This is a genomic window from Phaeobacter sp. JH20_34 (assembly GCF_048056095.1).
Classification (GTDB): Bacteria; Pseudomonadota; Alphaproteobacteria; order Rhodobacterales; family Rhodobacteraceae; genus Phaeobacter; species Phaeobacter bryozoorum.
Map to the genome: position 1 here is coordinate 170,967 of NZ_JAYMWT010000001.1, position 56,269 is coordinate 227,235.

The window sequence follows — 56,269 nt, forward strand, 5'->3', positions numbered from 1 at the left end:
GAAAGAACATCCGCCACATCCGCATGGATCGCCAGCTCAGCCGGGTGTCGGGCCAGCTGCTCAGCGCAGAGATCAACCCGGATCAACCCCGGCATCTGTGGCATCACTCCGCTGGCATACATATCGTAATCGGTCGGCCCCAGCTCGGTTCCCAGCGCCAGCACCATATCCGCCGTCTCGATCAGCCCCCGCACCGAGGCGAGGCTGGGGCTTGCGGGCACCGACAGCGGATGGTCAAACAGCACCCCACGCGCATTAACGGTCTGGATCACCGGCGCGCCCAGAAGCTGCGCCAGCTGGCGCAACTGATCGGCGCAGAACCGCGCGCCTCCGCCTGCCAGGATCACCGGGCGCTGTGCTGTCGACAGGCGCTGCGAGATTGCGGCCAGATCCGCGGCGGACGGCCCTGCCCTGTTCACATCAGTTGCCGACGACTGGCCGGTTTGGACCGCCGCCGCCCCTGCAACATCCAGCGGAACCTGCAGATGGGTCGGACCCGGGCGTGACAACGCGCTGCCGTCAACCGGTGCAAAAACCTGATCGAGCGCCCGCGCCAGACCCTCCGGCGCCGCCACATGCTCGGACCTCAGCGCAACCAGCTGCGCCAGCGCATGTTGATCCGGCAGCTCGTGCAGATGGCCCAGCCCCTGACCGAGAGAGCCGCTCGCGTTGACCCCGGATATCACCAGCATCGGCACCGAATCCGCCCGCGCCTGCGCCATCGGCGTCAGCGTATTGGTCAACCCCGGTCCGGTGATCACAAAGGCCACACCCGGTCGGCCGGAAACCCGCGCATAGCCATCGGCCATGAACCCGGCCCCCTGCTCGTGACGCGGTGTGATATGGCGCAGGTCCGAGAGCGCCAGCCCACGGTAAAGCTCTACCGTATGCACACCGGGAATGCCGAAAACATGGCGCACGCCCCGTGTTGCCAGCGCCTCAACCAGCGCTTCGCCGACGGTGTGCGGTGCCGCGTCTTGGGCGGGCCTGCTCATGCCACCTCCGCCGATCGCTGGCTGGCATGATCGACGATCCGCGTCAGCGCGCGGTCAAATGCCTCATCCTCAATCGTCAACGCCACCCGGACCCAGCTCCGCAGACTGTCACCAAAAGAGGATCCCGGCATCACCGCAACCCCACCCCGTCTGAGCAGATCCTGCGCATAGGCATCGCCATCCATACCGGTGGCCGAGACGTCAATCATCGCAAACATACCTGCCTGCGGGCTGTGAACCTGCAATGCCGTGTCGCGGTGCAGCCGCTCTGCCAGTTTCGCCGCACGCATGGCAAATCGCCTACGCATCCCCGCCGCCACCGGTGATCCGTCGCGCACGGCCTGCTCGGTCATATCCGCGATGAAGGGCTGGTTACCAAACAGCATTGTTTCCGACAGCGGCAGCAAGCCGTCGCAGAAGGCTTTACTGGCAATGCACCAGCCACTGCGAAATCCGGGTGCGGCATGGGATTTGGAAATCGAGGAGACAACAATCACCCGCTCCGAGAAGGCCGCCCGCGCCAGCGGCGAGACAAACTCCGCCGCTTCAAACACCAGCTGTTCGTAGACCTCATCAGAGATGATCCAGAGATCATGCGCCTCGGCCAGTCGTCCAATCGCATCAAGGTCCTCAACTGTCAGAATTGACCCGGTCGGATTATGCGGTGTCGTCAGCAGAATAGCGCGACTGCGCGGCGTGATTTTCTCGGCGATATCATCGGCCTGCATCCGAAAACCATGCTCGGCCCGAAGCGCTACGGGCACCATATCGGCACCGCTTGCCCGGATCACTCCTTCGTAGGTGGCATACATCGGATCGCCGACCAGAACCTCGTCCCCGTGCTGGGCCACACCCATCAGCACCGCATAAAGCGCGGTCTGCGTGCCGGGAAAACACAGGACGTTATCCGGCCCTATAGGCCGCCCCGTGCTGGCGCTATAACGCGCAGCAAGCGCCTGGCGCAGGTTCGCTTCACCACGTCCGTCCGAATAACCGGTCCGGCCCGACACCATCGCAGTGCTGGCGGTACGCATCAGCACATCCGGGGGCGGCACGTCAGGTTCGCCGATGGTCATTTCGATGATATCGGCCCCCGCGGCGATCATCTCCCGCGCAGTCAGATGCACAGCCCATTTGGCCCCGCCAAGCCCCGCAAGCCGCTTGGTCACATCGGTCATTCTCATGGCTCTTCCGCCTTATGCTGCAAATTCAGTCCCAGAATTGCGCTGACGGATTCCAATCCGATGGCAGGCAATTCCCCCTCGTCAAAGGCCTCCGGCAAGGCACCGCCCTCCATCCATAGCCCGTCGATCACCGCGTTGCAGGCCACCGCAAGATGATGCAGCCGCGCCGTATCCACCGGCCGCCCTGCCTCGTCTAGCGCGGCGGCGATCAGCTCGCCCAGCTTGTCGCGGAAATAATCATAGGTGCGCTGGTGGATCTGCCGCATGTCGGGATCCTGCTGCACCTTGTTCAAAAACCCCGCCCAAAGCGCCACGGCGGTCGGCTCGACAACGGGCGGGCGCAGCGAGGACACGACGAACCCCGCCAAACGCGACCGGGCGTCGCCTTCGATCCCGGCGATCGGCGCATAGGTGAGATCGCTGATGGTGACCATATGGTGTTCATAGGCCGCGGTCATCAGCTCTTCCTTGGAGGAGAAATAGTGTCGGATCAGCCCCTGGGTCACATTCGCCCGCTCGGCTATGTCGCGCACGGTGGCACCGCGCACGCCTTTTTCGGCCACCAGCTCCAGCGTTGCGGCAATCAGCGCGTCCTTGCGCTCTTCCGCGGTCGCACGCTTAAACTTCCGGCGTTCACCTGACACGGGCTCTCCAATGGCTGAATGGTTGCTGGGATGCAGTAATTATACACTTGCATAATTACGCCAAGTCAGCCTTACTACAAGCCGAAATATGAGGACAATAGAAAATGCCCGATCCGGCTGCCGCTGGCCCTGCCCCGCTTTCAACAGCCCCAGTCCCCGCGTCGGATGCCGGTGCCGCGAACATCCGGGCCGCGGAACGGACCGAGGCGATCCGGGTGAGCGACCTGCACAAATCCTTTGGGTCTCTGGAGGTCTTGAAGGGTGTCTCCCTGACCGCCCGACAGGGCGATGTGGTGGCAATTATCGGCGGCAGCGGGTCCGGCAAATCCACTATGCTGCGCTGTATCAATTTTCTGGAAACCCCCAATTCCGGCGAAATCGTCATCGCGGGCGAAACCATCGCCATGCGCCCCGATGGAAGCCCCGCCGACCGCCGCCAGATCGAACGTATCCGCACCCGGCTGGCGATGGTCTTTCAGCAGTTCAACCTGTGGACCCATCGCACCCTGCTGGAAAACGTGATCGAAGTGCCGGTTCATGTGCTGAAAGTGCCCCGGTCGCAGGCCATCACCCGCGCCCATGAGCTGCTCGCCCGCGTCGGGCTTGGTGACAAGGCGGATGCCTTTCCCGCTTTTCTGTCCGGCGGCCAGCAGCAGCGCGCCGCCATCGCCCGCGCCCTTGCCGTGGATCCCAGCGTGATGCTGTTTGACGAGCCGACATCCGCATTGGACCCCGAATTGGTGGGCGAAGTGCTGACGGTCATCCGCAATCTGGCGGCCGAAGGGCGCACCATGCTGCTGGTCACCCATGAGATGAAGTTCGCCCGCGAGGTTGCCAACCATGTTGTCTATCTCTTTGAGGGCCGCATCGAAGAGCAGGGCCCGCCGGCCGAAGTCTTCGGCAATCCAAAGTCGGAGCGGCTCAAACAGTTCCTCAGCTCAGTCGGATGATTTCGCCATTCGAACAAACAAATAACAAAACAGGGAGACAGTCATGTCCATGAAATCAAACCTCAAACGCACAGCTCTTGCCGCGACTCTGCTGGCGGCTACCGGGGCAATCGCCCAGGCCGAACCGGTGAAGATCGGTGTCGCCGCAGAACCCTATCCGCCTTTTGCCTCGCTGGATTCATCCGGCCAGTGGGTGGGCTGGGAAATCGACATTATCAATGCCGTCTGCGCTGCCGCCGAACTGGACTGCGTGATCACGCCGGTTGCCTGGGATGGCATCATACCCTCCCTCACCGGCCAGCAGATCGACGCCATCATGGCCTCCATGTCGATCACCGAAGAGCGGTTGAAAACAATTGATTTCTCCGACCCCTACTACAACACCCCGGCGGTGATTGTCGCCGACAAATCCATGGACATCGAGCCGACCCCGGACTCGCTGGCGGGCAAGGTGATCGGCATTCAGGCCTCTACAATTCACCAGACCTATGCGCAGGAATACTTCAAAGATTCCGAACTGCGCGTCTACCAGACCCAGGACGAGGCCAATCAGGATCTGTTTGCCGGCCGTATCGACGCCACCCAGGCCGATAGCATTGCCATGGCCGATTTTGTCGGTTCGGACGCGGGCAGCTGCTGTGAGATCAAGGGCGCGGTGGCCAATGACGAGGCGATCCTCGGCAAAGGCGTCGGCGCGGGCGTGCGCAAAGGCGACGCCGATGTTCTGGCAGCCCTGAACAAGGGGATCGCCGCTATCCTGGCCGATGGCACCCATGCCGATATCACCTCGAAGTATTTCACGACCAGCATCTACTCCGAGTAAGGACATAACGTGACCGGACTCCTCGACCTGTTTGGTCTGGCCGAGAGCGCGCAGCTGTTGTCGCTCTCGCCGCCGGGATGGGGGGGCAACCTGTTACGGGGCCTCGCCAATTCGCTTCAGATCGCTTTTGGCGCATTTGGCATGGGGCTGATTATCGGGCTTTTCGGGGCCTATGGAAAACTCTATGGCGGGCCGATCCTGCGGGATCTGCTCGCCATTTACACCACCGTGATCCGCGCCGTTCCCGAACTGGTGCTGATCCTGATCCTCTATTATGTCGGCACCGATCTGATCAACAGGCTGGCCGCCGGCCTCGGCTATGGCCGGGTCGAAATCAGCGGCGTTGTGGCAGGCATCTGGGTGCTTGGCATCGTGCAGGGTGCCTATGCGACCGAAGTCCTGCGCGGCGCCATCAAGGCGGTACCGCCGGGCCAGATTGAGGCCGCCCGGTCGTATGGCATGCCCGCTTTCATGACCATGCGCCGGGTTACCATCCCGGCCATGATGAGTTTTGCAACGCCAGGGCTGGCCAACCTGTGGCTGATCGCGACCAAGGACACCGCCCTGCTGGCCATCGTTGGCTTTGCCGAGCTGACCTTGGAAACCCGGCAGGCCGCCAGCAGTACGCGGGCCTATTTCACCTTCTTCCTCGCGGCTGGGGCGCTTTACCTGATGGTAACCCTCTGCTCTGGCGTGATTTTCAACTGGATTGAACGTTGGGCCAGACGTGGGCAGCCCTCGCTGCGGGAGACCCGCCAATGAGTGTGCTGAAACCTCTGATGCAGCCTCACCGACTTGTCCTCATGGCGCTATTCGCAGGCCTGATTGTCTGGTGCGCGGTTTCCCTGCGCTGGGACTGGATTCCAGCCTATGCGCCGCTCGCGCTCCAAGGGCTCTGGACGACGATCTGGATCCTGGTGGTAACCAGTATCCTCGGATTTGCGCTGGCGGTACCGCTTGGTCTCGCCCAGGCGGTTGGCCCCTGGTATCTGTCGGTTCCCGCACGGGTTTTTTGCACCGTCATTCGCGGCACGCCGCTGCTGTTGCAGATATGGCTGCTCTATTATGGGCTGGGATCGCTGTTCCCGCAGTTCCCGTGGATCCGGTCCAGCGAGCTGTGGCCCTATCTGCGGCAAGCCTGGCCATATGCGGTGCTTGCCCTGACCCTGTCTTATGCAGGCTATGAGGGCGAGGTGATGCGCGGGGCCTTCTCAGGCGTTGCCAAGGGCCAGCTGGAGGCCGCCAAGGCCTACGGTATGCCACGCGGCACCATGTTCCGCCGGATCTGGCTGCCACAGGCGGTGCGCAACGTCCTGCCAACGCTTGGGGGCGAAACCATCCTTCAGCTGAAGGCGACACCGTTGGTGGCCACGATCACGGTTCTGGACATCTACGCGGTTTCCTCGCGGGTGCGGTCTGACACGTTTATCGTCTATGAGCCGCTGCTGCTACTGGCGCTTGTCTATATGGTGATCGCCGGGCTGATCACCCTCGCCTTCAAACGGTTTGAGGACCGGATCCCGCAGCGGCAATAATCACCCGCCCAGCAAGATCAAAGAGCCCCCAGGTGCCGCGCATGGGGGCTTTCCCATGTGCCTGCCGGTCCGGTTCACAGGCACCTAGGACAGGATGGTCAGCTGCTCCACATCCCCATCGATATCGTGACAGGCCGCCAGCAGCCGCTCCTGCAGATGTGAGGTGACGTAATTTCCGTGAAACCGGCTTGGCGCGCGTAGGATCAGACGGCCCCCTGCCCTGCTCTCCCGCGTCAGCGCCTGGATCCAGGCAGCGTAAATGGCCGGGTCCTCCTGGTGCAGGACCGCCTTCGCGAGGCTCCACTCGCTGCCGTCGCTGATATCAGGTGCGGGCGCGGTTGTGCCGGTCATCAGCGGCACCACGTTTTTCTCCGGCTCATCGCTGCCACGCATCCGGTGATCGAAATCTGGTCCGACGGCGGCCCAGCAGCTGCGGGTGTCGTCTAGGATCCGCTCCAGATCAAAACCGTATTCCGTTACCCGCCCCCGCGCGCCCTGCCGTTTCACCACCAACCAGCCGAGTGCGCGCAGCTTGGCCATCTCGCGTTTCACCGTGCGTTCGTCGACGGACCACATGCGGGCAATCTCGCGCTGGCCAACTGCCAGCTCATTGCGTTGCCAGTTGTAGCGCGCGGTCATCAGCGTCATGAACCGCAGAACCAGTCGCTGCGGTCCCTTCTCCAGAGATAGGGCATAGGTCCCCATTGCGGTGAGGATATCGTATTTCAGTGCCGCGGCCTGACGCCCGACGGGTTTGCTGGCAAGCATGGCTGCCCTCTTGTCTCCATCCGATGGTGGATGGCTGCCTCTGTCGTCTCATGTTTGCCACGAGATCCTGTTGGGTTCATTGTCGGACTGGGTGGCCCGTGGGTTGCGCTGCGTCGCAACTCTGGGTCCTTTTGATCCGAACTCAACGTTCTTTGGTTGGTTTATCTGATTTGCGTCCAGCGATACGATTCTGTCAAGAGCGCTGTTGCCCGAGGGGCTGTTCCAATTCCATTTTTGAATCAAAAATAGGTATTCATGGTATTGGGTGACAGGTAGGCTGTCCCCTATTGATCGAAAAATGTCCCCCAATATGCTGGGGCAGCTCTGGGCGCGTCCCCCTATATCAGGGTCGAATATCCAGAAAACCCGTCAGCGGCGCGGGAGCCCGACCGAATCGCAATCGCCCGATAAACAAAGGGTATTGCCGCCTATTCCTGTCGACGTCCCCACGGGGACAGGACGCTTATTCCTACGATAATAGGTTTTGCGTTTTTTGCAAATTCGGCGTAAACGAGTTTCTAGGTAGAAAAAGCGTCCGCTTGGTGAATAAGGCCGCACTACAGAGATCGAGGAGCAGAGATGTTTACCCATCAAGACCTGGCGAATATGCAGGCACAATCCCTGAAAATGCAGAGTTGGATCCGGCAGCAGACCTTCTCTCCCAAGATGGAAAAGACGCTGAGGCGCTTCTCCAGCTGGGAGGTGGCCGAGCTGATCTTCAAGGTGAACCAGTCCACCCTGCGTGGACGGCTGGCGGCCGATCCCAGCCTGCCGCAGGGCCATGTCGAGGAAGACGGGCGTCAGCGTTGGTATTCGCTTGAGGAAATCAATGAGCTGCGCCGTCGGCTGAAGGTGAACCGCAAATCGCTGATGCCGGAGCGACCGGCGGGCAAGCGGGCCTTGCGGGTGGCGATTTCCAACTTCAAGGGGGGTGCCGGCAAATCGACCGTAGCGCTGCATTTTGCCCATGCCGCCGCCTTGGACGGTTATCGTGTGCTCTGTGTTGACTTTGATCCGCAGGCCACCCTGTCCCATTCGATGGGGCTGAGCGATGTGACCGAAGATTATACGGTCTGGGGCATCATGGCGCGGGATCTCGTGCGTGAGACCGAACGGATGAACGCCAGTGCGCGCGGCGCCGAGTCCGGGGCCGCCCTGCCCGAGCGGCGGCTGCCAGAAGCGATCACCGGCATGGGCCTGCAGGATCTTCGGATCAGCGATTTTGTAAAGCCGACGAGCTGGCCCACGATTGATGTGATCCCCAGCTGCGCCAATGCCGCCTTTGTCGAATTTGCATCGGCGCAGTATCGCCACCTCAATCCGGAATGGTCCTTCTTTGCAGCGGTGTCGCGTTATCTCGATCAGTTGCCGTCGGACGATTACGACATGATGATCTTCGACTGCCCGCCGGCCATTGGCTATCAGTCTATGAATGCGGTCTTCGCCGCCGATATGCTCTATATCCCGTCAGGTCCCGGATATTGGGAGTATGACTCCACCACCTCGTTCATCGGCCAGCTCTCCGAGGCGCTTGAGGATCTCTCGGCGTTCAACGGGGTTGTCCCTGCGGGGACGTTCAGCCTGCCGAAGGTGTTTCAGGAGGTCCGGTTCCTGCTCACCCGCTATGAATCCGGCAATGACCTGCACCGCGCCATGCGCGATGCCTTCGTCAAGGTCTTTGGCGACCGGATGACGGAACACCCGATTGAGATGACCCGAGCGGTGGAACAATCCGGGCGCTTCCTCAGCTCGATTTACGAAATCGACTACCGGGATATGACGCGCGAGACCTGGCGACGGGCGCGCGCGTCTTTTGACCAGGCCTATATGGAGTTCAAGGGCAACGCCCTGACCGCATGGGCCCAGCTGGAGGATGAGGCATGAGCAAGCGCAGAATGTTCGACATCGATTTTCCGTCGGATCCCACCCCCGCCACGCCCGAGGCAGCCTCCCCTGCCCCGGTGGACCCGCACTCCGGCGCCCCTGAGCTTGAGACGAAATCGGCGTTCCGTTCAGGCGAGGCGCGCCGTGGCCCGATGGCCACCGCCATCAGCGAAAACGCCGAAGCGCTGCGGACACGGGCCGAGGTCGAGCAGAATATCCGGGCAGAGAACGATCGCCTGGCGCATGAATTCGTCCGGCTGAAGACCCTTGGTCTGGTGGTCGATCGGATCCCGCTGGATCTGATTTCGACCAGCAAGCTGATCCGCGATCGCGCCGTCAACCGGGATCCTGAGCTGGAGGAGTTGAAGGAGTCGATCCGCGATCTTGGTCTGTCCAACCCGATCCGGGTGGAAGAGGACGGCGAGGGGTATCAGCTGGTACAGGGCTTCCGGCGACTGTCGGCCTATCGCGCGCTTTACGAGGAAACGGGAGAGGAACAGTTCCGCCTGATCCCGGCCGGACTGGTGGCGCGGGGCGAGACGCTACAGGGTCTGTACCGGCGAATGGTGGACGAAAACCTGGTGCGCCGGGATATTTCCTTTGCCGAAATGGCGCAGCTCGCGCTCTCCTATTCGCAGGATCCAGAGACGGATTCAGACTCTGTAGAAGACTCTGTTGCGCTGCTTTATGCCTCAGCCGGGCGTCAGAAGCGCAGCTACATTCGCCACTTTGCAGAGCTGCTGGAACTGATTGGAGAAGAGCTGTCCTATGCCGAGGCGATCCCCCGTGCATTAGGGCTGGATCTGAAGAAGCACCTGCTGGAGAACCCGGCCACGCTTGAGCCGCTGCGGCAACGCCTAAGGGAGCGGAGTTTTTCGAGCGCTGAGGAAGAGCTAGCCGTGTTGCGGCAGGCGCTCAAGGCCCCTGCATCGGATGTTAGGGAGGCCAGCACCAGCCAGCGCGCCGGCATGGCCAAGACCACGCTGCGCTGTTCTGTCCCTGCGGGGACGGTGCGATGTCTGGCGCGGGACGGGCGGATTGAAATGGCGATGGAGCGTGATTTCTCGGCGGTTGACCAGCGACGGCTTGAGGCCGCGATCACGGCTTTCTTTGATGCTCTGGACGGGGATCAGACCTAGCGCTAAGCTGGCCGACACGACGGTATCAATGAGGCTGTCCCTGCGGGGACGGCCTTTTTTTTGAGCCAGACTTCAGATGGGTGGATTGTCATTGATCATGCTCGCCGCGCTGCTGAAGGGAGCAGAGCATTATCATTGTCCCTGCGGGGACACCCGCCACGCCGCAAGTGCTGGTGAGATGACGTTCGTTGGCGCATCGGGGGATGTGCTGTCCGGTGACTTCTTGGCTGTCGCTCCGCAAGCTCTTGCATGCTGCGCAATTCGACTAAAAAGCAACCCTCTAAAACTGGTCTTGAGTTTGCGTTAAACTGTCTGAATGGGGCATTAATGGGCGATAATTAAGGCACAATCCTGCCATCGTTCGCCCCGACAACCAAACCAAAGGCATGGCCGTTTTCCGCGGCACCAAGGTTTGGAGTGATCGACATGGCATCAACAGACAGCGCGCAGGCAGCAACGACACCGGCGCTGGACCTGCGGGTCCCCGGCGAGATGCGTGACAGCGACGACTGGCTTGTGTCGACATGGAATGCCGGTCAGTCGCGCGACACCACGTGGTCACAGGATAATGTCCAGATCAACAGTGACGGCGCGGTTGAGCTGCATCTGACGTCGGATAATGGCGTTGGAGAGCGGCTATTCACCGGTGGTGAAATCCAGTCCGAAGCGGCCCATGAGACCGGCACCTGGAGTTGGACTGCACAGGCGCCGCAGATGCAGGATGGCACGGTCTTTGGGATGTTCCTCTATCAGGAGGACTATCGGAACGATCGCTGGCTGGAGTTCGATTTTGAATTCGTTGGCGCCAATACCCGTCAGGTTCAATTGAGCATCCATATGGAGGCGGAGGATGGCAGCCGCGTGCGGCTGGCCGATGGCCCCGCGGGGCCGCTGGTCGTTGATCTTGGGTTCGATGCCGCCGAGGGGCTGCATACCTATGAAATCGAATTGACCGGCACCAGCGCGATTTTCCGCGTAGATGGAGAGGTGCGCGCCGATCTCAGCGGGGCTGATATGCCGGGTGGGCTTTGGTACTCCGGGGCGGTCAAGAGCTTCGCTGACCTTTGGGCGGTGTCCGACAATCAAACTGCTTGGGCCGGAACACCTGACCCGGATGCGCCGCCGCTGATCGCGGTGATTGCGGATGTGTCCCTGCCGGGACAGGAAGATCCCGGCGAGCCGGAGTTCGACAGCGAACAGCGTGGCACGGAGCAGGCAGAGGATCTGTTCGGCGGCGCTGGTGCAGATCTGATCCACGGGGGCGATGGTGCGGATCAGCTGGTGGGCAATCGAGGTTCGGATCACCTCTATGGTGACAAGGGGCGGGACATACTGCGCGGCAAGGACGGAGATGATTTCCTATTTGGTGGTCGCGGTCGGGATCGTCTGGCGGGCGGCGGGGGTGACGATCAGCTTGACGGTGGGATCGGTCGTGATCAGCTGCGCGGCGGGGGCGGCGCGGATGTTTTTATCTTCCGCCAGGGCGGAACGCCGGACCGGGTCAATGATTTCTCCCTGTCCCAAGGGGACGTTCTGGATCTGACGCGGTTCAATCTGGATGGTGCGGATCAGCTGCGCTGGCTTGATGGTGAGCGTGGGCGTGGTACGCGCGATCTGTTGCAGGCCGAGGGCGAAGATGGCTGGGTGAATGTTGCGGTGATCGATGACCGGGCGGATGCGCTGACACTGGATCTGCTGATAGCTCAGGATGCGATCCTGTTCTAGACATATGTGTACATTAGCGGGCTACCTTGTTACCGCAGCCCAGCTCTCCCAAGGCAGGCTGTCACGGCCCAGCAGGGCGGGAAGTTGGCGCAGATCCTCCGCGAAACAGCTGCGCAGGTCTGCGATATCGCTGTCGCGCAGGGGCGGCACCACATCACGCATGTTCTGGCTGTTGGCACGCAGCACTGCGGAAACCGGCCCGGTGGATTTTAGCCGGGCCAGGCTATCCTCCAGCCCGGCTTTGCGCAGTTGATCACCACCTGCACGAAGCAGGCTGCGAAGAGCAGGGAGCCGGGCGCGGTCGCTTTCGTTTCGTCGCTCATGCAGCACCGGAGAGCTGTGGCTATCGTCGAGCCCGGCAAAACGATAGACCGTCTGGGCAGCCGCGACCGGATCGGCGCTGATTTCCTCTGCCAGCAGTACCAGCACGCGATCATGGCCGAGGGTGTCGAGCCAGCGCCCCAGATGGCGGCTGTAGAGCCCCTGTTCCAGATAGGCCGGATTGTTCGCCAGCCCGTCGTGGAAGGGCAGGGGAGGAATATGGCCCTTGATCACCTCATGCAGGTGGTTGGAATAGGCGCGGGTGACCGGATCGCGCAGCAGGCAGATCACCTTGATGTTCGGATCAAAGGCATTCAGCCGGTCGGGGCAGCGCGGGTCATAGAAATATGAGGGCGATGCCTCAAATCTCACCGTCTTGTCCGCGCCATGGCTGAAATGGCTGCGATACCATTGATAGCCGCGATCGAAATAGGCACTGAAGAAATCCAGTTCCTTGGGATCCGATACGGCGGCATCAGGATGGGCACCGAGGGCCGCGTGAATGAAGGTGGAGGCGCATTTCTGTGCGCCAATACCCACCAGCGTTGGACCAGCCTGTGCCGCGCTGTTACCGGATGGCGCAAGGGGGGGCGTGGTCATGGCGGGTCTTTCCTATCGGCGTGGCGATTGCGGCGGTACTGAGCGCCAGTCTTAGCACCTCGGATCGGCTGTGCCACGGGAAATGACCCCGTGCATTCCGTCAAACGCCGCTGCCCGGCATCTGGCCTCACCCTGCGGGGACATGCTAGATATGCTTGGAGAAGAGTGGGCAGCATCATGCAGGAACCGGCAGGGCAGGGGCGGATGATTTCGATCATCATGGCCAATCATCAGGGCGCGCCATATTTGCCGGACGCGCTGCGGTCGGTGGCGTCGCAGACCCATGCCGACTGGGAGTTGATCGTGGCCGACGACGGGTCCAGTGACGGATCGGTGGATATCCTGCGAGAGGTTGCACGCCAGGACCCCCGCGTGCGGGTGCTGCAGCATGAAACACCCAGCGGTCCTGCTGCCGCCCGCAATCGGGCGCTGGCGGCGGCCCGTGGCGATTGGCTGGCAATCTGCGATTCCGATGACATCATGCACCCGGACCGGTTGCGGCGCCTGCTGGCCGCGGCAGAGGCGCTGGATGCGGATGCGGTTGCGGATGACATGGTGCATTTCGCGACGGAGCTGCTGGCTGGTCCGCGCAGCGTTCTTGGCAGTGATGCACCGGAGGTACCGCGACAGATTGGGCCTGCGGATATGCTGCGGGTGCCGGAACCGGGCACGTCTGGTGCGCAGCTAGGCTATCTGAAGCCCCTGATCCGCCGTCAGGCGCTGGCGGCCTTGCGTTATGATGAGGCGCTGACGATTGGAGAGGATCAGGATTTCTATCTGCGATTGCTGTTGCAAGGAACGCGTATGTGGCTGCTGCCGGAGGCGCTTTACCTTTACCGCCGACATCCGCATTCCCTGTCACATCGATCGACCCGACGGCAGATTCTTGCGGCGCTTGCTGCGATGGAGGCGTTGCCGGGTCAATTGAGTGCATCACAACATCTTGAATTAAAACATATTATTGAAGAGAGACGGCAAGTGCTTCAAGACCGTCTGGCCTTTGAGACGCTGGCAGAGACGCTGAAACAGCGGCGGTTTGGGGCGGCGCTGCGCCAAATCCTGCGGCATCCTGCGCTGGGGTTTCGACTGGTGCAGATCGCCTGGGCGAAGATGCGCAGTATTGGCAGAGGGCAGGGCGGCGGCCAAGCTGGACAGGCCGGTGAGGCTGCGGCGGAGCGGGTCCATCTGATCGGCCCTGCCGATGGGCTGCCGCCGCAGGGAGAGGGTCAACATGTCGTTGTCCCGGACCCCGGCGCCGATGGTGGCCATAGCAGTCTATGGGCGGATCTGTGTTATCGGGCCTCGCGCCGTGTGCTGACTGTGACCTATGGCGACGAGGCCGGGCTATCGGCGGCCTGGCGGATCCCGGCCGCCGCGCATATCAAAGCGCGCGGGGCTGTGGTCTCTGATCTGATGCCGCCGCAAGGCCGCCGGGATGGCTGAGCCGCGCCCGCAGATCTCGGTGATTATGGCCACCCGCAATGCCGCCGCTCATCTGCCGCTGGCGATCCGGGCGGTACTGGCACAGACCATGGCGGATCTGGAGCTGATCATCATTGATGACGCCTCCGACGATGACAGCTGGGCGGTGATCCGCGCGGCTGCGGCCACGGATCCGCGCATACGGGCGCAACGGCGGCCGCGCTGCGGCGGTCCGGCTCGGGCACGTAATGATGCGCTCGGCCTTGCTCGCGGGGACTGGGTGGCGATCTGCGACAGTGACGACAGCCAGCATCCCCGGCGATTGGAGTTGATGCTGGTAGCGGCGCGGGATCTGGGGGCCGATGTGGTCGCTGATGACCTGATCCTGTTTTCAGAGCGCCCGATGGTGCGGGGAGAAACCATTCTGGGTGGTCATGCGCCGCAACACGCCCGCGCGCTGACGTTGAAGGATCTGGTTCTGAGCGGGGTTGACCCGCAGGGCATCAGTCACATCGGATACCTTAAGCCATTGATCAGAAATCAGCTTCTTCGCGATCTGCGTTACGACCCCGCGCTGCGGATCGGCGAGGATCATGACCTTTATCTGCGTCTTCTGCTGGCGGGTGCGACGATGTGGGTGCTGCCGATGGCGGCCTATCTCTATCGTCGGCACCCGGCGTCGGTTTCGTATCGCAACGTGCCCGAGGATCTGGCGGCACAGATCCATGCGCTGGATGGTCTGGTTGCGCAGGACAGGCGCGAGGAGCTGGCGCTCCACGCGGGCATTCGTCGGCAGGCACTTCTGCGGCGTCAGGCACAGCTGGAACTGGCGCGGGAGGTTCGCAGCGGTCGGCTGGGCCGCGCCGCCTGGCGCGCCGCTATGTGCCGCGATCATTGGCCATGGGTGTTATCCGTCCTGCGCAACCGGCTGGAGCTGAAGCTGGTGGCCGGGATCTCGCGCCTGTGGTGTCGTCCGCAGCGCTGGCGACTGGGCCGTGACGGTAGGGCAGGGGGGATGAGCCTGCCGACAGACAGCGCAGGCGAACTGGACCTCAGCGCCGCGGCGGCGCCGATCTGGGCGCGCCTGTGCTGCGCCGCCTCGCGCAGGCGCATTGATGCGGCGGTGAGTGATGCCCTGGGCAGGTCTGCCCTGTGGATGGTGCCGGCGGTTCGAACCCCAGGGGAGCAGAGCTGCGGTGTTGCCGCAGAGACGCGGGCGGGCGTCGCGGCTGGGCGCGCGGCCGGATTGGCGGAGGGGGAGCAGGTAGCGAGGGACAATGGCGGGCGTTTGAGGCGGCATATGGGACGACATGACACTCACGGTTGAACCACCGCAAGACATCGGGCAGCCGAAGGTGTCTGTGCTGCGGCGCAGAGCTGGTCGCTGGTGGTTGACCCGTGGCCATCTGCGCATGGGTTATCTGATCCTTGCGGCCATGTCGGGTACCGGGGTGGTCTATCGGCTTGGGTTCCAGTCGCCCGGCTGGATGGCGCTCTATGTGCTGACGATCCTGTGGTATCTGCGGGACTGGCGGCAGAGCGCTGCCATTCTCTGGCAGGCGTGGCCGGTGCTGATGCCCTGCGTGATTGCAATGGCCTCCACCCTGTGGAGCATCAACCCGCCGGTCACCGCCTATCGTAGTTTCCAGCTGACGATGACAACGCTGATTGCCGTGCGTATCGCCTCTGCCATTCCGGCGCATCATACGATGATTGTTGTCAGCCTGACCTCGGCGGTCGGCGTGGCGCTGTCTTATCTGAATTCCGTCGTGACCTTCCTTGCTCCGGCCTTTCATCCAAACGGGGCGCTGAAGGGCATCTATATGCACAAGAACTCCCTCGCCAAAGCGACGGTGAATGCAGCGCATGGGCTGGTGACGCTGGGGTTCTACTGGCGGCTTTCGATCCTGGGTATTCTGGCGGCGGCGCTGATGATCCCGGTGCTGGGCATGGCCCAATCGGCGGGGGCCTATGTGACCTTTGCCATTCTGGCGATCTATGTGCCGGTGCTGTGGATCCGTCGCTGGGGCGGGACAGCGCGGCGGGTGGCGCTGCTGTTTTCGCTGATGGTGCTGTTCCTGGTGCCGCTCGCGATCTATATCTCAGGCATTGACGCTTTGGGGCTGCTGCTGGAGCGGCTGGGCAAGGACAGCACCTTGACCGGGCGCACGGTGATCTGGGCCTTTGGTCTGGAAGAAATCGCCAAAGCGCCGATTGGCGGCGTTGGGTTTGGGGCGTATTGGTCGGTGCCATCTTACGCACGGCTTTATATTGAGGCCTATGTCGACGAGGGACTCTATTGGTTTCATAACAGCTATATCGAACTGATGGTGGGCAATGGGCTCCTTGGGGCGGTGACGTTCTTTGGCCTGCTGATCGCCGTCGTGCTGCGCTGTTTTCGCTGGTATTTGCAGGATGGTAGCGTGACCTCGGGGTATTATCTCTTCTATGTGCTGATCAATCTGGTCGCGGCGCTGTCGGATAACGTGATCTACAACGAGCATTCGATCCGGCACATGCTGATCGCGATGGCCTGGATCTATGCCGGCCGAGCGCTGGGGCGCTGGCGGGATGTGCCACGCCGGATCTGAGTGTACTTTTGGGGTCTAGCCTGCGTTCTGGTTCTCATCCGGCGCCGGATCGAGCGGTAGCCCCATTGCGGCCTCCAGTGCGGGGTCAAGCTGGCTGAGAATCCAGGTGCGGTCTTCCGGCGTGATCAGGTGGCCGGGGGTCTTGGGTTTTACATCACGGTCGGACCATGACCAGCCATAGTGTCCCTGCGGGACCTGCAAGCGCCTGTTCGGGGGCACCGGGCTTTCGTCTGCGATGCGCGCAATGATGTCTTCGGGGCGCCGGCTGATGGCAGCATGGGTGGTGTAGATCACCCGTGCACCGCGCCGGGGCAGGGACAGCAGCGCCTCTGCCTTGGCGCGACGCAACGCCAGCAGATTGGCAAAGGGCGCGCCGGTGATCGGATGCAGATCCTGGTTCAGCGGCTGACCTTTGCATGGGCTGGTCTTTGGCAGGTCAAACCACGCCGGTACGTCGATCTCGCTGCGCCATTCGGCGCGGATAAACTGCGAAAACGGCAGATCACGCAGCGCTGGCAGGCTGTGCCAGGGCTTGCCATACATGCTTTCGAGCCATTGGAACGGATCGCGAAAGATCACGATATAGAGCACATCCGCCGGCAGCGCGATGAGGTTCGGGAAGGCATGTTTCCACATGTCATAGCGCGGGCGTGCAGCGGCGAAGTTCTGCTGGATCAGCTGGTCGAGAAAATTGGTCCCGGAACAGCGCTCACCCAGCACCTGATAATTCAGCACAGGTCGGCCGAGGCAGCGGCGACCGGCTATCCTGGCCTTGCGCAAAAGGGGGGACAGCTGCATCGGCTCTCTCAGCTGTGGTAATAGCGGTCGCGCGACCGTCTGGTTGCCCCGTAGAGCGGCTGGGCGGTGCCTTTGACCTTGGTCAGCACAATGCCGTCGGGACTGCGCCCGCCCTGTTCCAGCTGTCGTAGGGCATTGGTAAAGACCGATTGCCGGGTGGTGTTCCATTGCGCCAGCAGAATCAGAAGGTCCGCATGCAGGCCGATGATCCGCGCATCGGGCACAACGGAGATGGGCGGGGTGTCAAAAATGATGATGTCCCAGTGATTGCGCGCCACCGACACAAGCTCGGTCAGCCCGCCCTGGCTGAGCAGATCCGCAGCACTGCCGGTTACGGTGCCGGCAGGCAGGATATCGGCCTGCCCCAGCGCACCGGGAAGCACCGCCGCTGCCAGATCACATTGCCCGGTGAGGACATCAAAGAGTCCCGGCTTGCTGTTGCCACTGGCCAGCGGGTCAGACAGGGAATGGCGGCGCAGGTCGCCGTCGATCAGCAGGACCGATTTACCGATCTGCGCCATATTATGTGCCATGGCCGCCGACAGCGTCGACTTGCCATCGCCGCTTTCGGCGGAGGTAAAGACAACCACCTGCGGCGGGACATCTCCCCGCGCCATCAGCAGCGTGGTGCGCAGATTGCGAACAGCCTCGCCATCGCGGGTCTGCGGGCCAAGCGCGCCGGCCTGTTCGGGCCGGATTTTCTGCGAAAACTGGTCCAGCACCGCAATCACAGGCACGGACGTCAGGCCTGCGATCTGCGCTGGGGAATGCAGGCGCGCCCGGGAGAGCTGCAACACGACAACGAGAACAGTGCCGAGAAACCCGCCAAGGAAGACCGACAGGATAAGGATCCGGCCCTTGTTGGGCAGGGCAGGCTGGTCCGGGGGGAAGGCGCGCGAGATCACCCGGCTGTCGGCGCGTTGCAGGCCGATCTGCATGGAGGTTTCACGCAGCCGGTTCTGGAAGTTTTCAAACAGCAGACGGCTGGCTTCGGCGTCGCGTTCGGCCTGCACAACTTCGGTCAGTGCATCGCTCTGGGTGGCGATGGTGATCTCCAGATCGGCCATCGAGCGGCGGATTGCGTGTTCCTTGGCTTCGGCTTCGCGCAGATCACGAGAGACTTGCGCCAGAACCGCGCGCCAGCCAGCCAGCGGATCATCAGCGCGCGCCAGAAGCGCGCTATAGCCGTAGCGGCGGGCGGCGGCGCGCTGCTCCTCGGCTGTTTGCAGGCTGCTCAGTTCGGATTGTTTGGCCCGTTGCGCGGCGACATCCTCGGCCCGCTCGGTCAGCGCGCTGCGCAGGGAAATCAGGCGGTTCTCCAGCCCGATCAACTGTGCGGGGCTGGTCACATCGGCCTGCGCCCGGATGTCGGCAACCCGCCGTTCGTTTGCTTCCAGCTGGCCGCGCAGCTCAGTCACCCGGTCCGCCAGCCAGCCGGTGGCCTGTTCGGTGACGTTCAGCTTCACCGCCACCTGATTTTCGATATAGGTGTCGGCGAAGGCATTGGCGATATCAGCTGCCTTGAAGGGGTTCTCGCTCAGCACCCAGATCGAGAAAATATAGGTGTCCGGTATGTTCACCACCCGCATGTTGGCAAGCAGCGTCTGGATCACCTTTTCGCGGACAAAGGCCGGATCTGGCGGAATGGTCGTGTCATAGACGGGCATCCCGAGGAGTCCCTTGATCAGATCTTTCAGCGTTTGGACGGGATTGAGGCCGGGATCGCGCAGCATCATATTGAATTCCGGGTCGGAAACAAGATTCAGCCGGTCGACGACCTGACCCGCCAGTTCCCGACCGCCAAGGATGTGAACCTCGGTTCGGATCACCTCATCCGTGGCGGAAAGGCTGCTGACCACGCTTTCGATATCGACCACCTTTTCGTCGCGGGTGTCCAGCACCAGCTGTACCTCGGCACCGTAGAGCGGAGTGGCGGCGAGATAGGCCCGCCAGATGCCCAGAAACAGACCGAGCATGACACAGGCAGCGATGACCCAGCGGCCGCGCCAGATGATTGCAAAAATGGCGCCGAGATCGAGCACCTCCTGGCCGTCATCCGCGGCAAAGGACGTCTTAGGCGTGGACACGTTGGTTGACCCCATCGTTATTGGTTTGCCCACGGCCCGCCCTGCGCTGCGCGACGCCGCAGGGGTGGCAAGTAGGTGGCAGTGCCAAGTTCATCAGACTGCGCGCAAAAATCAATCTGTCGCAACATAATCGGATCCTTTAGACAGGTCCATAACACGGAATGGAACAAAGACCATGGGCATGAGCGGTCAGAGAGGCAGGGAGGGCGCCAGCGCTGCACCCAGGGGCATTGATGTGCGGGTGCTGGTGGTGATCCCGACCCTGAATGAAGCGGCTGCGATCCGTCCCTGTCTCGAAAGCCTGCTGCGCGACCCGCTGCTGCGCGATCCAGATCGGTCTGCGCTGGTGGTGGCGGATGGGGGCAGCGATGATGAAACGGTGGCCATCGTCGAGAGCTTGGCCGAGACAGCGCCGATCAAGATACATGTGCTGCATAATTCGGACCGGATTCAGTCCGCAGGCATCAATCGGGCGGTTGCTGAATTTGGCGGCGGTTTTGATGTGCTGCTGCGCTGTGATGCCCATGCGATCTATCCGGCGGATTATGCAACCGCCCTGTGCGCGGCGCTGCGGGAGGACGATGATCGTGCGGCGGTCGTGGTGGCGATGCAGTCCGAAGGTCGCAGTGAATTCGGCAAGGCGGCGGCCTGGGTTGTGGATACCCCGTTCGGATCGGGTGGTGCGGCACATCGGGGAGGCCGGACCTCGGGCTATGTGGATCACGGGCATCACGCGCTGATGGATCTGCACTGGTTCCGCCGGGTTGGCGGTTATGATGCGAGTTTCAGCCACAATGAGGATGCTGAGCTGGATTGGCGGTTGCTGGCGGCCGGAGGACGTATCTGGCTAGCCGGTGATGTGCGGCTTGGCTATGTGATGCGCAGCACGCCTGTCGCGCTATGGCGGCAATATCAGAACTATGGCGCAGGCCGTGCGGCAACATTGATCAAACACCGAATGCGGCCACGGCTGCGGCAGATGGTGCCGGTTGCCAATCTCCTCCTATGTGGACTGGCACTGGTCGCGGCACCCTTCTGGCCCTTGGCTCTGATCTGGCCGCTGGTTTACCTGACTGTGGTGATTGTGGTGACGGGCATCGCCTGTCTGCGGCTGGGGGGTGCCGGGATCTGGTCCGGGGTGGCTCTGGTGCTGATGCACATGGGCTGGGCGCTTGGTCTGGTGCGGGCGATGGCGCGGCATTCTGTTCAATCGGCCCTGGCGGGTGCGGCGGGGCGCAGGGTGAAGCGATGAGCGAACGGATTTCGATATTACTCTGCACCTATCGGCGCCGCAGCGTGGTGGACACATTGGAGAGCCTGGCAGCTTTGCGCGCACCGCAGGGCTATACGATAGATATCATCGTGGCGGACAATGATACCTCGCCGTCGGCGGACCACTGGGTGCGCGGCTGCGCGACCTCCTGGCCGGTCAGCTATGTCCACGCGCCGTCACGCAACATCTCTCTGGCCCGCAACGCCTGTCTGGCCATGGCGCGCAAGCGGCGGTCGGATTGGGTTGCCTTTGTCGATGATGATGAGGTGGTTCCGCCCGACTGGATCGAACAGCTGATGCGCCGCGCCATGGAGACCGGCGCGGATGTGATTTCAGGGCCGGCCATCGCACGTTACCCGCAGCATGCGCCGCAATGGATGGTTGATCAGGACTGGCACAGCAACTGGCCGGAACTGCGCGCCGGCAATGGCGGTGGGGTGCAGCTACAGACCGCCCATAGCTGTAATGCGCTGATGCGGTTTGCCGGTCGCCCCTGGGAGGGGCTGGAGTTTGATCTCTCCCGCGGCACGAGCGGCGGCGAGGATACCGCCTATTTCTTTGTGCTCTCACATCTGGGCGCGCAGTTTGCGATCTCGGCCGATGCGGCCGTCTTTGAGGTGGTTGCGTCGGATCGGTTGCATCTGGGCTGGTTGGCAAAACGGCGGTTCCGCATGGGGCAGAGCTATGCGGCCAGCGCATCGGGGCTGCTGGCACGGACAAAACTGGCTGGGGCGGCGCTGGCCAAGGTTGCCTATTGTGTCGTTGCGACCCTGCCTGTCCTGCCTGTCGAGCCGCGCCGGAATTTCTGGCTGTTGCGGGGGTTGCTGCACCTGGGCGTGCTGGCGGGATGTTTTGCCCTGCCACAGCCGCAGATCTACGGCGGAGCAAAGGATCAAGAGCCGTCGCCGCAGCGGATCCGTGGCTGACATATGGCGCAGTTGCTCTGTTTTGCCTCCGATCTGACTGACGTGGCCCAGCTGAGACGGCTGGAGTCTTTTCAGGCGCTTGGGCATGAGGTGATCTCGGTGTCCTCGCGCAAGGGGCCGTTGCCGCAGGTGAGCTGGCAAAACATTGATCTGGGCGAGATTGGTCAACACGGGCTGTTACGCCGGGGGCGTCTGGCGCTCTTCACTGCGTTGCGTGACCCACGGCTGCGGCCATTGGTGCAGCAGGCTGATCTACTGGTGGCGCGCAATCTCGATATGCTGGCGCTGGCCGCCGCGCTGCGGCGGCGGAGCGGCAGCGCGGCGCCGCTTGCCTATGAGGTGCTGGATATCCATTCGCTGTTCGAAGGCAGCGGCCCGAAACCCCGGATCGCCCGCTGGGTCGAGCGGCGGCTGATCGCGGCGGCGGAGGTGCTGTGGCTGTCCTCGCCCGGTTTCCACGAAGGGTATTTCGTGCCGGTACAGGGTTTTGTTGGCCCCTGGTATCTGGTGGAGAACAAGATGGTCGTGCCGGACCGCTTGTCACGACCCGTCGCGGGAGGTTTTCATGGCGCGGCATCCGGGCCGTTGCGGCTGGGTTGGATCGGCGCCATACGCTGCCGACCGAGCTTTGAGCTGCTGCTGAGGGTGGCGCAGCAAATGGGGGCGGCGATCGAGGTGCATGTTCACGGCAAGATCCACGACCATGTCTTGCCTGATTTTAATGACCGGATCGCCGGGCTCGGCAATGTCATCTTTCACGGGGCCTACGCCTACCCGGAGGGTCTGGCTGCCTGCTACCGGGGCTGCGATGTGGTCTGGGCGCAGGATTTGTGGCAGGCGGGTGAGGCCCGCGCCGGTGGCAATTCGGATCTGCTGCTGCCGAACCGTATTTATGAGGCTGGCTGGCACGGCTGCCCGGTGATCGCCGTGGCGACGACGCAGACTGGACGCAAGATTGAGGAGACAGGGCAGGGCTGGACCCTGCGCCGTGCTGATGCCGCCGAGCTGGTCGGGCTGTTGCAGCAGCTGACGCCGGACCGGATCGCCGCCTGTCGCAATCGGATCGCGGCGCTGCCCGAGACGATGTTCCGTCAGACCGCCGATGATGTGACGGCGTTGCTGGCTTCAGCCGGGGTCGGGGTTCCGGGCCAAAGGCGTGAGACCGGGCCGAAGAGATGAGGCCCCTTCAAAGAGCGGCTCGTAGAGTGACATAAAACGCTCACCGCCGCGCTGGAGAGACAGGTTCTCCAATACGTAATCGCGGGGGCGATAGTTTGGCAGCGCCGTCCAGAAGCGATCAAACTGTTCTTCCATATTGTCGATCTGGAACCGCATCCCGCAGCGGTCATCGAAATAGGGCACCGAACTGGGGGTGACGTCACCCTGTGCCAGGATCCGCTGTGAGGGGTCGACCAGCACCCCCTCATCCCAAGCAAAGACTGGCAGGTTCGCCGACATGGCTTCCTGATAGGCGAGCCCTTGGGTTTCGTGTTCGGTGCAGAAAAGCACCGCACGGCTGCGGCTCACCAGATCGCGGTACTGCGCGGGCGTATGATGCCCGTAGTCCAGTTCGCGCCAGCTGAGCCCGCGCGCGGTCAGCATGTCACGCAGGGGCTGGAGCAGATCGCATTCGCGGGCGGTTTCTCGATGCCAGCGGACCTTGTTGTAGAAGAGCAGATCAATGCTTTTGCTGTGACCCGACATATCGGGCCAGGCATCGGTGTCGATGCCCACGAACATCGGTGCGAATTGTGCGCGTGTCTCTGCCGGATTGAGCTGGATCGGCCAGGCTGACGGGTAGGTCACGACTTTCAGGTTCACCTGTTCGCGAAGCGTTGCAAGGTCGCTGCTGTCCGGCACGCGTCCGGGACCGTAAATGGCAGGGTTGCGCAGTCCAAAACGGGCCAGCGGCGGCAGATATCCACTCAGGCCGATCGGGTGATCTGGATGTCCGCGGGCAAAGTCGAAGTCATTTATCACCACATCGTGACCGAGACGCCGAAGGCTTTTGGCAAGATTCGTGAAGGCGACGTAGAAGCCGGTACGCGGTTGTGCGCCTTTCATCAGGCGATATCCATAGCGCAGGCGCTCACGTAGCTGCGACAGGGTTTGGCCGTGCGGCACATCATAGGCTTTCAGGTCATAGCCATCAAAGAACAAAGGGATTTTCAAGATGGTGGGCCCTGAGCGTTGACCGGAATTAGGATGCTACCAACCTAACAGCCGCGCGGGAAGAGGTCGATGGTCTGGGCGCTTTGGTCTGTGGTTTCGACCGATTGATAAAATGCTTTGCATATTTTGCGCAGGGTTATTTTCGCCCGGAGGGCCTTTGTTAACGGGTTCAGGGCAAGCTGCTCCGGTGTTTTGAAAGGTGGAGTATACGATGTCGCTAAGAAAACTAACAACCGCAGCGGTACTGGCCATGGCCCTGCCGACGCTTGGACTTGCTCAGCAGGGCGTGTCAGAGACTGAAGTTCGATTTGCACAGGTCGCCGCACTTGAGGGTCCGGCTTCGGCGCTGGGGCAGGGGATGCAGCTTGGCCTGCAAGCCGCGTTTGCCGAGGCGAATGCTGCGGGTGGTGTTCACGGACGCAGCATCGTTCTGGACAGTATGGATGACAGCTATGAACCTGACCGATCGGCCACGCTGGTCAAACAGGTGATTGCTGATGATCAGCATATTGGCCTGATCGGCGCTGTTGGCACCCCGACCGCATCGGCAACGCAGCCGATCGCGACCGAGGCTGGCATGCCGTTTATCGGCCCCTTCACCGGTGCTGGTTTCCTGCGCGATGCAAGCCACGGGAACATCTTCAACGTCCGTGCCACATATGCTGCGGAAACCGAAGCCTGGATTGCCCATCTGGTGGATGAGCTGAACATGAGTTCCATCGCGCTGCTCTATCAGGATGATGGTTTTGGTCGCGTAGGCCTGGCTGGCGTTACCGCGGCACTGGAAAAACGCGGCATGACCCTCGCCGCCGAGGGCACGTATACCCGCAATACCACCGCTGTGAAGAAGGCGCTTCTGACCATCCGCAAGGCCGAACCGGATGCGGTTGTGATGGTTGGCGCCTATAAGCCGGTTGCCGAATTCATCAAACTGGCGCGCAAGCTGAAGTTCAATCCGACCTTCGTGAATATTTCCTTTGTGGGGTCAGACGCGCTGGCGAAGGAACTGGGCGATGCCGGTGAAGGTGTGATTATCAGCCAGGTTGTGCCGTTCCCATGGGACACTTCGCTGCCAGTCGTGGCGCAGTACCAATCCGCACTGAAGGCGGTGGATGCCGCAGCCGAGCCGGGTTTCGTGACACTTGAAGGGTATCTGACAGGTCGTCTGGCCATCCGCGCTCTGGAAGAGGCAGGTGCCGAGCTGACCCGTGAAAGCTATCTCGCGGCCTTCGCCGGGCTGAGTGAGGTGGATCTGGGCGGAGTCACCATGCGCTTTGGTCCGGATGACAACCAGGGCATGGATGACGTCTTCCTGACCCATATCGCCAAGGATGGCAGCTTCCAACCTGTCGTGGCAGGCGGCGAATCCTGAAAAAGCGCCAGATTGAGGCATGTCTGATGCCTCAATCACCCGGCCTCTGCCGGATTTCTGTGCAAAACCGAGTGGTTTTAATGGACTCATGGGGCGAATAATGACGAAGCAGACACGTAAACGCGCGACACGGCGGTGGAATCCGTTGTCCAGTATTCGCGCCAAGATGTTTCTTATCCTACTGGCGATGGCGGGTACTTCGGGGGCCATCGGCTATGCGGTGACGCGGGCGTTTGAACAGGTGGCCGGAGATGTGCATGTCCTGTCCGGGGAAAAGCTTCCTGAACTGGAACTGAGCGGTCAGATGACCGCTGCTGCGGCCCGAACCAAGGACGCGATGGTTGCGGTGATGCTGGCTGATACGCTGAATGCGCTCGACTTTGCCAAGAGCGATGTGACAACGGCGGTTCGCGCTCTTGATAGCGCGGTGGAACAGCTGCCCGAAGTGCTCCGTGATGAATTCAAACCAGATCTGGTTATGGTAGAGGAGGCGCTGGATGCCTCCATTGACGCCCGTACCATTGCTTTCAAGAATGCTGCGGCAGTGATCGCGATGACGGCCGAGCTGCAGGAAATGAGCAGCGCCATGCAGGTCACGCTCGCCGAGATGGCAAAGGAGGCCTATTCGAACCTCACCAAAGGCGGTGAGCAGACGATGTCTGCAGTCGATGCGACTTTGACCGATCTGGTCGAGGTGAAATTTGCCACCCTGCAGTCGCTGTTGCAGGCGCGTGCGGAAATCAACCTGATTTCCGGTATCGCCCTTGCCATCGGCGATACCAAGGACCGTGCCATGCAGTCGATCCTGACCGATCTGGCCAAGGCATCGGATGGCCGTCTGAACGAGGTGATCAACACGCTGGAGGTCGAGGCGCCTGGTGTCGTACCGATCTTTGCCATCCGTGATGCTGCTGCGGTGCTGCAGAAGGCGGTTTCGCGCGCGGGTGCTCAGTCCAGCGCCCTGCGTCAGGAGGTGCTGAGTGCGCGCCTGTCCAGCGATACCGAACTGGCCACTGCCGTCGATGACATGGTGTTTGAGGTGACATTGGCGGCTGACGATGCCAGCACCGACAGCAAGAAGGCAATTCAGGGTCTGCTTGCGAATGAGGTCGGTTTTCTCAACACATTGCTTGAGATCAATACCTGGATCAGCAATTTCCAGGTCGCAGCATTGGATGTCGTGACCGCGCAGGGTCTGGTGCAGACCCGCGCTGCTGCCGAACCGATGGAGCGAGCCGCTGCCGCTCTTGCAGACTACAAGACGTTTGACGAAGGACGGCTGGCCGCGCAGCTCGACGAGATCATCACGCTGGCGGCACCCGATCAGGGGCTGGCGGTTTTCCGAATTGCCTCGCTCACGGCAGACGCGGATGCGACCAAAGCGGCCAATGCAACCGCCAATGCGGTGCTTCAGATCGCGAGCCGTGCCTCGCTTCTTGGCTCCGGCAGCCGGGGTGAAATTGCCTATATGGCCACCGACATTGCAGCGACCGTAGACGAGGCTCGCGCCAATATCGAACGGATGCTGATGGTGGCGGGCGGGCTCCTGATGGTGGCGCTGCTGCTGACCCATTTCCTGGTCCAACGACCGCTCAACGCGATCAGCCGGACCACCGAGCGGCTCGCCGATGGTGATCTGAGCCCGATCAAGGGATTTGAGCGCACCAGCGACGAGATCTACCGCATTGCACAGGCATTGACCGTGTTCCGTGACGGGTTGGTGGAGAAAGAGGAACTGTCCAAGGCCACCGAGGAGGAGCGCGCGATCCATCAGGCGCAGCAGACCGCTGCCGTCACGGCGATCGGTCAGGGTTTGGCCCGGCTTGCACAGGGCGACCTTTCGGCGCGAATCAACGAAGAACTGACCGAGGGCTACGCCCAGTTGCAGGCGGATTTCAATCAGACGGTTGAGACCTTGAGCAGAACCGTGATGGATATGGTGGATGTTGCCTCTTCCATTCGCAATGGCGCCGATGAGATCAGCCAGGCCTCCGATGATCTGTCGCGGCGGACCGAAAGCCAGGCGGCGACGCTGGAGGAGACTGCCGCTGCCCTGGATGAGCTGACAGCCAGTGTGAAATCCGCAGCTGAGGGCGCGCGTTCGGTTGAGACCACCACCCAGGCCGCAAAGAGCGAAGCGATCGAGAATGGCAGCGTTGTCAGCAGCGCGGTCTCTGCGATGACGGAAATCGAGGAGAGCTCCAAACATATCGCGCAGATCATCAGCGTGATTGATGACATTGCGTTCCAGACCAATCTTCTGGCTTTGAACGCCGGTGTCGAAGCGGCGCGCGCTGGCGAAGCGGGTCGTGGGTTTGCGGTTGTTGCCTCCGAAGTGCGTGGCCTGTCGCAGCGCACATCCGAGGCGGCGCGGGAAATCAAGACATTGATCAGCGAGAGCTCGAAGAAGGTCGACTACGGCGTCGAACTCGTCGGCAAGGCTGGCACTGCGCTGAGCGGCATCGTGGCACAGGTCGGGCAGATCTCGCAGCAGGTCTCCGATATCGCCGATGGCGCGACGGCCCAGTCCACCGGGCTGCATGAGATCAATATCGGCATGTCGCAGCTGGATCAGGTGACCCAGCAGAATGCGGCAATGGTGGAGCAATCCACCGCCGCCAGCCATATGCTGCGCGGGGATGCGACCAAGCTGGCGGAGCTGGTGGCGATTTTCACCGTAGCAGGAGACGGGTCCGAGACCCCGGAGGCGGTGGTCGATGCCGCTGAGCAACACACGTCCGGTGACGGCTGGGAGGAGCAGGACATGTGGGCTGATGAGCCGGAAGGTTGGCAGAACACCGGCTAAGCCTATCCTGATTTAGGTGTCGATTCATCTGTGACCGCAGCCGCCTTTGCGCCGCTGCGGTCGCGGTTTTTGGGGGGACGTTTCTCGGAGCCGCTAAAGACCCGTGTCAGGATCGCGAAGAGAGCGCCGTCGCATCCGGCCTGAATTCTGGCAGCACGCGCTACAGGGCGTAGAGATCGGATCCGCAAAGCCGTTAAGACTCATCGCCTAGCGGCGCGGATGGAGATCATCACCAATCGCGGCATGTCGGTGCTGTCGCCCATGGCCATGCTTGGCCAGATGCGGGTGATCGTCGGGCAGTTCAGGGTGATCATGCGCCACCATATCGGCATTTCCGTGCCACAGCTTCGCGGCGAGCAAGAGACCGACGGCGGCAATCAGCCCGAGCACCAGAAAGGTCGTGTTGAAACCGGCGCGGGCGCCGATCTGCCCTGCCAGCGGATAGGTCACCAGCCAGCAAGCATGGCTGAGGGCAAACTGTGCGGCGAAGAGCGCCGGGCGATCTTCTGCATTTGCCGAGCGTCGCAGCAACCGCCCCGTTGGCGTCAGGGCCAGGCTGAAGCCAAAGCCAAGTATCATCCAAAGAGCAACTAGAAGCAGGAAGCTGTTGGCCAAGGGGCCGAGAAAGAGCCCGAAGGTGAGGATGGCGCCGCCTGCCAGCATCGGCGGACGGTCCGGCATATGGTCCAGCATCCGTGGCAGCAGCAGCGCGGCCAGCATCGACCCGCCGCCAAAGGCTGCAAGGGCAATGGCCACCTCGGGTTCCTGCAGGCCGAAGCTACCTTTCACCAACACAACCGTGTTGACGATGACCATCGAGGAGGCCGCCGCAACGACAAGGTTCAGTGCCAGCAGGCCCCGCAGTCGCGGCGTCGCAAGATAGAGCCGTATGCCACGCGTCGTGCGAGCCCAGATCGTGCGCGGTTTGCCAGGCTGGGGTGATGGGATCGGCACGGATAGCACCAATAGGGCAGAGGTCAGAAAACCGATGACCGTGCCTGCAAACAACATCGGGAAACTGACCACGGTCAGCAGCGCAGCCGCAAGTGCCGGCGACAGCAGGCTTTCCAAATCATAGGCAAGTCGCGACAGCGAGAGCGCGCGCGTATATTCTGCCTCATCCGGCAGCACATCGGGAATGGTCGCCTGAAACGTCGGCGTGAAGCCCGCAGAGGCGGCCTGCATCAGGAAAATGAGGCAATAGATCTGCCAGATCTCGGTGACAAAGGGCAGGGCGAGCGCCACACCGGCGCGGATCAGGTCGAGCGAGACCAGCATGGTGCGCCGGGGCAGCCTATCGGCAAGGGCGGCCGCGATGGGAGCGAGGCCGACATAGGCCACCATCTTGATCGCGAGGGCCGTGCCGAGAACAACGCCGGCGTCCTCCCCTGCGATCTGCCATGCCAGCAGGCCAAGCGCGACCGTCGCCAGCCCGGTGCCGAGCAGCGCAATGACCTGTGCGGCCAGCAGGTGACGATAGGTCCGATTTGCAAGAACAGTGAGCATTCCGACCTATTCATATATGTTGACTGGAGTTACCGCGCAGCGCAGCCGCCAGATCTCTCGTGATCAGGGCGCGGGATTGCTTGGTTTGGCTGGCCTGTCGGCGTGGTCTGTTTCCCGCTGACCCTAGCCCGCCGCAGGCGGTGTGGCAATCGCGGCGGCGACACGTTCGGCAGTTAGATGCGCCTGGGTTTGCAGCCAGTCGACAAGCGTGCTCACCTCAGGCCGATGGCTGTTTCGATCCGAGGGCAACACCAGATGATGGCCATGCTGGGTCGACAGGGCAATATCGCTGGCGCGGCGCAATGTGCCGCGCTCAAGATACGGCTGGGCAAAGACATCAGCAACCAGAGCAACGCCCAGACCACGGTTGGCCAGTTCAAGTGCAATCAGCGATTGGTCGACCTTATAGGCTGGTTCGGGGACTGTAACGCCGGGGGCGTGCAGCGCAAAGAAATGGCGCCAGGTGTCGACAACGCCGGTCATTTCGATCAGTGGCAATCTGTCCAATTCGGGGCAGGGGGAAGTGCCTAGCAGGCTGGGTGTCGCCACTGCAATGACCGTGTTCTGGAGCAGCGGTAAGACGGGGCCATCGCGCCAGCTGCCATCGCCATAGCGAATGTCGACATCTATCGATTCGCCCTGCGACAGCTCACTCCATGATGACGACAGCACCCGAAGCCGACTGGCGGGATATTGTTTTCTGTAGTCGCCCAGCAATGGCATCAGCCACAGGAGGTTCAGAGACGTGAGACAGCGCAGGGTCACCTCCTGCTCGGTCCCTTTGCCAAAGAGATTGCAGGTGGTCGCGTCAATATCGGCAAAAGCCTTGGCCACCACGGGCAGATAGGCATGTCCCAGCCGTGTGAGGCTGAGCAGCTTGTGGTCGCGGCGGAACAGCTTGTGGCCCAGCTGCGCCTCAAGCCCGCGAACCTGATAGCTGACCGCAGAAGGTGTGAGGCCCAGCTCCTCCGCCGCCAGGGTGAAGCTGCCGTGCCGCGCACTGGCATCAAAGGCACGGAGCCAATTCATCGGAGGAAGATCGCTGTACATAGGCGCAGAATACCCATGCTGCGAATTTTTTTAAGGTAGCGACGAACTATTTTTCGTTTCCGCTTTGCGATCAGCTTTGTCACGATCTGACGATAAAGACTTTGCGGACGGTCAGGCAGTGACGCGATTTGACTACATTATTATTGGCGCAGGGTCTGCGGGATGTGTGCTGGCGGAGCGGCTGAGCCGCTGCGGCCGCCATAAGGTGCTTGTCCTTGAGGCTGGCGGGCGTGGGCGGTCCCCCTGGATTGCGCTGCCTCTGGGCTACGGCAAGACGTTTTTTGATCCTGCGGTGAACTGGAAATATGAAAGCGAACCCGAGGCGACGCTCGCGGGGCGGCGCGGCTACTGGCCGCGTGGCAAGGGGGTTGGTGGTTCGGGCGCAATCAATGCTCTGGTCTATGCCCGCGGGGTGCCGCAGGATTTTGACGATTGGGAGGCCGCGGGCGCGACGGGCTGGAACTGGGAGACCGTGCATCAGTCCTTTGAGGCGATGGAAACCCAAGTGGCGCCCGATGGGCGGCGGCAGGGAAGCGGTGCGCTGCATGTGCAGGATGTATCGGACCAGATACACCCGGCGAACCGGCATTTCTTTGCCGCGGCGGCTGAACTGGACCTGCCGAGTACCGGCAATATCAACGATCCCGGTGGCGAAGGCGCGGCGGTCTATCGGATCAACACAAGCGGTGGTCGCCGGATGCATTCGGCGCGGGCATTTCTGGCACCCGCGCTAAAGCGGATGAATGTGACCTTGATGACCGGTGCGCTTGTGGAACGGATCATTTTTGACGGTCGTCGTGCCGTTTCGGTACAGCTGCGGCGGCGCGGCAGATTGATGACGATATCGGCCGGACGTGAGATCATCCTGTCCGCCGGGGCTGTTGCCTCGCCCTGTCTGCTGCAGCAATCGGGGATCGGTCCTGCGGATCTGCTGAGCAGGCACGGGATCGAGGTGGTTCAGGAGCAGGCCCATGTTGGTGGCAATTTGCAGGACCATCTGGGGATCAACTATTATTTTCGCGCCACAGAGCCGACCCTTAACAATGTGTTGTCGCCCTTGACCGGAAAGCTCCACGCCGCCCTGCAGTATGCGATACGCCGCAGGGGCCCGCTGGCGCTGTCGGTGAACCAATGCGGCGGGTTTTTCCGCAGCGCGCCGCATCTGGGCCGCCCTGACCAGCAGCTCTATTTCAATCCGGTGACCTATACCACTACGCCTGACGGCAAGCGTGAGGTGATCCAGCCGGATCCGTTTGCCGGGTTCATTATCGGCTTTCAACCCGCCCGTCCGACCAGCAGGGGCCGGATCGACATTCGCAGCGCCGACCCAACTGCCCCTCCGCTGATCCAGCCCGGCTCTCTCGCGACTGAGGAAGACCGCGCGCAGGTTATCGCAGGGGGGCTGCTCTGCCAGAGGTTGGCAGGCACATCGGCATTGACCCGGCTGATCGAGGCTCCAATGGGGCCTGATCTGCGGCAGATGACAGATGCCGACATCCTGTCGGATTTCCGCGAACGCTGTGGCACGGTGTTTCATCCGGTCGGGACCTGCCGTATGGGGGCGGATGCAAGCACCGCCGTTGTCTGCCCCAAGCTGAAGCTGCACGGGTTTGACGGGCTGCGGGTCGTGGATGCCTCGGTCTTTCCCAATATCACCTCGGGCAATACCAATGCTCCGACTATGATGCTGGCCCATCGGGCGGCTGATCTTATTCTGGAGGCCGGATGAATACGCCCTATTCAGCCTCGGGTGCGGTGCCGCTGCAGGATGATCGCGGACAACAGGACATCGGGCCGCGTATTTGCCGGATCGAGACATTCTGCACGCCCTTGGTGGGGTTTGTCCGGGTTACCTCGGAGGATGGCCAGCAGGGTTGGGGGCAGGTTTCGACCTATAACAGCGATCTGACCTGCGAGATCCTTCATCGGCAGGTGGCGCCCTGGGCCTTGGGCCGGGGTATGGATGCGCTTGAGGCGGTGATCACCGAGATCCCGCTGCGCGAGCATAAATATCCGGGCACCTATCTGCGGCGTGCGATGGCGGGCTTTGATACGGCGGTTTGGGATTGGCGCGGCCGGGTGGCCGAAAAACCAGTGGCGGTGTTGCTGGGCGGGTCGCCGGGTCCGATCCGGGCCTATGCCTCTTCGATGCGGCGCGATATCACACCACAGGACGAGGCGGACCGGCTCAAGTCCCTGCGTGACAGCCACGGGTTTGACGCATTCAAGGTGCGGGTCGGCGCCGAATGCGGCGAAGACCGGGATGAATGGCCGGGGCGGACGGAGACGATCATTCCGACGATCCGGGCAGCATTGGGAGATCGGGTCTCCCTGCTGGTTGATGGCAATTCCGGGTTTTCCCCGAAACGCGCCATTGAGGTAGGCCAGCGCCTGCAGGACCATGGGTATGAGCATTTCGAGGAACCCTGCCCCTATTGGATGCTGGAGCAGACGGCGGAGGTGACCCGCACGCTGGATCTGGATGTGGCGGGCGGTGAGCAGGATTGGGATTTACAGGTCTGGCGTCGTATGATCGAGATGCGCGCGGTTGATATCATCCAGCCGGATATTCTGTATCTGGGCGGGATGACGCGAAGTATGCAGGTTGCGCAGCTGGGTGCGGCGGCGGGGCTGCCCTGCACGCCGCATTGCGCGAACCTGTCTCTGGTCACCCTGTTCACGATGCATATGCTCCGCGCCGTCGATCTGCCCGGGCGGTATCTGGAATTCTCTATCGAGGGCGATGACTATTATCCCTGGCAGCGGGATCTGTTTGTCACTGATCCATTCCGCATCGACAACGGTCAGGCGACGGTCACTGATCAGCCCGGCTGGGGGATCGAGATCAACCCGGAGTGGCTGTCAAAGTCGACATATAATTGTAGCGAGATTTAGATGTGCCCTGTGCGCTTCTGACGGCCGGTTGGTTCGGCGTCAGGGCGCTACCGGAGCTGGCGCGCGAGTGGGGGTATCGAGAAATTGACAAAAATACTCGTCTTTGCGGTTGCAGAGTGACCCGTGTCGCCCCATTTGTGGGCAAAGATGCCCGGTAACGCATAAGGTTCGATATGCCCAAGACTCCCAGCCCCTGCATTGATGTCTGCAAATTCAAGCGTGAGGGACATTGCATCGGCTGTTCGATGACCAAGGCCCAGAAGTCGCTGTTCAAAGCGTTGAAGAAAGACAGCCACAGGCGCGCGTTTGTCAGGATGCTGACCGCGCAGCAGGGCCAGCTGGGAAAATACACGCATTGGGACCTTGCCTACCGCAAGAAACTGGCAAAACGAAAAATCGCGGCAGAGGAGATCCTCTGACCGCGATTATATGTCTTTGCCGGTCTGGGTTGTTCACCCACCGCCGTTGTCGTGTCAGCCCGCCAGATGCGAGCGCAGGAACCAGGCAAATTTTTCATGGGTCTGGCCGCGCGCAATGCACAGATCCTCGGTCAGCGTATCACCATGATCGGCGGCCAGCGCACCGCAGCCTGCAAGGGTCGCGGCGAGGGTTTCCTGCGCTTCCATCATGATCCGGATCATTTCCTGATCGGTCGCATGGCCGTCGTGTTCGGCAACTTTGGAGCGTTTCAGCATCCCGGCCAATGTGCCCTCGGCATGGGCATCCAGTGCACGTACGCGCTCGGCAAGGTCGTCCTGCCCCAGAAAGTGATCTTCGTAGATCTTCTGGAACAGATCATGCAGCGGGCCGAATGCCATGCCCTTGACGTTCCAGTGGAAATTCTGGGCCAACATCGTGGTGACAGCGGTTTCTGCCACGGATTGGTTCAGAGCATCGGCGATTGCGGTTTTGGCATCGGTCGAGAGTGCAGCAGCGGTCTGTGTCATCATGTTCCCCATTGTTCCATAAAATAGCTGGCTGGCAGGAAGCTGGCTTGCTGTGACACACAACATAGTCATCCGGGGGCATATGGCAAGAGTTTTTAGAACGATTCTAAAACTTAGGAAATTGCTCGGAAATACGGCCCAGAAGAAACCCGATGTAGCGCCGCCGCGCCGGGTCGATTTGCGACCGCAGCAAGAAACCGAGGCTGTCATAATCCTTTGCTGATACACAGGACAGGCAGCGCATCACCCAAGCTTCGTCGAACGAGACCTCTGCCGTGCCGGGGCGAAACCATTTGATTCGACGTGGCATTGCCTCTGGCAGGCATTTCACAAAAGTATCGACATAGGTGCGTCTGGCATCCTCTCCATCGACACAGAGCAGCGCGCAGGCTTCGAACAGATCGGTCCGCGCAGCGGCGCGGCAGCCCATCGCCGCAAGACGCAACGTATTGAGTGCAATATATTCCTGCTCATCGAGCAGGGGAGTACTGCGCAATCGATCAGGGGCCGTCACCTGCGGCAGGGACAAGGTCTGCACTGGCATCATGGGTGATGAATCCGTCTATCTAGAGGGGCACTTGGGCGCCCCGGCTAATTCCTGACTAAATATATTGGTTTTATGGGCGCTCACAAGAGATGAACAGGCGCGCTAGCAAAAATCGCGCTGTATGCCCTGCGGCGTGCGGTATTAGCTGCGGTTCTCCGCAACCAGCGCCAGCAGCTCTTCCTTGGTGCGGGAAATATGTCGGGTCAGGGCGTCGCAGGCGGCCTCGACATTGCGGGCCTGCGCCAGTGCGAGGAGGTCGCGATGCTCGGCCTTGGCGGGTTCGCGCTGTTTCATCACGCTGAGATGCATGCGCACAAACCGGTCGGAATGAAGGCTGAGCCCCTGTAGCATTTCATTGGTCAGCTTACGTTCGGCAGCAGCATAGAGCGCAGAGTGGTAGCGGTGGTTCAATGCGCCCCAGGTTGCCACGTCATCAGCATCATAGGAGGCGTCCATTTCATCCAGGATCTGGCTGCATCTTGCGAAGTCAGTGCTGGTCATCGCAGGGATCGAGCGACGGAACAGATCGACCTCGACCAGGATGCGCAGATCAAAAATCTCCGCGATTTCGCGCAGAGAATGTTTGGTGACTGTTGCCCCGCGGTTATTCGCAAAAAGGACCAGCCCCTCGGCATCGAGCCGTTTCAGAGCTTCGCGCACCGGCATCCGCGAGACATCGTATTCCTCTGCCAGTGCCTCCTGGCGGATCGGTTCACCTTCGGCAAGTTCACCACTCAGGATACGCTCGCGCAAATCGGCGGCGATCACGTCGGGGAGGGTGCTGCGGGAGATGGCGCGCTTGGCTGCCATGGGAGCCTCATGGGTCGGGGTTACGTAGGTGCCAATCTGGCGGTTGTTGTTCGGGTGTGCCCTGCCGGGAAGCGCGGATCAAGGGGCAGGGCATCACGCCCCCCAGGTGTCGCTCAGCCTGTAGCCACCGGGCCAGGGGTCATCGGGGTCCAGCATGTGCTGATGTATTCCCGTGATCCAGCCACGACCACTGATTTCCGGAATGATGGCGAGCTGGCCTCCGACGGTTGTCTGGTCGGTGATCCGGCCCTTGAAACTGGAGCCAATGATCGACACTGCCTCAAACTCCTCATCTGCGGTCATTTCCCCTTTGGCCAGCATCAGGGCCATTCGGGCCGATACTGCGGTTCCGGTGGGTGAACGATCCACCTTGCCGGGCTGGATGGCCACGGCAGAGCGACTGCGCCACCCGATGTCGGTGCGCTCCAGCGGGCCGCAAAATGCACAGAAGGAAATATGCGACCAGTGGGGATTGTCTGGATGGCTGAAACCCAGCTGCTCATTTGCCGCATCCAGAATGCAGGTTCCGATCTGTGCCAGGGCCTTGGCCTCTGCGTCGCAGATGGTCAGATCCAGATCGGCGGCCTGTACGACCACAAAACTATCGCCGCCATAGGCCGTATCCACATAGAGCGTACCGATCCCCGGGACATCCAAGGCAACGCCAATTGCCCCTGCAAAACTGGGAACATTGCGGACAAATATCCTCTCAGCTTTGCCATTTCTGCATTCGGCGCGCACCTTGACCAGCCCCCCTGGCGCTTCCAGCGTCAGATGCGTTTCCGGTTCCTGCATGGGCAGAATGCCCCCATCCAGCAGCACGGTCGCAACGCAGATCGAATTCGATCCGGACATCGGCGGCGTGTATTCCGGTTCCATAATGATAAACCCCATGTCGGCGTCGGGATGTTTGGGGGGCACCAGCAAATTGACGTGCCGGAACACGCCGCCGCGGGGTTCATTGAGGACAAAGTTGCGCAGGGTCTGGTCCTGCGCGATGAATGTGCGCTGATCCCAGAGTGTGGCGCCCGGCGGCGGTGCCACGCCGCCGACGATGACATCACCCACTTCGCCCTCGGCATGGGCGGAAATGACATGTACGGTCCTAGTGCTGCGCATCTCGGTCTCCTGCGGTCCCGGCGGGCTTGGGGCGGGCTGAAAGGTGGTCAAGCCAATCGATCGCCTGTTTCTGATGTAGCACTACAATAAATTTTAGTATATGTTTTCCTGAAGCCCACATCACAGATCATGACCAAACAGGTTCGGCTGGTTGGATGGGTCACTTTGGTCAGCGCGGTGTCGGGCTGCCGGAATTTCAGGATACGGATATGGACGCCTCAGAGACGCGCAAGACAGAGACCATAAAGGCAGGCGCCAGCAAGAAAACGCGCAAGAAGGACAATTCCGAGCAGCTTGGACACGCGATCCGCCGCCGCCGCAAGGCGATGGGGATGACCATGGTGCAGGTTGCCGAGGACACTGAACTGACGCCCGGATTCATTTCTCAGGTTGAGCGGGGCATCAGCACGCCCTCGCTGTCCTCGCTGTTGTCCATCGCTGCCGCCCTGCAAACCAGCGTCGAGCAGCTGTTGAGTGTTGAGGAAGAGTTTAGAGAGTATATTCATAAGGATAACCGGCAGACCTACGCTCTGGGAACCAACGGTAGATTGTATGAGAAGCTGGGGCCGGGGTTTTCCGGCGCGCTCTGCTACCCGTCGATCATTCACCGCCCACCTGGTCATGTCTCGGAGAAGATGTGCCATGAGGGCGAGGTGTTCTGCTACCTGATCTCGGGGCAGCTTGAATATCATCTGGGGGATTCGGTGCATATCATGTCGCCGGGGGATACGGTTCACCATGACTGCTCGAAGCCGCATTATTCGATCGTTCTGAGCGACGAAGAGGCGGTTGAACTTTGGGTGAGCACCATGCCGATGAAGAGCTCTGCCCGCTGAAGGATCAGGCGCTAATGCGCATATATCTACCCTCCGGCCTTGGGGCTGATGCGGCAAGTTCGGCGTCCATCTGCAGTTGAGCTACCGGAGATTTCTGCCGCAATCAGAACTTTTGCTAAAAATAATTTTAGTAATTTTAAAACCCGCGCTATGCTTCCCCACATGAGACGGAGAATCGATCTGGGAGGATCTCACAAATGACAAGAAAACTGGTGGCGGCCGCAGCTGCCCTGACCACGGCACTGACCGTACCGGCGCTGGCGCAGGATCGCGGCGGCGTGCTGAACTTTGCCCGTTACGACGGATCGACCTTGATCGACCCGATCTATGCGGATCGCAATCCGGATATCTGGATGGTTGGCAGCCTGTTCGACACGTTGCTGCGCCCCAGCGACGACGGAAATTCGGTCGTTCCTGGCCTCGCCGAGACATATAATGTCTCTGAAGATGGCACCACGGTGACCCTGACATTGCGCGACGGGATCAAATTCTCCGATGGCACACCGCTGACCGGAGAGGACGTGGTGTTTTCGCTGGATCGTGCTCGCAATGCTGATCTGAGCCCGTGGGCGGGTCTCCTCGGTACATTGGATACAGTTGCCAATAATGGAAACGAGATCACCCTGACCCTCTCGGCACCGGATCCGACGATCCTGTCGATGCTGGCAACCTTTACCACCGGCATCGTGTCCAAAGCCGCGTTCGAGGCCGCCGAAGGCGCAACGGATCAGGAGAAGTCAGCCGCCATCTTTGCTGCAAAGAGTGCGGGCGTTGGCACTGGCCCCTTCTATCTCTGCGGGTTTGAGCAGGGCACATCGATGGATTTCTGCGCCAATGAGCACTACTGGCGCAGTGGCTCGGACGGCAAACCGCTGCCCTATCTGGACGGTGTGCATTTCGAGATTATCCCCGATGATGCCACCCGTATCCTGAAGCTGCAGGCCGGTGAGATGGATGCGGCGGAATTCATCCCGTTCTCGCGTGTGGCCGAGCTGGAGGCGGATCCGAACATCGATATGAATCTGTTCCCCTCGACCCGGATTATCTATTCGCCGATCAATACCCGCCCGACGCGGGCAGATGGATCGCCCAATCCGCTGGCGGACGAGCGGGTGCGTCAGGCGCTGAACTATGCCACCAATAAACAGGCCCTGATCGGGTTGGTGCTGCAGGGGGCCGGCAAGCCCATGACCTCGCCTCTGATGGCGGCGGCGACCCAGCTGGCGACATCAACTGATCCGCTTTATGGCTATGATCTGGACAAGGCAAAGGCCTTGATTGCCGAGGCCGGTCTTGAGCCTGGAACCGAGATCACCTTTACGACGCTGGCCGGATCGGCGGATGACAGCACCATTTTTGCAGCACTTCAGCAGATGTGGGCGCCTTTGGGCATCGAGCTTAAGGTGGAGCAGGTCGACAATGCCACCCGTGGCGCGAAGAACCGGTCGGGTGAATTTGATATCCATACCTATGGGTGGGTCAATGATGTGAATGACCCAAGTCAGGTCACTGGTTGGCTCGGTTACTTCCCCACTGCGAAGGCCGTTGGCACAGGTTGGGAGAACGAGAAGTTCAACAGCCTGTTTGAGGCCTCGGCAACGGAAATGGATTCGGGTGCGCGTGCTGGTCAATATGCCGAGATGCAGTCGATCTATGCCGAGGCGGCGCCGCTGCTGTTCATGTACGAGACCCCGTTTGCGGTGGCCCTGTCAAAGAAGGTCAGCGGCTACGTGCAGACACCGCTGGGCAACAACCTCTTTGAGGAAGCGTCGATCAGCCGCTGATCAGTTTCGCCCTGCAATGTAAAAGCACCGTCAGCCCTGGGGCTGGCGGTGCAGACGAACGGATGCCGGAATGGCCACTATTCAATATATTCTCAAGCGCCTGTTGCTGATGGCCGTGACCTTTTTTCTGGTCATGATCATCATCTTTCTTCTGGTGCGCCTATTACCCGGAGACCCGGCAATCGCCATCGCGGGGGACCGCGCGTCGGATGCTGATCTGGCCGCTATTCGCGAACGGCTGGGACTGAATCAGCCGCTGGTGGTCCAGTTCTGGCAGTTCCTGTCCAATACCGTGCAGGGGGATCTGGGGCGCTCGATCCTGATGCGAGCGCCGGTGATAGATGTGATCGCCAGCCGCCTGCCGACGACCCTGTTTCTTACGGTTTATGCCGTGGCATTGTCGGTGCTGATCGCGGGGCCGCTGGCCTTTGTTGCTGCACTGAACCGGGGGCGCTGGCCCGATGCGGTGATCCGCACCGTCTTTCAGGTCGGCCTGTCCATGCCGGTGTTTTATATCGGATTGATCTTGCTGACATTTCTAGCCGCGCAGCTGCGCTGGTTCCCGGTGGGGGGCTATGGCGACAGTTTTTCCGAGCGGCTCTACCATCTGTTTTTGCCATCGGTGGCAGTGGCGCTTTATACCTCTGCGATCATCATGCGGAATCTGCGGTCGGCCATCGTTGAGGTGGTGGATGCGGAATATGTTGAATTTGCCCGTGCCAAGGGACTGTCGGCCTGGCAGATCCTGGGGCGGCATGTGTTGCGCAATGCGCTGATTTCCACAGTCACGCTGCTTGGCCTGTCCATCGGCAACCTGATGAGCGGAACCCTGGTCACCGAAACGGTGTTTGCGGTGCCGGGCGTTGGCCGGTTGATGCTGGAGGCAATCTTTGCCCGTGATTATCCGCTGATCCAGGGGCTGACCCTGACATTTGCAGTGCTGGTGTCGATCGTGTTCCTGATGACCGATCTGATCCAGAGCGCCCTAGACCCGAGGATGCGTCTGACATGACCGATGCCACAGTTCTGTCGCCCGAGGCGACGCGACCGCAGCAGAGCCGGTGGAAGATCGCGCTGCGCAAACCGGGGTTCATGATCGGTGTCGCGATTATCGCAGCCTCTACGCTGCTGGCCATCGCGCCGGGCCTCTTCGCCCCATATGATCCCAATTTCATCGATTATAACGCGGTGCGGCAGCCGCCGAGCTGGGCGCATCCTTTCGGCACCGATATGCTGGGGCGCGACAGCCTCAGCCGGGTGATCTCTGCCTATTCTGTGAATATGCAGATGGCCGTTCTGGCCACGGTCTTTGCCATGCTGATCGGGGTCACGGTTGGTGCGTTGGTGGGCTATTATCGCGGCATTGCCGATATGATCTTTGGCCGGGTCGTGGATGCCGTCATTACCTTCCCGTTTTTGGTCTTGGTGATCGCGGTTGTTGCGGTGCTGGGGCCGGGGCTTGTCAATATGTATATCGCCATCACGGCGGTGGGCTGGGTCTACTACGCCCGGCTGATGCGCGCCGAGGTGATCACCCAGATGGGCAATGACTATGCGGCGGCCGGAATTGTCATGGGATATTCTGACCGGCGCGTGATCTTTCGCCACCTGCTGCCCAATGCGATCACCCCGGTGATTGTCTACTGGATGACCGATATGTCGCTGGCCATTCTTCTGGGGTCATCGCTTGGATACCTCGGTTTGGGGGCGCAGCCACCGCAGGCTGAATGGGGTGTCCTGATTGCCGAAGGGCGCAATTTCATCACCACGGCCTGGTGGCTCAGTCTGATGCCGGGCATCGCCATCGTGCTGACCGGGATCGGGTTCTCGCTGATCGGCGACGGGCTGGCCGATCTGTTGCGGCCTCGCGGTTAAGGGGAAAGAGAGTATGAGCATGAAAGAGACCCAGCCGATACTTGAGGTCCGTAACCTCTGTACGACGTTTCGACGCGGCGGTGTGATGCTGCCTGCGGTACGCGATGTCAGCTTTGATGTGCGACAGGGTGAGGTTCTGGGGCTTGTCGGCGAAAGCGGCTCGGGGAAGAGCGTCACACTCAGGTCGATCCTGGGGCTGACCCGTCGCCATGGAGAGGTCACAGGCGAGGTGCGCTGGCAGGGGCGGGATATTTCCCGCCTGTCGGATCGGCAGCTGCGCCAGGTGCGCGGCGGTGAGGTTGCAATGATCTTTCAGGAGCCGATGACGTCGCTCAACCCGCTATTGACCGTGGGCCTGCAGCTGACCGAGACACTGAAGGCACATACCGATCTGCCGCGTGCGGCGCGTCGGGACCGGGCGGTCGAGATGCTGGATCATGTAGGTATCCCGGCGGCTGCCTCTCGGTTGCAGGATTATCCGCATCAGTTTTCGGGCGGGATGCGGCAGCGGGTGATGATTGCCATTGCGCTGGCGGCGCAGCCGAAGCTTTTGTTGGCGGATGAACCGACCACAGCGCTGGATGTTACCATTCAGGCGCAGATCCTTGATTTGATCCTGCGCCTGTCTGAAGAGATGAACATGGGCGTGATCCTCGTTACTCATGATCTGGGGGTCGTTGCGCAGACCTGCGAGAATGTTGCGGTGATGTATGCTGGGCGGATCGTCGAGCAGGGGGCGGTGCGGCAGGTGCTGCGCACGCCGCGCCATCCCTATACGGCCGGATTGATGCAGTCGGTGCCACAGGATGTGCCGCCACGGACGCCGCTTTACTCTGTGCCGGGTACGCCACCTAGTCTGGAGATGCTGCCCCGAGGCTGCGCCTATGCGCCCCGTTGCGACGCACGGACTGAGGCCTGCCTGAATGCGCGCCCGCCACTGGAGGCGATCAGTGCCGGGCGTCGCGCGGCCTGTTTCAATCCGGTTCCCGCGGTCCAGGGAGAGGTGGCATGACTGATCCGGTGATGGAGATCGACAATCTCAGCCTGACGTTTCATCTGCCGCGCAGCCTGATTGATGTGATGCGCAAGCAACCCGGTCGCGCCGTACGCGCGCTGAACGGCGTCAGCCTGGCGCTGAGGAAGGGAGAAACCCTAGGTGTTGTCGGAGAATCGGGGTGCGGAAAATCGACATTGGCGCGCTGCATCGTCCGGCTTTACGAGCCGCAGGGTGGCAGCATTCGCCATCATGGGCAGGATATATTCGCCGACGGCGCGCGCAGCGACCGCAGCTATAACCGGCGCGTGCAGATGATGTTCCAGGATCCCTATTCGTCGCTCAACCCGCGTATGACCTGCGGTCAGATCCTGAGCGAAGCCTTGCAGGTCCATAAGATGCGCCCCTCCGACGAGATCCCGACACGAGTCGCGGAGCTGCTGGATTTGGTGCGGCTGCCCGCAGATGCGGCGCAGAAACTGCCGCATGAGTTCTCCGGTGGCCAGCGTCAGCGGATTGCCATTGCCCGTGCGCTGGCGGTGGAGCCTGAGGTTCTGATCGCCGATGAGCTGGTATCGGCGCTGGATGTCTCGGTTCAGGCGCAGGTGGTGAATCTTCTGCTGGAGCTGCAGGAGCAGCTGGATCTGACCATCCTGTTTGTCGCCCATGATTTGCGGCTGGTGCGCCATGTCTCCCACCGTGTCGCAGTGATCTATCTCGGCCGCATCGTGGAAATCGGCGACAGCGAGCGCCTGTTTGCCAATCCGGCGCATCCGTATTCACAGGCGTTGCTGAGTGCGGCCCCGTCGCTTGATCCCGATGACAAAGGGGATGCGATCCGGTTGGAGGGAGAGCTGCCGTCGCCGCTGAACGTGCCGCCAGGGTGCCCGTTCCATGTGCGCTGCGCCCACGCTTCGGAAATTTGCAGGCGGGATGTCCCGCAACTGCGTCCTCTTGGCGACCGTGGCGAGGTCGCCTGCCATCTTGCGGAAGAGATCAATCAAAATGGATGACATGTTGAGCGGGCCCCCTGCCGCTGCCCGCATTGCCGATCTGCGCCGCGAGCTGCGTGCCCGCGATCTGGATGCCTTCATTCTGCCCCGGTTCGACGCGCATCAGGGGGAATATGTGGCTCCCCATGACGAACGCCTTGCCTATATCACAGGTTTTACCGGATCGGCCGGGATGGCCATCATCACGGCTGAGACCGTCGCCGTGTTTGTGGATGGCCGCTATACCGTGCAGGTCGCAAATGAATGCTTAGGACCGCTGTTTTCGCGGCTTCACATTTTTGAACAGCCACCGGAACACTGGCTGGGCGCGGTTGCGCAGGCAGGCTGGCAGATCGGGTTCGACCCGATGCACCTGCCACCCGGCTGGTTCGATCGGTTTGCCGCATCCGCTGTGCAGGCCAGTGCGACGATGTTGCCGCAAGGCGACAATCCGGTGGATGCGATCTGGTCGGACCAGCCGCCAGCGCCGACCGGGCGGATCAGCGTTTTTCCGATGCAATGGGCCGGGCGGAGCAGTGCCGAGAAATGTGCGGATCTTGCAGCATATCTGAGCGAGCAGGACGCCGCATGTCTGGTTGAGACACAACCTGACAATATTGCCTGGCTGCTGAACGTGCGTGGGGATGACGTGGCCTTCAACCCGATGCCGCAGTCCTTTCTCATTGCCGAAAGAAACGGGACGGTCACTTGGTTCGTTGATCCGGCCAAGCTGGATGATGAGGTCAAGGATCACCTGCCGGACATCGTGACCGCCCAGCCAGTCTCGCAGTTTCTGGGCGCTCTTCAAAACCGATGCAACGCCGGAGAACGGATCCTGTTTGATCCGGATTTTTCGCCGGTTGCGGTGCGTCATACTATTGCCGACGCCGGGGCGACTGCGGCTGCGGTGGCCAGTATATTGACCCGGACCAAATCCGTTAAGAATCCGGTCGAAATCGCCGGTCTGCATGATTGCCATCTGGAAGACGGGGTAGCCTGGGTCGAGTTCTCGGCCTGGTTGGCGCAGACGGTTCCTGCGCGCGCGGCGGCTGGTGAGCCGGTGACCGAGCGTGAGGCGGAAGCACAGATCCTGTCCTGCCGACAGGCGCGTCCGGGTTTTCTGACCGAGAGCTTTCAGACGATCTCAGCCGCGGCAGGCAATGCTGCAATGTGCCACTACGCGGCCACCAACGGGCGTAATGCTCCGATAATGCCACAGAATCCTTATCTGCTGGACAGCGGCGGCCAGTATGACACCGGGACCACCGATGCCACGCGCAGCTATGCCTTCGGGATGCGCCCCGACGGCTATGACCGGGCGTATACGGCGGTGTTTCGCGCGTTCCATGCGCTGGCCACGCTGCGGTTTCCCCGGGGTACGCAGGGCCATCATATAGATGCGGTCTGTCGGCGACCGCTCTGGGATCTCGGCTTGGATTACGACCATGGCACCGGTCATGGCATCGGACATCGGCTCTCGGTGCACGAGCACCCGCAACGCATCGGCAAGCCCTATAATCCGGTGGATCTGGTGCCTGGCATGGTTGTGTCGATCGAGCCGGGCTATTACGAGGCCGGGCGTTTTGGCATCCGGATTGAGAACATCTTTGAGGTTATTGAAGAAAGTGATGGGTTCCTCAGCTTTCGCAATATGACGCTTGCACCAATACAAACCGACATGCTGATCCCGGCAGATCTGAGTGAGGACGAACGCTGTTGGCTGAATACGTATCATCAGGATGTGCTGCAGCGGTTATCGCCCTTGGTCAGCGATGCAGCGGGCCGGTGGTTGTCGGCGGCGACGGCCCCGATCTAGAGGTCTGTCTCTCGCTTTGCTGCGCGGCGGCCAGTCCTCGTTCGGGGCTGGCCTAAAATATATCTTCAATCTAATTGAAAACTGCTGGGTAAACCGGTTGGGGGACTGCCCCCGGCGCGGTGGGTCAACACTTTGTTCAGGCGAATATGCGAGAGGTTGTGCAAGACGAGCCTTCCAAGTGGAGATATGAATGCCAGCTCTGTTCAACACAATATCAGGCAAGCTACTTGCCGCGACCACGGTTGCAATTACCGGGCTGATGCTCTGCTTCAGCGTATTTACGGCCCTCAATGAATCTGCACAGGTCAGGGAGCGGGTATTGGAGGGCGCGTCGCAGCGAGCCTCAGATATCGCGCAAAGCCTGTCGTCGCAACTGGTCGAAGCGACCTCAGCTGCGGCGGCGCTAGGCGGCGCGCTATCCGGATATATCGAAGATGGCGATGCAACCACCGCCGATCTGATCAAGATCATGGAAGGCGTCCCCGGCCGCTATGATCTTGTATTCTCTTCCTGGATGTCAGCGATTCCGGACGGCGCCACCGAAGATTTCATTACCGGTGAAGAGGGACGAAATGCCGATGGTATCTTTGCCGCCTACTGGACCAAAGCGGAGTCCGGCGGGCTGAATTTCGAGACGTTCAACGTTGATCCCAATGACACATCCGAGTGGTATCGCCTGCCGATCGACAGTGGCGAGAGCGTCATCACCGAACCTTATCTCTCAAATGAAAACCGCCTGCTGACATCGGTGTCGGTGCCTGTGAATGCACAGGGCCAGATCGTCGGTGTTGCCGGTGTCGATATCGTGCTCGATAATCTCGGTGATTTTGTCCGGGGGCTGTCGGTTTATGAAGGCGGCAGTGTGATGCTGCTGGGCCAGGGCGGCAAATGGTTGTCACATCCTGACCCGGAAATGCTGATTCAGGCCTTTGAAGGGGAAGAGGTGGCAGATTTCCAGGCCGCTGTCGAAACCGGAGAGGTGCAGATCGTTTCGGATCGCGCTGATGGGTCGACACGCCTGTTCTTTCCTTTCACCGCCTACGGCATGAACAAGACCTGGGTTGTCGTCTTGGATGTGCCACGCCATGTCTTCGTCAACCCGGTAAAGGCAAGCATCTACGAACAGCTGATCGCCAATGTTCTCTTGCTGGCGCTGACTCTGGCCACCATCTTCTTCTCGGTGCGCTCGCTTGTCCGGCGTCCCCTGGGGCGAATGCTTGGGGTCATGAAGGATCTTACCGCCGGGAAGGTGCATCAACCCGTTGATATTCCAAAGCGTAAAGATGAGATCGGGGCGATGGCCCTGTCCATCGAGACCCTGCGCCAGGGTTTGGCATCCAAGGAGGAGCTGGAAGCAAATCAGCTGCGCGATCAGCAGCAGCAGCAGGCGGTTGTTCAGGCCCTTGCCCAGAATTTGCAACAGCTGGCTTCCGGGCGGCTGGATGTCAAAATCCACGATGAAATGCCCAGCCAGTATGAGGGGCTGCGCCAGGACTTCAACAATACTGTTGAACAGTTGAGCAAGCTGATCACCTCGGTCAATGACTCGGCACGTTCGATCGATACCGGATTGACGGAGATTTCCTCGGCAACCAACGATCTGTCGCAGCGCACAGAACAATCCGCGCTTCAGCTGGAAGAGACTGCGGCGTCGCTGAGCGAACTCACGCAGAACGTCCAGCATGTCGCCAGCGGCGCGCGCGAAACTGAGGCATTGGTCACATCCGTGAATCAGAGTGCAACAAACAGCTCCGCGGTTGCCCGGGAGACGGTTGATGCGATGGATTCGATTGCCGCCACCTCTGAGCAGATCACCCGGATCACCGGCATGATTGACGATATCGCGTTTCAGACAAACCTGCTTGCCCTGAACGCCGGTGTTGAAGCCGCGCGGGCTGGCGAAGCGGGTCGCGGGTTCTCGGTTGTTGCCGCCGAAGTCCGTAGTCTTGCGCTGCGTTCGTCTGAATCGGCGCTAGAAATCAAGAAGCTGATTACCGCCTCCGCAGCGCAGGTGGCCCATGGCGTGGATCTGGTCGGCAGGACCAATTCCTCTCTGGAGACCATTATGAATGCCATTGGCAGCATTTCGGAACATGTTGGCGATATTGCCAAACAGGCCGACGAGCAATCCAGGGGCATTTCGGAGTTGAATGGCGCGATGAGCACACTGGAAGCTGCCCAGCAGCAGAATGCCGCCATGTGCGAGGAGACCGCCGCCGCCTGCAGTTCGCTGGACCATGAGACAACCAATCTGTCGCGGCTGGTCACAGCCTTTCAGACTGGAGATGCTGGCCGCCAGCCCGTGCAGAGTGCGCAGCACCACAGTTATACGGCTGCGGCCTAGGGCGCTGACTTAGACTGCTCTGGAGGCGCGAGCGTCACTGGGTGTCCAGGCGGGGCCGGTGAGTCCGAGAGTAGCTCCGCCAAATGCTTGAGAGCCACCACTCCTTTGAGTGGTGGCTCTCGTCTTTGATGTCCGCTGTTGCTGCCGGTGATGGCCCCGTGTCGGATCTTTGGGTCATTCCTGAGCTGGATGGTTTGCAGTCCGGCAGCGTTTCCGTGATCTGAGTTTCCCGCAATCAGCGAGGTCGCAAGCATGACACGCTAACGCCAACTCTGGTTGATTGAAGTGGTTTGTTGCGGGGCGGCGCAAAGCAGGTTTGACGATCCAGATCCCTATCATGCCGGGTAGTGGTGCAGCACCCGATTGAGATCATTCAGTCTGGAGCATCCATTGTCCGCTGCCCATCAGCGTGCAAACGACCAGCGGATGTTTGATCCTGACGGGGCGACGATCCTGAGCTGGCTCGCGGTCTGTTGGCATCCCTGCGGTGGGAGCGGTGCCAACCGGAAGCCTGTCAAAGCAGATGGGCGGGTGTTGCTTCAATACCGCGCGGCTTTTTCGGCGGTTTCCATCGTTCTGGGCGGCAAGGCAGCCTCTGCTTCCTGAGTGTCCGATGCTGCACTGTATCGCCTTTGACCATGGTACCGGCTTTTGTCCGCTGCGCGCACCGAACGGCCTAGCTCCTCGAAACCTCGACATGGCGTCATGAGATGACTGGCGTCCGCTGGAGAGGTGCTGCGGATCATTGTTTGGCTGCGAACGCCGGTAGGCCTGCGACTTGAGATGCGGGTGCAAATCAGAATGCTGACGGCAGTCGCCGGTGGAAACGTCTACTGGTGAGCGCCAGGCTCAATTGGATTGCTATCTCTTCTGTTGCGGATCTTTCCCAGGATTTGCTGCAAGCGGTCGCCGCCCACGAGGAGGATCATGATCAGATAGGTGGGGATTGCGACCGCAAGTTGAGCCATAAGCTGTGGGGTGCCATACATCGGCGGCCCCAACTCACGTAGCGCGAAGAGCGCAATGGACATCATTGAGACAGAAATCAGCGCGGGGCGCAGTGCATCGAAGATATAGGTTGTCGCCGAGATTTCGAGGGTTTTCAGAGTTTTGCGCGTGGCGACCGGCCAGAGCAAGAAGGAAATGCCAACCAATGCGGACATGATCCTGTTCAGACCCTCCGGGGCAAGCAGCAGGATCGCTGCAAATCCAGACAGGCTGACGACACATTCAAATCCGAACCACCAACGTGCATGACCGGAGAACCTGAGCAAAGAGGCCTGCATGACGCCGATACTCATCATCAGGCTGAGCATTGCAAAACACTGGAGCGGGTAGATCGCAGCGAGCCATTTGCTGCCAAAGACGAAGGGTATCGCCGTCGGGGCCACAATGATGAAGCCGATGAACAGCGGCAAGGCGGCGGTTGCAGCGGCGAAGCTGCTGAGGATAAACGCTTCCCGCCGTTGTTCTTTTTCAGTTTGCAGACTGGCAAATAGGACCCTTGTGACAGGCAAGAGTGTGCCAATGGTAAGCTCCTGCAGGATTTCACACATTCTGCGGGCGAAAAAGAAGATGCCGAGCACTGCTGGGCCGGCGACGATCCCGAGCAGGATCTGGTTGATCTTGGTCGGTTCGATCATCCGGCCACCCATCGTCAACAGGGTAAAGCCGCGCAGATCCGTCAAAGCGGCCCTCGAGAGCTGTAGCCCAGGGCGCCAGCCAGCGGCCCAGTAGGAGACGACGCAGCCGACAATCGCGGTAATGACCTGCGCCCAGACCAGTGCCCAGATGGCATATCCTTGCAACACGAGCAGCAGGCAACCTGCCGCGCCCAGCCCATTTGCAAGGGTTGTCCGCAACGCAATATGACGAAACTCCATCCGCCGGTTCACCAGTGCCGCGGGAATATTTCCAAGTGATACAAACAGGATACGGAGCGACAGCACCGGCAATATGATCGCAAGTGCCTCGAGTTTGGTCCAGGACGCGATCATCGGCGCACAGAGAACCAGGATCGCAATAGTGGCAAGTGCGATCACCATCGTCAGCCAGAATGCGCTGTCCAGATGGCTCTGCCTCAGGTCGCTGCGTTGAATGATGGCGTCTCCAAGCGGCAGCGGCACCAATGTCATGACCCAGATGACGATCGAGGTGGCCAGAGCCACGGCGCCAAAATCGGCGGGCTCCAGCAATAGAGAGGTCACCAGGAACACAACCACGGTCAAGCCGTTGCTGACCATGATGTTGACGAAGGACCAGAACACGCCAATCAGCGCCAGGCGGCCGCGGCCCTGCGATATATGGCTGAGTGTCGAAGCATCGGTATTGCTGTCGTGCATTCTGTTGGTCCCGCTTTTGCAGTTAGGGAGCATAATCTGCTGCGGCTGTCACCCTTGGTACAGACCCTGATCCCTATCGCCGTTGGCTGAACATTACCGCAGAGGGCTTAATGGCCCGTTTACCGTCCCGTGCGCGCAATGACTGAGCGGCCGGTCAGCAGGATCAGTTTGATATCAAAGCCGAATGTCCGCCGCTTCAGGTAATCAACGTCAAAGGAGACCCGATCAGCATAGCTGACATCGTTGCGACCTGATACCTGCCACAGCCCGGTGATTCCCGGTCTTTGGCTCAGATATGCAGAAGCGGCTGGACCATATCTGTGCAGTTCGCAGCGCACGATCGGGCGCGGCCCGACAAAGCTCATATCACCGCGCAGCACGTTCCAGATCTGTGGCAGCTCATCAAGACTGCTGCGGCGGAGGAACAGGCCAAAGCCCGTGACCCGTGGATCGCGGCTGAGCTTGCGGTCGCGGGCCCATTCGCTGGCCGCTTGAGCGTCCGACTTGAGATGCTCGGCCAGAATATCCTCCGCGCCGTGGATCATGGTACGGATTTTCCAGCAGGTGAAGGGTATTCCGTCCTTGCCGATACGAGTATGACCGAAGAGCCCTGGCCCGCCATCGCGTCGGCTGACGAGCCAGAGGAGCGCGATAACCGGGGCGAGGGCGGGCAGAAGAGCCAGCGCAAGTGACATATCAAGAAGGCGCTTTCCGATCCTTGCATAAATATCGAAGCGCGGTTTTGCCGCCTGACCGCTGTCTGATGGCGCGCGCAGGTGGTCAAAATTCGTGATGTCGCTCATGCCTTACCCCGATCTTCAGCCTCGCGGTGTCGACATTGATGTCGACAGGGTCGCTGGCCGATTTTCTGGCTGCGATATCGTCCGCCTTTCCTAAGATTTGATTCAAATTCGTGGCAAGATTTTGTCGTAAACAAAGTCATGCTGGGGCGTTCTAAAGATGGGGTATGCAGATCGGCAGCCAGGCTGAACAAGCGTTCCCGAGCTGGTGATGCGGCCGAACAGTTGAATTGACAGCCGCCGTTCGGCGTATTAATTTGATCGGTGAAATAAATATCATCACCAGGACTTCCGGGGTTCTGCACCCAAAGGACGCCCCTGTATGCCATCATCCATCCAGCCTCGCTCCAGAGCCTTACAGCAGCACTCGCATCTGCAGGACGATGCTGACGAGAGATTGCGTTGGCTCGATCTGGAGAATGATCATCTGCGGCTAAGGGTGATGAACCTTGGCGCCATAACGGCCTGGCTGGATCTGCGCGATGGTGAAACCTGGCAACCCATGGTGCTGGGATATGCCGATATGGCGGCCTATCTGGGGGATCCGTATTATCTGGGTGCCATTGTTGGCCGGGTGGCCAATCGGATTGGCGGGGCGGGTTTCCACCTCGCGGGTCGCGAGGTTTCTCTTAATGCCAATGAAGGGAGCAACCAGCTTCACGGCGGCGCGCAGGGGCTTGGACGGGTGTTCTGGGATATGCGGCGGCTGGGGGCCGGGGCGGTTGAATTGCGCCACTTCTCCGCGGATGGTGAAAACGGCTATCCGGGCGGTGCCGATATCCGGCTTAGGATTGCCGTGTCCGGCACAACGGTCAGCTATGATATGACAGCTTCGGTGGACCAGCTCACCCCGATTAGCTTGGCGCAGCACAACTATTATACGCTTGGTATCAAGGGCGATATCTGGGAGCATCGCCTGCGCAGCAGCGCCGAGAGCTATCTGCCGCTGCGCCGGGATGGGGTGCCTACGGGCGAAGTTGCACCAACTAGCGGCACCAGATTTGACTATCGCGCTGGCCGGAGCTTTGCCGCGCTGGATCCAGAGCGGCTTGGCACGGATATCCATGTGAGTTTCCCCCCGAACGCTTCGGGTGATATGCGCGAGGTAGCCCAGCTTGGCGCCTCCAATGGTGTTGTCATGCGGGTTTTTTCAGATCAACCGGGTGCGCAGATTTACACGGCGAGTCATCTGAACAGTTCCTGCGCCGCGCGGGATGGACAGCGGTTGGCACCCTTTTCTGCCGTCTGTATCGAGCCGCAGGGTTTGCCGGATGCGGTAAATCAGCCCCATTTCCCGAGTGTTATGGTGGACCCTGGTCATCCGTATCGCCAGAAGTTGCTGCTGAAATTTTCCGTAGCGGAGAGGGAGCAAGATGGCTGAATACCGGCGTCGATATCGCCTGTGTGGCGCGATTGCGATCTGCATAACGAACGCGACTTTCGCCTGTGCTGGTAGCGCTGAGGAACAGTCCATGAATTTGGATCTGGGGCCGCGGCCAAGCTTTGCCCCGCAGATACAGGCAGAGGTCGAGCTGGGCCAACTGCTGTTTTATGATCCCATTCTATCGGGCAACCGCAACATCAGCTGCGCCAGCTGCCATCATCCACGGTTTGGCACAGGTGACGGCGTCTCCCTGTCGCTGGGCGAGGGTGCAACCACGCTTGGCCCTGAGCGGCGCGCGGATCCGGATAACCGTCCTGAACAGCGTATTCCGCGTAATGCGCCGGCGCTCTGGAATCTTGGCGCTGATGATATGGATGTGATGTTCCACGACGGCCGACTGGAGGCTGACCCCGCATATGGGTCGGGTATCCGCACGCCGCTGGAAGGTGATATGGTCGCAGGATTCGATTCCGCGCTGGCCGCACAGGCGATGTTTCCGGTGCTTTCGGCAGATGAGATGGCTGGCCACTACGGCGAAAATGATGTCTCGCGCGCGGTACGTCTGGGTCAGCTGAGCCATCCCGGTGGGGCATGGGATATCATCGCGGGCCGGGTCGCAGAGATCCCCGAATATCGGCAGCGTTTCGATGAGGTTCTGGGAGCGGAAGAACCCATCCGCTTTACCGATATCGGCAATATGCTGGCGGCGTTTATCCGGTTTGAATGGCGGGCTGATGACAGCCCGTTTGATCGTGCTCAGCTGTATGGAGAGGCCTTGCCCACCACAGCAGCAAGGGGGCAGGAGCTTTTCTACGGGGGCGCCGGATGCAGTCAGTGCCATACAGGCTGGTTGCAGACGGACAATAGGTTTCATGCAATCGCGATGCCGCAGCTTGGTCCGGGCAAGGCCGCCCGATTTGAAACCCACGCCCGCGACGAGGGGCGGTTGCGGGTGACAGGAAACCCGGATGACGCTTACCGCTTTCGCACCCCGTCGCTGCGCAATGTCGCGCTGACAGCGCCCTATGGGCATAACGGCGCCTATGCCACTTTGGAGGCTGTTGTGCGTCACCATCTGGATCCCGTCGCGGCGCTGATGTCTTATGATCGCAGCCAGGCGATCTTGCCCGGTCTTGGTGGGGTGTCGGATTGGGCCGTCATGGATGATCCGGTCGAGCTGGAGCGTATCGCGGCAGCGAATGATCTGGATCCGATTGCGCTAAGTGACGGGGATATTCCCGATCTCGTGGCTTTTCTGGAAGCGCTGACCGACAGCGCCGCAGCCAAGGGGCGGCTTGGGGTGCCGGATAGCGTTCCATCGGGCCTGCCGGTGGAACGCTGATCTACCGGTCCAAGAGTCTATTGTGTTCGGGTAAGATGCTGGTTGGGCGTGATTTCTTGCCAGATTGTGGTTTCCCCATCCGGCCAGATAACGCGCAACCGCAGATCATCGCTCTCTCCCAGACCGAAGTGCAGATCCCCGGCAGAGCCGCCCGCATGGCCGCCGCCGACAGTGACCTCGCGGGTGTGTATCCTTATGCCTGTGTCCAGCTCGACGAAGGCACCAATTGCCTGCGTGTTCGGGGCAGTGCCCTTGAGTGACAGGCTCAGCCAGTTTCCGGATGGGCTGGTGGTGTTCTGGTAGAGTTCCATTGGCGCGCGCCGGTTGATCACGGCAAGGTCAAGCTGCCCATCGAGATTGAGATCGCGCAGCACGGCGCCGCGAGAACGTTCCATGCTGGCAATACCCGCAGCGGCGGCCATGTCGGAAAAACGCCCATCTGCCCCTTGAATCAACAGGGTATTCGGGTCGCGCATGGCGGCATCGGGCATCTGTTCGACATTTCCCTTGGTGACAAAGATATCGTCATGCCCATCGTTGTTCACATCGCCAAAATCCGCGTGCCACCCGGTGGATGGTCGCCCGTCACCGCCGCTGGTTGGGCGGTGGGCGGTGGTGCCGTAATCATAAGTCACATCGCGGTAGGCGGGGCCGGTGCCGCTTGGATCAAACAGCTGTAGTTTCTGATCTCCCATCGAGGTGAGGTAGACATCGGAAAACCCGTCACCGTTCAGATCGCGAGACGCTATCCCCATCCCCCAGAGGTGAAAGGGCAGCCAGCCGTCGTCCTGCTGGTAGAGCCTTGGCGGCCTGGTCATTTTCCACATCTGCTCCTGCCCGCCCCGGACATAGTAATGTCGGTCGTTGCTGATCCGAAGATCGGCCCGACCGCGGGCGGTTGCCCCAACGCTTCGGTGCCAATTGGTGAACAGCATGGACAGCGCGCAGTACCCTGGCTGGAGCCGGATGGCCGGGCCGTAGCGGTCACCATCGGGCCGATACAGCAGTGTGTCGTCACAGGCCTCAAACGGACCCTCGGGGTCGCTTCGGTCGACATAGGTGCCAAAGGCAAGCGTCGGCAGCTGGGCGCCCGGCTCCCAGGTGGCCGAAAACGCGGTGGTCCAGTGGTCACCACTGGTAAACCCCAGACCATCGAAAGGTTCGAACTGACAGTTTCCGGTTCCACGCAGCAGCTGATCCGCGCCAACGCGCAGCAGGGCAAGATCGAGAATACCGTCACCATCAATGTCGAGCGGGTAGACGCCGGTGACACCTGTCTGTGCGAGGGCGGCCGGTGTAGCGGATGCAAACCGCAGCGTGGCGCCTGGTGCCTCGCTCTGGTTGATCATCAGCTGAACCGGGTTGCTGCCGCCCGCCGCCACCAGATCAGGGAATTTATCGTCGTTGCAATCCAGCGAGGCGAGCCCCCCACCCACGAAATGCTCCCAACCGCCATCATAGACATGCGCGGGAACTGGTTGGGAGCGGAACACCGGAGGCTCGGGGATGTCCGCCAGCGCGATCTGCGGCAGGAGCCAGATCGGCGCGAGGATATATGAGAGTTTATCCCGCATGGCTGGCAACTTCGCGGATGGTCAGTGCGGAGACTTCTTCAATCGCATAGGCGGCGGCCCCTTTTGCCCACATCTTGTTGCCCCAGCCATGGACGCGCACTTCGGGCAGGGGGCCGTCCACCTGAACCACCCAGCGGCGCATTTCCTCCACCACTTTGTCGGAGGACAGGTAGCCAAAGGCCAGCTGCGCACCCGCCAAAACGATCATCTGCGGGTCGAATATATTGACGATATTGGCCAGTCCCATGGCAAACATGCGCCCGGCGCGGTCAAGGATGGATTGCGCCATGGTGTCGCCGTCACCGACGGCAGCATAAAGCGAGGCGAGATCCTTGTGCCGTTCGACGCCACTGGTGATATTCGCCTCGCGCAGCAGGGCGTAGTCGCCGACGTAAGCTTCCAGACAGCCGCGCTGGCCGCATTGGCACAGCGCGCCTTCGAGCTGCACCTTGATATGGCCAAATTCTGCGCCGCAGCCCCGCGCGCCGCGATAGATCTGATTGTCGATGACGATGCCCATGCCGACACCATGTTCGACGGTCACCACGACAAAGTTGTTGCGGGTGTCACCTTCACCGAAGAGATGCTCAGCCTTGGCGACCAGATTGGCGTCGTTGTCGATAAACACCGGCATGCTCAGATAGCTGCCAAGAAGGCTGCCAAGGTCGATATTCCGCACGTTGAGCGACGATGACCAGTAGATGAAATTGCGCTCGGCATCCATAACGCCGGCCATGCCAATGCCAACTCCGGAGATGTGCGCGCGGGTGAACCCGCCCTTGGCGCAGCTCTGGTCCAGGGCTTCGACAATTTTCTCGCACAGGGCCTCTGGCGACATCTGACCGCCACGCAGGGGCATTTCGTGGCTGACCAGCTCTGTGCCTTCGAAATCTGTGATCAGGGTCGTGATGGCGTGATGCGACAATTTCAGCCCGGCGATCCGATGGGCGCTGCCGCAGATTTTGAGGGCGACCCGTGGGCGGCCGCGTTTGGCACCGCGCGCTGTATCCGGGCTGACTTCCTCGATCAGCCCTGCGGCCAGCAGTTCGGCGGTGATCGCCGTGACGGTCGCGGGGCTGATGCGGGTGGCCTGAGCGATATCGATTCGTGCGATTTGCCCTGCGGCCCGGATGGTATCGAATACCTGAAGGCGACTGCTTTCACGCAGTTCGCCGGAATGTGAAAGCCTGTCCGATTTAACCACCGTATTTCCCCCTTATTATCAGGCGACTTATCGCAGGAAAGCGCCGCCCGACAAGATATCTGGCCTCATGATACATTATTTAATTTGAGTTTC

At 61.0% G+C, this 56,269-nt stretch carries 46 protein-coding genes (1 of these 46 running past the window's edge); 28 read left to right on the forward strand and 18 right to left on the reverse strand.

Annotated elements, in window-relative coordinates:
- The 3 genes in view from VWZ81_RS00820 to VWZ81_RS00830 are tightly spaced (each overlapping or abutting the next) and all read right to left on the reverse strand, a layout consistent with a single transcriptional unit that may run on beyond the window.
- A protein-coding gene (locus tag VWZ81_RS00820) for a 5-guanidino-2-oxopentanoate decarboxylase (RefSeq protein WP_416541784.1) crosses the window boundary here: on the reverse strand, positions 1-995 show its 5' portion. Its footprint begins 661 nt before the window's first position; only the first 995 of its 1,656 coding nucleotides appear in the window; its start codon is at positions 993-995; its stop codon lies beyond the left edge, outside the window.
- Positions 992-2,179: a pyridoxal phosphate-dependent aminotransferase gene (locus VWZ81_RS00825; RefSeq protein ID WP_416541785.1), complete on the reverse strand. Its 1,188-nt coding sequence runs from the start codon at positions 2,177-2,179 to the stop codon at positions 992-994. Before VWZ81_RS00825 ends, VWZ81_RS00820 begins: the two co-directional genes overlap by 4 nt.
- The gene (locus VWZ81_RS00830; protein WP_340547736.1) at positions 2,176-2,823 is read right to left on the reverse strand and encodes a TetR/AcrR family transcriptional regulator; all 648 of its coding nucleotides are present in this window, start codon (positions 2,821-2,823) and stop codon (positions 2,176-2,178) included. Before VWZ81_RS00830 ends, VWZ81_RS00825 begins: the two co-directional genes overlap by 4 nt.
- 104 nt (positions 2,824-2,927) lie before the next feature.
- On the opposite strand from VWZ81_RS00830, the gene VWZ81_RS00835 reads away from it, so the two are divergent.
- From VWZ81_RS00835 to VWZ81_RS00850, 4 genes are read left to right on the forward strand one after another with little or no spacing between them, the layout of a single operon-like run.
- A complete protein-coding gene (locus VWZ81_RS00835) occupies positions 2,928-3,773 on the forward strand; it encodes an ABC transporter ATP-binding protein (protein ID WP_416539643.1) in 846 nt (281 codons plus the stop codon).
- 43 nt (positions 3,774-3,816) lie between these two features.
- Positions 3,817-4,596, forward strand: coding sequence for a transporter substrate-binding domain-containing protein (locus VWZ81_RS00840; protein WP_416541786.1), 780 nt, complete (start codon positions 3,817-3,819; stop codon positions 4,594-4,596).
- A 9-nt stretch (positions 4,597-4,605) separates the two neighbouring features.
- Positions 4,606-5,358 (forward strand): ABC transporter permease, encoded by a 753-nt coding sequence (locus tag VWZ81_RS00845; RefSeq protein ID WP_340547739.1) that lies wholly within the window; start codon positions 4,606-4,608, stop codon positions 5,356-5,358.
- Complete coding sequence (locus VWZ81_RS00850) at positions 5,355-6,131, forward strand: ABC transporter permease (RefSeq protein ID WP_340547740.1); 777 nt, start codon at positions 5,355-5,357, stop codon at positions 6,129-6,131. Before VWZ81_RS00845 ends, VWZ81_RS00850 begins: the two co-directional genes overlap by 4 nt.
- 84 nt (positions 6,132-6,215) lie before the next feature.
- Here VWZ81_RS00850 and VWZ81_RS00855 read toward each other — a convergent pair whose 3' ends face one another.
- On the reverse strand, positions 6,216-6,899 hold the full coding sequence (locus tag VWZ81_RS00855; protein ID WP_416535360.1) for a DnaA N-terminal domain-containing protein: 684 nt from the start codon (positions 6,897-6,899) through the stop codon (positions 6,216-6,218).
- 579 nt (positions 6,900-7,478) lie between these two features.
- On the opposite strand from VWZ81_RS00855, the gene VWZ81_RS00860 reads away from it, so the two are divergent.
- The 3 genes from VWZ81_RS00860 to VWZ81_RS00870 all read left to right on the forward strand — a co-directional run bounded on the left by VWZ81_RS00860 (position 7,479) and on the right by VWZ81_RS00870 (position 11,647).
- A complete protein-coding gene (locus VWZ81_RS00860) occupies positions 7,479-8,783 on the forward strand; it encodes an AAA family ATPase (RefSeq protein WP_416535361.1) in 1,305 nt (434 codons plus the stop codon).
- Positions 8,780-9,922 (forward strand): ParB/RepB/Spo0J family partition protein, encoded by a 1,143-nt coding sequence (locus tag VWZ81_RS00865; RefSeq protein ID WP_416541787.1) that lies wholly within the window; start codon positions 8,780-8,782, stop codon positions 9,920-9,922. The genes VWZ81_RS00860 and VWZ81_RS00865 overlap by 4 nt, the downstream gene beginning before the upstream one ends.
- 426 nt (positions 9,923-10,348) lie before the next feature.
- Positions 10,349-11,647, forward strand: coding sequence for a family 16 glycosylhydrolase (locus VWZ81_RS00870; protein ID WP_416541788.1), 1,299 nt, complete (start codon positions 10,349-10,351; stop codon positions 11,645-11,647).
- 21 nt (positions 11,648-11,668) lie between these two features.
- Here VWZ81_RS00870 and VWZ81_RS00875 read toward each other — a convergent pair whose 3' ends face one another.
- Positions 11,669-12,568, reverse strand: coding sequence for a sulfotransferase domain-containing protein (locus VWZ81_RS00875; RefSeq protein ID WP_416541789.1), 900 nt, complete (start codon positions 12,566-12,568; stop codon positions 11,669-11,671).
- Between the two features lie 177 nt (positions 12,569-12,745).
- Here VWZ81_RS00875 and VWZ81_RS00880 point away from each other — a divergent pair, with 177 nt between their 5' ends.
- From VWZ81_RS00880 to VWZ81_RS00890, 3 genes are read left to right on the forward strand one after another with little or no spacing between them, the layout of a single operon-like run.
- A complete protein-coding gene (locus VWZ81_RS00880; protein ID WP_416541790.1) occupies positions 12,746-14,011 on the forward strand; it encodes a glycosyltransferase family 2 protein in 1,266 nt (421 codons plus the stop codon).
- Positions 14,004-15,317, forward strand: a complete 1,314-nt coding sequence (locus VWZ81_RS00885; RefSeq protein ID WP_416541791.1) for a glycosyltransferase family 2 protein — start codon at positions 14,004-14,006, stop codon at positions 15,315-15,317. The genes VWZ81_RS00880 and VWZ81_RS00885 overlap by 8 nt, the downstream gene beginning before the upstream one ends.
- Positions 15,301-16,581 carry an O-antigen ligase family protein gene (locus tag VWZ81_RS00890; RefSeq protein WP_416541792.1) on the forward strand — a complete coding sequence of 427 codons (1,281 nt, stop codon included), beginning with the start codon at positions 15,301-15,303 and terminating at the stop codon, positions 16,579-16,581. Before VWZ81_RS00885 ends, VWZ81_RS00890 begins: the two co-directional genes overlap by 17 nt.
- Positions 16,582-16,596: 15 nt before the next feature.
- On the opposite strand, the gene VWZ81_RS00895 is transcribed toward VWZ81_RS00890, so the two are convergent.
- Both VWZ81_RS00895 and VWZ81_RS00900 read right to left on the reverse strand, forming a co-directional pair.
- On the reverse strand, positions 16,597-17,379 hold the full coding sequence (locus VWZ81_RS00895) for a hypothetical protein (protein ID WP_416541793.1): 783 nt from the start codon (positions 17,377-17,379) through the stop codon (positions 16,597-16,599).
- A gap of 8 nt (positions 17,380-17,387) precedes the next feature.
- A complete protein-coding gene (locus VWZ81_RS00900) occupies positions 17,388-19,466 on the reverse strand; it encodes a GumC family protein (protein ID WP_416541794.1) in 2,079 nt (692 codons plus the stop codon).
- Between the two features lie 181 nt (positions 19,467-19,647).
- Here VWZ81_RS00900 and VWZ81_RS00905 point away from each other — a divergent pair, with 181 nt between their 5' ends.
- Genes VWZ81_RS00905 through VWZ81_RS00915 form a run of 3 tightly spaced genes read left to right on the forward strand, consistent with a single transcriptional unit; the run spans position 19,648 to position 22,844 of the window.
- Positions 19,648-20,718, forward strand: coding sequence for a glycosyltransferase family 2 protein (locus VWZ81_RS00905; RefSeq protein WP_416541795.1), 1,071 nt, complete (start codon positions 19,648-19,650; stop codon positions 20,716-20,718).
- Positions 20,715-21,665, forward strand: coding sequence for a glycosyltransferase family 2 protein (locus VWZ81_RS00910; protein ID WP_416541796.1), 951 nt, complete (start codon positions 20,715-20,717; stop codon positions 21,663-21,665). Before VWZ81_RS00905 ends, VWZ81_RS00910 begins: the two co-directional genes overlap by 4 nt.
- Before the next feature lie 3 nt (positions 21,666-21,668).
- A complete protein-coding gene (locus tag VWZ81_RS00915) occupies positions 21,669-22,844 on the forward strand; it encodes a glycosyltransferase family 1 protein (RefSeq protein WP_416541797.1) in 1,176 nt (391 codons plus the stop codon).
- On the opposite strand, the gene VWZ81_RS00920 is transcribed toward VWZ81_RS00915, so the two are convergent.
- Positions 22,791-23,837 carry a glycosyltransferase gene (locus tag VWZ81_RS00920; RefSeq protein WP_416541798.1) on the reverse strand — a complete coding sequence of 349 codons (1,047 nt, stop codon included), beginning with the start codon at positions 23,835-23,837 and terminating at the stop codon, positions 22,791-22,793. The genes VWZ81_RS00915 and VWZ81_RS00920 overlap by 54 nt on opposite strands.
- Positions 23,838-24,048: 211 nt before the next feature.
- Between VWZ81_RS00920 and VWZ81_RS00925 the strand changes: the two genes are divergently transcribed.
- Positions 24,049-25,209 (forward strand): ABC transporter substrate-binding protein, encoded by a 1,161-nt coding sequence (locus VWZ81_RS00925; RefSeq protein ID WP_416541799.1) that lies wholly within the window; start codon positions 24,049-24,051, stop codon positions 25,207-25,209.
- A 100-nt stretch (positions 25,210-25,309) separates the two neighbouring features.
- Positions 25,310-28,015: a methyl-accepting chemotaxis protein gene (locus VWZ81_RS00930; RefSeq protein WP_416541800.1), complete on the forward strand. Its 2,706-nt coding sequence runs from the start codon at positions 25,310-25,312 to the stop codon at positions 28,013-28,015.
- A 207-nt stretch (positions 28,016-28,222) separates the two neighbouring features.
- Here VWZ81_RS00930 and VWZ81_RS00935 read toward each other — a convergent pair whose 3' ends face one another.
- Both VWZ81_RS00935 and VWZ81_RS00940 read right to left on the reverse strand, forming a co-directional pair.
- The gene (locus tag VWZ81_RS00935) at positions 28,223-29,521 is read right to left on the reverse strand and encodes an MFS transporter (protein ID WP_416541801.1); all 1,299 of its coding nucleotides are present in this window, start codon (positions 29,519-29,521) and stop codon (positions 28,223-28,225) included.
- 123 nt (positions 29,522-29,644) lie between these two features.
- Positions 29,645-30,550 carry a LysR substrate-binding domain-containing protein gene (locus tag VWZ81_RS00940; RefSeq protein ID WP_416541802.1) on the reverse strand — a complete coding sequence of 302 codons (906 nt, stop codon included), beginning with the start codon at positions 30,548-30,550 and terminating at the stop codon, positions 29,645-29,647.
- Positions 30,551-30,689: 139 nt separating this feature from the next.
- On the opposite strand from VWZ81_RS00940, the gene VWZ81_RS00945 reads away from it, so the two are divergent.
- From VWZ81_RS00945 to VWZ81_RS00955, 3 genes are all read left to right on the forward strand, one after another.
- Positions 30,690-32,300: a GMC family oxidoreductase gene (locus VWZ81_RS00945; RefSeq protein ID WP_416541803.1), complete on the forward strand. Its 1,611-nt coding sequence runs from the start codon at positions 30,690-30,692 to the stop codon at positions 32,298-32,300.
- Positions 32,297-33,466, forward strand: a complete 1,170-nt coding sequence (locus VWZ81_RS00950) for a mandelate racemase/muconate lactonizing enzyme family protein (RefSeq protein WP_416541804.1) — start codon at positions 32,297-32,299, stop codon at positions 33,464-33,466. The genes VWZ81_RS00945 and VWZ81_RS00950 overlap by 4 nt, the downstream gene beginning before the upstream one ends.
- A gap of 173 nt (positions 33,467-33,639) precedes the next feature.
- Positions 33,640-33,885, forward strand: a complete 246-nt coding sequence (locus tag VWZ81_RS00955; RefSeq protein WP_340547560.1) for a DUF1289 domain-containing protein — start codon at positions 33,640-33,642, stop codon at positions 33,883-33,885.
- Positions 33,886-33,939: 54 nt separating this feature from the next.
- Here the strand turns inward: VWZ81_RS00955 and VWZ81_RS00960 are convergent, their stop codons facing one another.
- From VWZ81_RS00960 to VWZ81_RS00975, 4 genes are all read right to left on the reverse strand, one after another.
- Positions 33,940-34,413, reverse strand: coding sequence for a Dps family protein (locus VWZ81_RS00960; RefSeq protein ID WP_340547561.1), 474 nt, complete (start codon positions 34,411-34,413; stop codon positions 33,940-33,942).
- Positions 34,414-34,519: 106 nt separating this feature from the next.
- A complete protein-coding gene (locus VWZ81_RS00965) occupies positions 34,520-34,960 on the reverse strand; it encodes a hypothetical protein (RefSeq protein WP_416541805.1) in 441 nt (146 codons plus the stop codon).
- A gap of 141 nt (positions 34,961-35,101) precedes the next feature.
- Positions 35,102-35,770, reverse strand: coding sequence for a GntR family transcriptional regulator (locus VWZ81_RS00970; protein ID WP_340547563.1), 669 nt, complete (start codon positions 35,768-35,770; stop codon positions 35,102-35,104).
- A gap of 93 nt (positions 35,771-35,863) precedes the next feature.
- The gene (locus VWZ81_RS00975) at positions 35,864-36,889 is read right to left on the reverse strand and encodes a trans-3-hydroxy-L-proline dehydratase (protein WP_416541806.1); all 1,026 of its coding nucleotides are present in this window, start codon (positions 36,887-36,889) and stop codon (positions 35,864-35,866) included.
- A 209-nt stretch (positions 36,890-37,098) separates the two neighbouring features.
- Between VWZ81_RS00975 and VWZ81_RS00980 the strand changes: the two genes are divergently transcribed.
- From VWZ81_RS00980 to VWZ81_RS01015, 8 genes are all read left to right on the forward strand, one after another.
- Positions 37,099-37,725: a helix-turn-helix domain-containing protein gene (locus tag VWZ81_RS00980; RefSeq protein ID WP_340547565.1), complete on the forward strand. Its 627-nt coding sequence runs from the start codon at positions 37,099-37,101 to the stop codon at positions 37,723-37,725.
- Positions 37,726-37,922: 197 nt separating this feature from the next.
- Positions 37,923-39,509: an ABC transporter substrate-binding protein gene (locus tag VWZ81_RS00985; RefSeq protein ID WP_340547566.1), complete on the forward strand. Its 1,587-nt coding sequence runs from the start codon at positions 37,923-37,925 to the stop codon at positions 39,507-39,509.
- A 70-nt stretch (positions 39,510-39,579) separates the two neighbouring features.
- Positions 39,580-40,521 carry an ABC transporter permease gene (locus tag VWZ81_RS00990; protein ID WP_340547567.1) on the forward strand — a complete coding sequence of 314 codons (942 nt, stop codon included), beginning with the start codon at positions 39,580-39,582 and terminating at the stop codon, positions 40,519-40,521.
- Entirely contained in the window at positions 40,518-41,384 is an 867-nt protein-coding gene (locus VWZ81_RS00995) for an ABC transporter permease (protein WP_340547568.1), read from the forward strand. The genes VWZ81_RS00990 and VWZ81_RS00995 overlap by 4 nt, the downstream gene beginning before the upstream one ends.
- 13 nt (positions 41,385-41,397) lie before the next feature.
- Positions 41,398-42,396: an ABC transporter ATP-binding protein gene (locus tag VWZ81_RS01000; protein ID WP_374015656.1), complete on the forward strand. Its 999-nt coding sequence runs from the start codon at positions 41,398-41,400 to the stop codon at positions 42,394-42,396.
- The gene (locus tag VWZ81_RS01005; protein WP_416541807.1) at positions 42,393-43,391 is read left to right on the forward strand and encodes an ABC transporter ATP-binding protein; all 999 of its coding nucleotides are present in this window, start codon (positions 42,393-42,395) and stop codon (positions 43,389-43,391) included. Before VWZ81_RS01000 ends, VWZ81_RS01005 begins: the two co-directional genes overlap by 4 nt.
- On the forward strand, positions 43,384-45,186 hold the full coding sequence (locus tag VWZ81_RS01010; protein WP_416541808.1) for an aminopeptidase P family protein: 1,803 nt from the start codon (positions 43,384-43,386) through the stop codon (positions 45,184-45,186). Before VWZ81_RS01005 ends, VWZ81_RS01010 begins: the two co-directional genes overlap by 8 nt.
- Before the next feature lie 190 nt (positions 45,187-45,376).
- Positions 45,377-47,530, forward strand: coding sequence for a methyl-accepting chemotaxis protein (locus tag VWZ81_RS01015; RefSeq protein ID WP_416535388.1), 2,154 nt, complete (start codon positions 45,377-45,379; stop codon positions 47,528-47,530).
- Positions 47,531-48,360: 830 nt separating this feature from the next.
- Here the strand turns inward: VWZ81_RS01015 and VWZ81_RS01020 are convergent.
- Together VWZ81_RS01020 and VWZ81_RS01025 are read right to left on the reverse strand one after the other, a co-directional pair.
- Positions 48,361-49,905 carry a lipopolysaccharide biosynthesis protein gene (locus VWZ81_RS01020; RefSeq protein WP_416541809.1) on the reverse strand — a complete coding sequence of 515 codons (1,545 nt, stop codon included), beginning with the start codon at positions 49,903-49,905 and terminating at the stop codon, positions 48,361-48,363.
- Between the two features lie 86 nt (positions 49,906-49,991).
- Positions 49,992-50,675, reverse strand: a complete 684-nt coding sequence (locus VWZ81_RS01025) for a sugar transferase (RefSeq protein WP_340547574.1) — start codon at positions 50,673-50,675, stop codon at positions 49,992-49,994.
- Positions 50,676-50,994: 319 nt separating this feature from the next.
- Between VWZ81_RS01025 and VWZ81_RS01030 the strand changes: the two genes are divergently transcribed.
- On the forward strand, positions 50,995-52,053 hold the full coding sequence (locus VWZ81_RS01030; RefSeq protein WP_416541810.1) for an aldose epimerase family protein: 1,059 nt from the start codon (positions 50,995-50,997) through the stop codon (positions 52,051-52,053).
- 91 nt (positions 52,054-52,144) lie between these two features.
- On the forward strand, positions 52,145-53,398 hold the full coding sequence (locus VWZ81_RS01035) for a cytochrome-c peroxidase (RefSeq protein WP_416541811.1): 1,254 nt from the start codon (positions 52,145-52,147) through the stop codon (positions 53,396-53,398).
- Between the two features lie 17 nt (positions 53,399-53,415).
- On the opposite strand, the gene VWZ81_RS01040 is transcribed toward VWZ81_RS01035, so the two are convergent.
- Together VWZ81_RS01040 and VWZ81_RS01045 are read right to left on the reverse strand one after the other, a co-directional pair.
- Entirely contained in the window at positions 53,416-54,972 is a 1,557-nt protein-coding gene (locus tag VWZ81_RS01040; protein WP_416541812.1) for a CRTAC1 family protein, read from the reverse strand.
- Positions 54,962-56,176, reverse strand: a complete 1,215-nt coding sequence (locus VWZ81_RS01045) for an ROK family protein (RefSeq protein ID WP_416541813.1) — start codon at positions 56,174-56,176, stop codon at positions 54,962-54,964. Before VWZ81_RS01045 ends, VWZ81_RS01040 begins: the two co-directional genes overlap by 11 nt.
- Positions 56,177-56,269: the final 93 nt, after the last annotated feature.

What these genes read in the sequence shown, in the direction of transcription:
- VWZ81_RS00940 (WP_416541802.1), bottom strand. Translation starts at nt 30,550, where the DNA reads ATGAATTGGCTCCGTGCCTTTGATGCCAGTGCGCGGCACGGCAGCTTC.
- VWZ81_RS01035 (WP_416541811.1), top strand. Translation starts at nt 52,145, where the DNA reads ATGAATTTGGATCTGGGGCCGCGGCCAAGCTTTGCCCCGCAGATACAG.
- VWZ81_RS00935 (WP_416541801.1), bottom strand. Translation starts at nt 29,521, where the DNA reads ATGCTCACTGTTCTTGCAAATCGGACCTATCGTCACCTGCTGGCCGCA.
- VWZ81_RS00960 (WP_340547561.1), bottom strand. Translation starts at nt 34,413, where the DNA reads ATGACACAGACCGCTGCTGCACTCTCGACCGATGCCAAAACCGCAATC.
- VWZ81_RS01020 (WP_416541809.1), bottom strand. Translation starts at nt 49,905, where the DNA reads ATGCTCCCTAACTGCAAAAGCGGGACCAACAGAATGCACGACAGCAAT.
- VWZ81_RS00975 (WP_416541806.1), bottom strand. Translation starts at nt 36,889, where the DNA reads ATGCGCAGCACTAGGACCGTACATGTCATTTCCGCCCATGCCGAGGGC.
- VWZ81_RS00995 (WP_340547568.1), top strand. Translation starts at nt 40,518, where the DNA reads ATGACCGATGCCACAGTTCTGTCGCCCGAGGCGACGCGACCGCAGCAG.
- VWZ81_RS01005 (WP_416541807.1), top strand. Translation starts at nt 42,393, where the DNA reads ATGACTGATCCGGTGATGGAGATCGACAATCTCAGCCTGACGTTTCAT.
- VWZ81_RS00860 (WP_416535361.1), top strand. Translation starts at nt 7,479, where the DNA reads ATGTTTACCCATCAAGACCTGGCGAATATGCAGGCACAATCCCTGAAA.
- VWZ81_RS00895 (WP_416541793.1), bottom strand. Translation starts at nt 17,379, where the DNA reads ATGCAGCTGTCCCCCCTTTTGCGCAAGGCCAGGATAGCCGGTCGCCGC.
- VWZ81_RS00825 (WP_416541785.1), bottom strand. Translation starts at nt 2,179, where the DNA reads ATGAGAATGACCGATGTGACCAAGCGGCTTGCGGGGCTTGGCGGGGCC.
- VWZ81_RS00880 (WP_416541790.1), top strand. Translation starts at nt 12,746, where the DNA reads ATGCAGGAACCGGCAGGGCAGGGGCGGATGATTTCGATCATCATGGCC.
- VWZ81_RS00855 (WP_416535360.1), bottom strand. Translation starts at nt 6,899, where the DNA reads ATGCTTGCCAGCAAACCCGTCGGGCGTCAGGCCGCGGCACTGAAATAC.
- VWZ81_RS00835 (WP_416539643.1), top strand. Translation starts at nt 2,928, where the DNA reads ATGCCCGATCCGGCTGCCGCTGGCCCTGCCCCGCTTTCAACAGCCCCA.
- VWZ81_RS00850 (WP_340547740.1), top strand. Translation starts at nt 5,355, where the DNA reads ATGAGTGTGCTGAAACCTCTGATGCAGCCTCACCGACTTGTCCTCATG.
- VWZ81_RS00840 (WP_416541786.1), top strand. Translation starts at nt 3,817, where the DNA reads ATGTCCATGAAATCAAACCTCAAACGCACAGCTCTTGCCGCGACTCTG.
- VWZ81_RS00950 (WP_416541804.1), top strand. Translation starts at nt 32,297, where the DNA reads ATGAATACGCCCTATTCAGCCTCGGGTGCGGTGCCGCTGCAGGATGAT.
- VWZ81_RS01025 (WP_340547574.1), bottom strand. Translation starts at nt 50,675, where the DNA reads ATGAGCGACATCACGAATTTTGACCACCTGCGCGCGCCATCAGACAGC.
- VWZ81_RS00915 (WP_416541797.1), top strand. Translation starts at nt 21,669, where the DNA reads ATGGCGCAGTTGCTCTGTTTTGCCTCCGATCTGACTGACGTGGCCCAG.
- VWZ81_RS00865 (WP_416541787.1), top strand. Translation starts at nt 8,780, where the DNA reads ATGAGCAAGCGCAGAATGTTCGACATCGATTTTCCGTCGGATCCCACC.
- VWZ81_RS00990 (WP_340547567.1), top strand. Translation starts at nt 39,580, where the DNA reads ATGGCCACTATTCAATATATTCTCAAGCGCCTGTTGCTGATGGCCGTG.
- VWZ81_RS00925 (WP_416541799.1), top strand. Translation starts at nt 24,049, where the DNA reads ATGTCGCTAAGAAAACTAACAACCGCAGCGGTACTGGCCATGGCCCTG.
- VWZ81_RS01000 (WP_374015656.1), top strand. Translation starts at nt 41,398, where the DNA reads ATGAGCATGAAAGAGACCCAGCCGATACTTGAGGTCCGTAACCTCTGT.
- VWZ81_RS00955 (WP_340547560.1), top strand. Translation starts at nt 33,640, where the DNA reads ATGCCCAAGACTCCCAGCCCCTGCATTGATGTCTGCAAATTCAAGCGT.
- VWZ81_RS00905 (WP_416541795.1), top strand. Translation starts at nt 19,648, where the DNA reads ATGAGCGGTCAGAGAGGCAGGGAGGGCGCCAGCGCTGCACCCAGGGGC.
- VWZ81_RS00870 (WP_416541788.1), top strand. Translation starts at nt 10,349, where the DNA reads ATGGCATCAACAGACAGCGCGCAGGCAGCAACGACACCGGCGCTGGAC.
- VWZ81_RS01015 (WP_416535388.1), top strand. Translation starts at nt 45,377, where the DNA reads ATGCCAGCTCTGTTCAACACAATATCAGGCAAGCTACTTGCCGCGACC.
- VWZ81_RS00980 (WP_340547565.1), top strand. Translation starts at nt 37,099, where the DNA reads ATGGACGCCTCAGAGACGCGCAAGACAGAGACCATAAAGGCAGGCGCC.
- VWZ81_RS00970 (WP_340547563.1), bottom strand. Translation starts at nt 35,770, where the DNA reads ATGGCAGCCAAGCGCGCCATCTCCCGCAGCACCCTCCCCGACGTGATC.
- VWZ81_RS00875 (WP_416541789.1), bottom strand. Translation starts at nt 12,568, where the DNA reads ATGACCACGCCCCCCCTTGCGCCATCCGGTAACAGCGCGGCACAGGCT.
- VWZ81_RS00910 (WP_416541796.1), top strand. Translation starts at nt 20,715, where the DNA reads ATGAGCGAACGGATTTCGATATTACTCTGCACCTATCGGCGCCGCAGC.
- VWZ81_RS00890 (WP_416541792.1), top strand. Translation starts at nt 15,301, where the DNA reads ATGACACTCACGGTTGAACCACCGCAAGACATCGGGCAGCCGAAGGTG.
- VWZ81_RS00965 (WP_416541805.1), bottom strand. Translation starts at nt 34,960, where the DNA reads ATGATGCCAGTGCAGACCTTGTCCCTGCCGCAGGTGACGGCCCCTGAT.
- VWZ81_RS01040 (WP_416541812.1), bottom strand. Translation starts at nt 54,972, where the DNA reads ATGCGGGATAAACTCTCATATATCCTCGCGCCGATCTGGCTCCTGCCG.
- VWZ81_RS01030 (WP_416541810.1), top strand. Translation starts at nt 50,995, where the DNA reads ATGCCATCATCCATCCAGCCTCGCTCCAGAGCCTTACAGCAGCACTCG.
- VWZ81_RS00985 (WP_340547566.1), top strand. Translation starts at nt 37,923, where the DNA reads ATGACAAGAAAACTGGTGGCGGCCGCAGCTGCCCTGACCACGGCACTG.
- VWZ81_RS00930 (WP_416541800.1), top strand. Translation starts at nt 25,310, where the DNA reads ATGACGAAGCAGACACGTAAACGCGCGACACGGCGGTGGAATCCGTTG.
- VWZ81_RS01010 (WP_416541808.1), top strand. Translation starts at nt 43,384, where the DNA reads ATGGATGACATGTTGAGCGGGCCCCCTGCCGCTGCCCGCATTGCCGAT.
- VWZ81_RS00885 (WP_416541791.1), top strand. Translation starts at nt 14,004, where the DNA reads ATGGCTGAGCCGCGCCCGCAGATCTCGGTGATTATGGCCACCCGCAAT.